This is a genomic window from Sphingobium quisquiliarum P25 (assembly GCF_000445065.1).
GTDB lineage: Bacteria > Pseudomonadota > Alphaproteobacteria > Sphingomonadales > Sphingomonadaceae > Sphingobium > Sphingobium quisquiliarum.
The window spans coordinates 1-55,805 of the sequence record NZ_ATHO01000014.1 but is presented as its reverse complement, the minus strand read 5'-3'; the positions used below and the strand labels follow the sequence as shown (position 1 = coordinate 55,805).

Below are 55,805 nucleotides of genomic sequence, written 5' to 3'. Positions count from 1 at the left end.
GTCCACACGGTCGTACGCACTCCTAATGGGAACGACTATGGCAAGGATCTGTTGCGGCAGCACCTGGAAGATGTGCACCGTCCGGCGCCCTAAGGACGCGGGCCAGTCTGCCGGTTCATGCATCAGGCGCTTCATGGAGGCGCAGGCTTTATATTAACCATATTTTATCGAGGCATATATTAGGCCGGCTCAACATTATCGAATGATGGATGGGCCCATGTCCGGCGGCTTAGAAGCGATATTCCTGAAAGCGAAGCGTGCTGAAAAGCGGGGCGACGGCGGCGAAGCGCGGCGCCTGCTGGAGGAGGTGCTGGCCAGACACCCCAACAATCGCAAGGCGCACAACGAGCTATCGCGGCTCCGCCAGCCAGAGCAAGATCCCCAAACATTCCTCCAGGCCGAACTGGCGGAGATCGGCAAGCTCCATGCCGATGCGGATTATGAGCAAATGGCGATCCGTTCGGAAAAGCTCGCCCGCACCTTCCCCCAATTGTCCGCCCTTCAGGGGGTGCTGGGGGTCGCCTATCTTGGGCTCGACAATCCGGCGCTTGCTTCAACGGCTCTGCGCAAGGCGATCGAGAGCCATCCATCAGATCCGGTCCATCACAACAATCTTGGAATCGCGCTGCGGCAGATGGGTCAGTTGCAGGAGGCCGAAGCCTGCTATCTGGAGGCGACGCGGCTGAACCCGGACTATGCGCAAGCATGGTATAATCTGGCCAATTTGTATGCGGCACAGGACCGGCCGGACTCCGCCGCAGACGCATATGGGGCGGCGCTGGCGATCCAGCCGGACTATGCGGATGTCCATTATAATCTGGGCAATCTGCATCGCGAAAACCGGCGATATGCGCAGGCCATGGATTGCTATGAGCGCCTTACCCGCCTTCGTCCCTATCATTTCGATGGCTGGACCAATCTGGCGTCGGCGCAATTAGCGGAAGGAAGGACGGAAAGCGCGATAGCTTCGTTCCGCCAGGCCGCATCCATCGATCCGGCAAATGGCCGGGCCTTCATCAATCTCGCCAATGGCTTGACGCTCGCGGGGGCTTTGAACGAAGCGCACGAGGCATTTTCGCGCGCGCACGACATCCTGCCTTCCGATCACCATGTCAGCGCCCAGCTTCTCTACCTTGAAGCGCATATATGCGACTGGACACGGCGCGACCAATTTTCCGCGCTTCCGATTCAGGCGGCAAAGGGCAATGATCCCATACCGCCCTTCATAGCGCTGCCGTTCGAAGACGATCCTGCCCGGCTTTTCGCCCGCGCGCGGATCGTTGCGCAGGCAGCCATGCCGAATCGCAGTCCAGCCTTCGCGCCGCCCGACCGCCAGCCGGGAGGCAAAATTCGGATCGGTTATTTTTCGGCGGACTTTCACGACCACGCCACGCTTCATCTGATGTCGGGGTTGCTTCGCGAACATGATCGTGAGCGGTTCGAGATACGGGCCTACAGCTTTGGCGCGGATGACGGATCAGGCCGCCGCCAGGCGCTGCTGACCTATCTAGACGCCTTTACCGACATCCGCGAAATGAGCGATGCCGAGGTGCTCGAACGCGTTCGTGCAGACGCGCTCGACATCGCCGTGGATTTGAAGGGGCATACGCGCGACGCGCGGCTGTCGCTCTTTGCCGGACGCATGGCCCCTGTGCAGATCGGTTATCTGGGCTATCCCGGCACGATCGGCGCGAACTTCCTCGACTATATCGTCGCCGACGAAGTAGTCGTCCCGGCCGGGGCGGAAGTTCATTACGCCGAACAGGTCATCCGGCTTCCCGGCAGCTATCAGACCAATGACGACCATCGCACAATCGGGTACTGCCCGGCCGACCGTACCGAACTTGGACTTCCCAGGGATGGTTTCGTCTTCTGCTGTTTCAACCAGAACTGGAAGATCGGGCCGCGCGAGTTCGACATCTGGATGCGGCTGCTAAAGCAGGTTGAAGGCAGCGTCTTGTGGCTCATCCGCTCCAACCCCTGGGCACAGGTCAATTTGCAGGAACAGGCAAGGCTGCGCGGCGTGGACCCGGCGCGGCTGGTCTTCGCTGAAAAGATGCCCCACGCAGATCATCTTGCGCGCCACATCCATGCCGATCTTTTCCTCGATACCTTTGTGGTCAATGCCCATACCACCGCAAGCGACGCGCTCTGGGGCGGATTGCCGATGCTGACGGTTGCCGGTGAACAGTTCGCATCCCGCGTCGGCGCCAGCCTCCTGTCTGCTCTCGACATGCCGGATCTTATCGCCTCATCGCCCGATCATTATGAGGCGATGGCGCTGGAACTGGCGCATTCTCCCGAAAAGCTCGCTGCGTTGAAGGCGCGCCTGGCCGTGAACAGGAAATCATCGCCCCTGTTCGACACCACGGCGCATACGCGCAGCCTGGAGGCCGCCTATGAAGCTGCGCATGAACGGCGGCTACAGGGACTCGCGCCCGCGCACATCACAATCGGCCACGACGGGATGGTGTTCGAATAACCTTTGATTAAGCATAGTGGTTTACCCCGTCTGTGTCGAAGAAATCGGCGGCCAGTTCACAGACGCAGGACCCCAAGCCCATGATCCCCAAGCTCATCCACTTCATCTGGGTTGGTGACGAAAGCAAGCGTCCAGACAATTGCATCGAAACATGGCGCACCATGAACCCGGACTGGGATTTCATCTTGTGGGGCAATGCCGAACTGGACGGGATGGAATGGATCAACCACCGGCACATGCGGGACATGGCCGGGCGCGAACTGAACGGAGTCGCGGACCTCATGCGGTGGGAGATCCTGCATGCCCATGGCGGCGTCGTTCTGGACGCCGACAGCATCGCCCTGAGTCCCCTCGACGAGAAACTGCTCGACTGCGAAGCCTTCGCCTGCTGGGAAAATGAGATTGTGCGCCCCGGCCTCATCGCCGCGGGCTATTTCGGAAGCGTGGCGGGCAATCCGTTTCTCAAGCAGATCATCGACGATATCGCCGCGGAGCCCACGGTCATCCAAGACATGGCCTGGAAAACGGTGGGGCCGCAGCGCCTTACCGACAGCTATCGCAAATATGCCTATTCACGGCTGCGCATCTACCCCAGCCATTATTTCATCCCCCGCCATTTCAGCGGCATCAGCTATGAAGGGTCCGATCCGGTCTATGCTCATCAGCTCTGGGGCTCGACCCGTCAGGCCTATGATGAGATTTACCAGCAGGACTTCACCCCCGCCAACCAGCAGCCCGCGCCCGCACCGTCATCCGGCGATGTGGCCCAGCCTGCACCGCTGGCTGAAGAAGCCGGGGCGGCAAAGGCTGGATCAGTGCTTGAAGACTTGCACGATCCCTATTTCGTCCAGCACGTGGAAGTCTCCGATGAGATTGCGAGCCTGAACCGTTTCGATGTCTTCGCGAAGATGTGCGAAGGCAAAAAAGTGCTGCATGTCGGGTGCGCCGATTGGCCGATCACCGATCCCGCCACATCCCTGCACCTCGCGCTGGAACCTTATTGCGCCCAACTGGATGGCTTCGATGTCCATGCTGAAGCCTTGGAACAGCTCAGGCCGCTGACGAAGGGGCAGCTCTACACGCGTTTTGAGGAGATCAAAGGATCCTATGATGTCGTCCTCGTGCCCGAAGTCATGGAGCATGTGGCGAATGTGGAAGAATTCCTGGCGCAACTCCAAAGCCTTGATGCGGCCTGCTACTTCATCTCCGTACCTGACGCCTTTCAGTGCCGGGCGAGACATTTCGACTATGTCCAGGGAAGCCAGACATTTGTGGAAGTCGTCCATCCAGATCATAATGTCTGGTACACGCCCTACACCTTCGCCAACACGATCCGCAAATATAGCAGCCTGACGGTGGAAAAAATGTGGTTCTTCAACCACATCTCCTTACTGGCGCTGGTATCCAAATCGGGAATGCGGCTGGCGGCGTGATCTGGGATGGGGTCTGAACTGAACTCCTTCGGAAAAAGCACAAAGGTAATGGACGGCGAAATGCCCGCCCACTATCTCCTCTCGCATTATACAATATCGCATATTGTATGTTGTCCCCCCTGGTGATCGGGCTATTCGTTCCGGCGATGAACAAAGCGTGCCCCGTCGCAATCGGGCTGGCGCGATCGTCGGCCTGCATGTCTGCTGACCTGTAAGGCCTGGCGTCGCGGACCTGCCTCATTGCCCGGCATCCGGTCGCGCGAAGCAGGGTGGAGAGATGACGAATTTGTTTGATCCGGCGCTGGAAGCCCTGATCGCGGAGCAGCAGGCATTTAACGCCAGTGTTCCTGATGACATCCCGGCGAATATTCCGCCTGCGCCTCCTGCCACCGAACTGCCTGCGGAGGCGCGCGACATCAGCGGCGTTCCGGTCAGGATCATTCGTCCCGCAGATGCGGCGGCAGGGATCTATCTCCATTTTCATGGCGGGGGCTTTGTCGAAGGCAGTGCCGCGATGGCGGATTATCCCAACCGCCACATTGCCAAAACCATCGGCGCCGTCACCGTCAGCGTCGATTATCGCCTGGCGCCAGCACATCCCTTTCCGGCGGCGCGGGACGATTGTTTCACGGTGGCGCGCTGGCTGCTCGATCATGGCGCGGCGGAGTTCGGCGCCGACCGCATCGTTATCGGCGGCGATTCTGTGGGAGCGACGCTGGCCGTCATGGTGCTGCTGCAACTGCGGGATGCGTCCGGCGCGGCGAAGCGCGTCGCCGGGGCCAGCCTCGTCGCGGGCAATTACGACCTTTCCGGCACGCCCAGTCAGCGGCGGACGACGCCGGGCAAGTTTCTCTCGCCCAAGCGCCTCGGCCAAACGCGCGAATGCGCCTTCCCCGGCCGCACTGGGGAGGCGCTGCGCGATCCGGCCATTTCCACCCTCTATGCCGACCTTGCGGACATGCCGCCCGCCTTGTTCACCGTGGGCACGCAGGACGTGGTCCTTGACGACAGCATGTTCATGGCGGCGCGGTGGCGCGCGGCAGGGAATAGCGCGGAACTCGCCATATATCCGGAAGGGCGCCATCTCCTGCTTGCCCAGCCCACCAAAATGGCGCGGGCGGCGCGAAGCCGCATTCATCATTTCATCGCCGAAAGGCTCAAGGCCTGACGGATCAGGCCGGGATGCCGCCGTCCTGAACGGCCATCCTGATCTGCTCGCGCAGCCAAAGAACGCCCGGATCGTCGCTGCGGGACCGGTGATGCTGCGCCAGTACCTTGAGCGTCGGAACTTCGAAAGGCGGATAGCTCCAGCGCAGCGGCGCGACCTCGCCAAAGAAACGGGCGAGCCGCTCGTGCATGAGGGCGAGCCGCATTGTGCCCGGCAGGAACCATGGCACCGTGGCGAACGAACTGATGCCGATCTCGATACGGCGCGTTATCCCCAGCGCCTCCAGATGCTGCTCTCCCCATCCGCCGAACCGGTCCGGCCCGAATCGTGCTGAAACGAAGTCGGCCCCTTCTATGTCCTCCAGCATCAGAGGCCGCTGGAAGACCGGATTTTCCGCCCACCCGGTGATGACATATCTTTCCTCATAGAGGAATTCGGTGGGCTGATCCCGCCGCAGATAGACTTGGGGACCGATGAATATGTCAATGGTGCCGTCCTCGAACTGGCGCGGGCTGCCATATTCGGGCGGGATGATGTCGAGCGCGATGTTGGGCGCGCGCGATGCCATATTCGCCGCCAGCCGCGTCAGTACGGCAACCGCGGAATAATCGGACGCGACGACGCGAAAGTCCCGCACGCTTGTCGAAGGATCGAATCCGCCGCTGACCGTCACGATCTGCTCGGCGTCGCTGAGGCATTGGCGCACCAGCGGGCGCAACGCCCGCGCCGCTGCCGTCAGGTGATAGCGGCGTCCCTCAGCGATCAGCAGGTCGTCGCCGAAAAATTGACGCAGGCGGGCGAGCGCCGCGCTGGTCGCTGGCTGGCTGAGGCCGACGCGCTCGGCTGTCCGCGCGACGCTGCGCGTTTCCAGAAGGGCATCGAGCGCTACCAGCAAATTGAGATCAAGGCCTTTGAAGCGCATGCTTATCATCCATCCGGTGAATGCTAATCCGTTCATACTTTGAATTATGTGGATGATCCAGCGGCTGGCATAATGCTCCTCAGCAATCATCAATCATATATTTCAGGAGAGAGTTATGGACGACGCCTCTGCCCTCAGTCCCGATCCCATCCGGCCGGGAATCGGCACCAGCGGGACTGCGCGGAACTGGCCGCTCAACAGCTGGTGGGTCGCGGCCCACGGCAGCGAAGTGAGCGAGAAGCCGATCATGCGCTGGATCATGGAGCTTCCGATCGCGCTCTATCGCACGGAGTCCCAAGAGGCGGTGGCGCTGCACAACCGTTGCCCGCATCGCTGGGCGCCGCTGCATATGGGCGAGGTCGCTGGCGACAGGCTGATATGCCCCTATCATGGCATGGAGTTCGAACCATCCGGCCAGTGCATGAAAGTGCCGACGCAGGACAATACGCCCTCCGCCATCCGCATACGCGCCTTTCCGGTGGAGGAACGATATGGCTTCATCTGGATCTGGATGGGAGAGGCCAGCCTTGCCGATCCTGACCTTATCCCCGCAGACCTCGCCTATCTGGAAGATCCGGCCTGGTATAATGTCTGGGGTTACAAGGCGGTCAATGCCAATTTCATGCAGATCAAGGAAAATGTCCTCGATCTCACCCATTTCAGCTTCCTTCACAAAAACTCGCTCGGCGTGACTGACTGGAACCGCCCGCCCAAGGTGGAAAGCGCCAATGGCCGCGTCACCTATAGCCAGTTTTTCGAAAACTCGCCGCTCGCGGCAATCTATGCCGCTGCCGCCAACAAGACGCCCGGCAAGATCGTCAACCGCGAAACCTGGGGGACGCAGTTATCGCCCGGCGCCCATCATTCCGCCGTCAACATCTATGATCCGGACCCCGAACCCAACGGGCTAAGCGAATGTTTCGCCAGGGTCGTGCATCTGACCACGCCGGTGTCCGTCGGCAAGACCCATTATTACTGGGTCATGGCACGCGATCATGGCGGCCCCTATGATGTCGAACAGACGCGCGCCTTCATCGGCAAGGTTTTTGCCGAGGATGTGACGATGCTGGAGGCGACCCAGGACATGGCTCGCCGGGCGGCCGACCAGGACGAGGCGCTGGAATTCAGCGTTTCGGCCGATCGTGCCGGAGTCACTGGCCGCCGCCTGGTCGCTGCGATGACGGATGCGGAGAAAATGCAGCAGGAATGAAGCTGGCTCTCGCATCGAGCAGAAAAGAGGCTGCGCACCGGCGATCATGCGCGGTGACTGCATGTGGCTGGAGCCGGTGAATTTCGCGGCATTCATGAATTGCTGAACGCACATATACCCTTCTGGAAGGATCAAGCCGAATGGCCCGTTATACCAAGAACGAAGCGCGCAAATGGGCGCGCGATACGCTTGTCGGAACGGTGAGCTGCACCATCCCGTCCTTTTCGGGCGATCTGACGCGCATCAACGAACCCGCCATCCGGCACGACACGCGGCTGGCGATCGAACATGGGTTCATCGGTACGCTGGGCGTATCGGAAATAACCATCACCCTCCCGGAATATCTGGATTTCCTGAGGATCATGAAGGATGAGGCAGGCGACCGGCTGATCATCGTCCATCATGCGAGCTGGAGCAATCTGGAGGAGAATATCCGCGCCGTGCAGGGCGCGGAAGCTGCCGGGGCCGAACTTGTCCTGCTGTCCTACCCGCCGAATTTCTACCCGGAAAGCGAGCAGGACATTTACGATTATACAAAGGCCTTTTGTGACGCGACCAACCTTGCCGTAATGCTTTTCCCCGTTTTCCTGTGGGGCTTTGCTAACCGGATTCATCCATCCGACCTTCCCGTCGGCCTCATTCGCCGCCTGATCGACGACTGCCCCAACATCGCGGCGATCAAGGCGGAGGGCGGTGGTCCCTCCGTCCAGTCGCTGATCGAATGCGACCGCCTGTTCGGCGAGGAAGTGGTGATTTCCATGCCGCTGGAGGCGGAGCTGCTTCCGCTCTCCCAGATCATGCCGATCCAGTTGTCCGCCACGGCCGACCATGAATTCTGGGGCCCGCTGATCCCCCAGGTCTTCAACCTGCTGCGTGAGCGCAAATTCGAAGAGGCGGCTGAAATCTACTGGCGGATGCATCCGGCACGCAAGGCGCGCCAGGCGTTGATGCCTATGCTGCATGGCGGCTTCTTCATCAATCGTCAGGCCTGGAAATTCCAGTCATGGTTGCAGGGCTATAATGGCGGGCCGCTACGCGCGCCCACAATGCGGATTCACGATGCGCAGATGAACGCCCTCCGCAAAGGCGCGATCGATGCGGGCCTCAACCCCAGCATGGACCCGCTCAAGGAATTTTTCATCGGGCGTAATCCGATCTGAGCGGTTGTTCGGGCGGCCGGGCTGTCGCGGACGGGCAAGGAATAAGCATGTGTTGCGCAAGGCAGTCTGGCCGCCGCGGGGTATTTAACGATCGGCGGAGCTGAAGGAGAGCAGCATGATTCCCCCTAACGCATGGCATAGCATCGGCTATTCGAAGGAGTTCGGTGTTGGCCAGCTGGTTTCGGTCAGGCTGTTGGGCCGGTCGATCGTTGTCTACCGGACGGGGGAGGGGGAACTGGTCGGGATCGAGGATCGATGCAGCCACCGCTTCGCGCCTTTGTCACGTGGCCGGTGCGAAGGGTCCTCGATCCGCTGCATGTATCATGGCCTGCTGTTCGACCGCGATGGCCAGTGCATTGAAATACCTGGGCAGCGGAGCATTCCGCCCCGTGCGAGGCTTCGAACCTATCCCATAGCCGAGCAGGGTGGCTGGGTGTTCGCCTGGGGCGCGGATGATGTTGCGGCCGATCACAGTTCCTTGCCGGATTTCCTTTCGCTCGATGACAAGGACTTCGTTTTCGGAACAGGCAAGATCGACTATGAGGCCGCTGCCGAGCAGGTCAACGCCAACCTTCTCGATTTCACGCACGCGGCCTATGTGCATCCCTCCAGTTTCGGATCAAGTGAAGAATCCTGGGGACAGGCCCGATGCAGCATCAAGTCCGTGGAAAACGGGCTGAGCATTCATTGGTGGGTTCCTCAATCCTTGTCCTACGACACTCCCGGCGTTCAAATGGATGCATATGTCGATAATTATCTGACATATGACTATACCGTGCCCGGCCACCTTTCGATGTGGGCGCGATCATACCCTGCCGGGACTGCGCAAAGACTGGATTTCGGCGCTCCCGATATTCAGCCCTTGGTAACGGAATATAGCGGCCAATCGGTTTGCGCGACCGGCGATCGCACGTCCCGCTACTTCTATGTCTGGGGAGTGGCGAGCAGCCTTCCCGATGCCCAGGGCGTCATAGCGGATCGCCTGGCGATGGCGTCGCGCGCTTTCGAGGAGGATCGCATCATGATCGAGGCGCAGCAGCGCGTCATCGATGAAACACCGGGCGATATCCCGATGATCCCCAATGCGGCTGACAAGGCGATCACCTTGTTCGAACGGCTGATGATGAAGACTTCACACCAGCGACAAGCCGGCCGGAAGGCCGATGTCACGAAGGCCGCCGCTATACTATGAGGCGGCTTGCTCTTTCAGGCCGCCATGCATTGCGGTCATGATCGGGGAAAAACTATAACAGAAGCAATGCGATCGACTCCTGGATAGTCTTGGGACTGGCCAGCAGCACCCCGCGCGCGCAATGGCGAAGAGTGCCTTGCTGGCCATTATCCAGATATTCGACCGGCGATTTCCCGTCGATGCGAGCCAGGACAAGCGCTGGCAGCAGCATGGCGGCCCGCGCGGATAACCGTTCGGGCGATTCCCAATTCACATGGCGAAAATAGCGCTCCACCAGCAGCCGGGCGGCCGTGGTGATTTCATGGCCGGGGCCGTCCAGAACCTTCGCCTTGATGATGAGATGAGTGAGGCAAAATGCGAGGTCGAACGCCGGGTCGCCGAACCACGCGACTTCCGCGTCGAGCAGGACAGGACCATCCGGCCCCGCCAGAATATTCTTCGGAGACACATCGCCATGAACCAGCGCGAGCTTGGTTCCAGCCGTCTGCCGCACAAGCCCGGTCAGAATGTCCGAAAGGTCGTCATGGACGCGAGCCGTTGCCAGAAAATAGGCGTCCAGCCTCAACGCATGGAAATTGGCATCGGTGGCGAAGCGATCCGGCAGGCTTGGGTCGACCGCGCTTGCGGCATGGATCGAGCCGATCAGATCGCCGACCATTTCGGCGAAACCTGGGTCGGCCACGCCTCCCAGGAGCTGAGATTTCCAGAGGGGATGCGTGCCGGGCGGAAGCCATTCCATGGCAAACAGCCCGCGCGCGGGATCATGCGCCAGCGGCAGGGGCACCGAACCCGGACGAAGGGCCGAGACCGTCTGCATATAGGCCCATTCATAGGCATTGCGGCCCACATCGGCTTCCCAGTCCGCAGCGACACGAAGTTTCGCCAGCGCGCGCTTGACGCAGAATGTCCCCCGGCTCGTCGTCACGCGCCATATATCGGAGGATACGCCCCCGGCCAACGGCGTCCAATCTCCGCTCTCGCCGGGCGCGGCCAGGCCATTCTCCTCCAGGAAGGCTGTCAAGCTGCTCTCTGTCATCTTCCGAACGGCCCAATGGCTGAAGTCCCTGCCCAAGGCAGCCCCGCTTCCTCGATACGCAGCAGTTGATTATATTTCGCCATGCGCTCGGACGTGCGGACCGACCCGACCTTGATCTGCCCGCCCGCGGTCCCCACCGCTAGATCGGCGAGATAATCATCTTCCGTCTCGCCGGATCGCGCCGAGATCACCGTCGCATAACCCGCTTCCCGCGCCGTGCGGATCGCGTCGAGAGTGCCGCTGACGGTGCCATTCTGGTTCACCTTGATCAGCGCGGCATTGGCGGCCCCGCTCTCGATTCCGCGGCGAATGCGATCGGGCCGGGTTGCGAACAGGTCATCGCCGACCAGCTGGATGCGGCCCAGTTGCCGGGTCATTTCCGGCCAATTGTCCCAATCGTCCTCACCCAACCCATCTTCGATGGATATGACAGGATAGCGGCTGATCCACTCCTTCTGAAGGCCGATCATTCCGGCGCTGCTGTAGGAGCGTCCTTCGCGTCCGAAGACATAAGCGCCATCTTCATCGACCAGGGAGGATGAGGCGACATCGATCGCGATCGCGACATCCTCGCCCGCCCGCAGCCCCGCTGCCTCGAAACTGCGCAGCATCAGATCGAGTGCTTCGAAAGAGGTTGCGAAACCGGGGGATAAGCCGCCTTCGTCCGCCAGAAGCGTGGGCAGGCCCCGTTCGGCACAGATGCGCCCTGCGGCATCCCTGACCCGGCAAACCCATTGGAGCGCTTCGCCATAACTGCCCGCTCCCACCGGCATGACGAGGAAATCCTGCACATCCATGCCCCGCCCGGCATGCAATCCGCCCGACAGGATATTCACCATGGGCAGCGGCATGGCGGGCTCGGCTCCGGCGAGTTCGGCAAAACGCCGGTACAGGGGCTGGCGTCCGACGGCCGCGCTCGCACGCACCGCTGCGAGGCTCACGGCCAGAATGGCATTGCCGCCCAGGCGGCCAAGGTTGGGGGTCCCGTCCATTTCCCGCATCATGCTGTCGAGCTTCGATTGGTCGCTGGCGTCCATGCCGATGAGCGAAGGCGCGATCAGCTTGCGCACATTGTCGACCGCCTGCGCAACGCCAAGCCCGCCCCATGCATGGCCGCCATCGCGCAGTTCGACGGCCTCCGCCTTGCCGGTGGACGCGCCGGAGGGGACCGATGCCCGGCCGCTGTCGCCCGATGCGAGCGATACTTCCGCTTCCAGGGTCGGGCGGCCCCGGCTGTCCAGCAGCTGGCGCGCGTGAATCGCGCTGATGATGGTCGATGTCATTGATATGCCTTTGGGGAATTGCATGGAAACAGGGGATCGGCACCGGCCAGCACCCGCACGACTTCTTCCGCCGAACGGCGGCGCAGTTCGGAAAGAGAGGCCTCCGACGAAAAGGCGATGTGCGGGGTCACGATGACATCCGGGCGCTCGACCAATGCAGGCGGCGGGTGCGGTTCACCCTCGACAACGTCGAGCCCGGCGCCCGAAAGCCGCCCTTCCTCCAGCGCTGCGAGAAGCGCCTGACTGTCGACCAGCCCGCCGCGGCTGACATTGATGAGAAAGGCTCCCGGCTTCATCTGCCTGAGTTGCGCCGATCCGATCAAATGATGCGTATTCTGGCCGAGCGGCACATGCAGTATGACCACGTCGCTGCTGGCGAGGAGCGATGGCAATGTGCAAGGTTCGACATCGGCATCCGCAACGGCGCTCCGGCTGTTGACAAGCATCCTGCATCCGAACGCCTTGATCCGGCGGGCGGTCGCACGCCCGATCCGGCCAAAGCCGATGATGCCCACCGTCAAATCCGACACCCGCCGCAGCCGGGCGGCGGCCGGATTCCAGTGGCCAGCCTTGACCTCACGATCGAAAGCCACCGTACCACGAGCCCAGTCGAGAAGGAGCGCGACCGCGTGATCCGCCACTTCGCCCACGCAATAGTCCGGGACGTTCGCCACCCACGCGCCACGCCGGGTCGCCGCCGCCACATCGATATTATCCAGGCCAACGCCTACCCGCTGGACGATGCGCAGCCGGGACGGCGATCCGATCGCCTGGGCGGACACGTTCGCCCAGCAGGTCATGATCGCCTCCGGGTCGTACCGGGCGACAAGCTCCGCGATCGCCTCCGCTGGTTGAGGGACGGACGGACCGCTGATCAGGCGATGACCGGCTGCTTCGATCACGCTTCGCTCGATACTGTCGTCAGGCCAGGCATAGTCTGTCTGAAAAACTGTCGCCATGATCCCCTCCCGCCATGATTCAGGCCAAAAGGCGAAGCATGTTCGCCGCGATGCTATTTTTGGTAAGTGGCCCTGAAGTGCGGCGCGAAGCTTACGGTTTATGCTGCATCGGGCAAATCGCTTTGCGCAATAGTTCCTATCGCCCAGGCAGTTGGGCATGTCGCAGCGCCATCGGGCCTGTCATCTAACGTTCATGCATGTGGAACCTTGCAATATGGCTATGGCGCTTTTGCAATTGCATTCCTGATCCGTGACATCGCAAAAGACCGGCGAATGAACGAGCAGACGCGCGCCCCTTTGGAGGAACGATTGAACGAAAAGGACGAGGCAAGAAGCGCCAAGCGCCCGCGAATGACGGTGACGGATCTGGCGGCCCATCTGGGACTCGCTCATTCCACCGTCTCTCGCGCACTTGCGGGAAATTCACGCATCAGCCCGGAAACGCGCGAGCGGGTGAAAAGGGCGGCCGCCGAACTCGGCTACGTTGCCAATGCGGGCGCCCGTACCTTGCGCAGCGGGCGCAGCGGCATCATCGGCCTTGTCCTGCCGGACATCAGGAACGAATTCTTCGCGGCCGTAGCCCAGGGGCTGGCCGATGACTGCATCCACCAGAAACGGCAGATGGTGCTGGCTCTTTCATCCGACGACCCCGGCGTCGAAGCGGAGGTGGTGCGCTCGCTCCTCGAAAGTCAGGTTGAAGGTATTGTGATCGCCCTGTCGGCCAAGCCGCATAGGGAAACCCTGTCTCTCCTCAATCAGGTCTATTGCGTCCAGTTCCTGCGCCATCATCGCGCGCTGTCCCAGCCCGTGGTGACGGTCGATGCGGCTGAGGGGTCGCGGATGGCGACGGAGCATCTCCTCTCCCTCGGCCATCGAAAGATCGGATTTGTAGGACTGCCTTCGACGACCATGGCGGGCGCGGAGCGTCTGGCCGGATTTCGCGAGGCCTTCCGGCAGGCGGGCGTGGTGCATGATGCGGACCTTGTATGCATTGAAGCGGCCGGTGCGGATGCAGGCTATAGTCAGGTCGCGGCCTTTCTTCGGCTGCCCCAGCCTCCCACTGCCATTTATTTGTCTGCTGCGTCATTCGCGCCCGGAGGCATCCTGGCGCTCAACGAAGCAGGTGTGCGTATTCCGGATGATCTGTCGCTGGTGGTAACAGGCTCCTCGCCCTGGTACGAAACCTGGCCGGGCGGCCTGACTTCCATCAGCTTGCCGCTGGAGGAGTTCGCCCATGCTGCCTCAGCGATGATCCTTAAACGGCGTCATGAGGGCCCGCGTAGCGTACAGCCCTTCGTCAAACTCAACTATCAACTTGTGGTGCGCGGCTCCACGCGAGCGGTAAACCCCTAAACAATTTTCCCACGCAATATGCTTGACACGTTGAAGTCGCAAGTGCACACGTGTGCACATGAGCAAGAGCGTGCCTGTCATAGAGAATCGCTGGGCCGGTTCAAAAAACACTGAATATCTGAGAGTCATTGCCCCTGCCACGGGGCAGCCCCTCTGGGATATCGTGTGCTCAGATGAGCATGGGGTGGATGCGGCAATCCGCGCCGCGCGCAGCGCGTTCGAAAAATGGCGCTGGGTGCCCGCATTGGAGCGCGGGCGGATCCTCCGCGAATGTGCCGAGGCCATAAAGCCCTTCGCGAACGAGATTGCGGAGATTGAAAGCCAGGAAATGGGCAAGCCGGTCATCCAGGCGCACATGGACGTGCAGGTATTGATCGCATCCTTCGAATATTTTGGCGGACTTACTGCCGTCCTGCCCAGCCGCGCCCAGGATGTGGGGCATAGCTATTCAATGACGATGCTCGAACCCTTCGGAGTTATTGGTGGGATACTACCGTTCAACTGGCCGCCGATCCATACCGGCGCGAAGTCCGCGCCTGCGCTGGCGGTGGGAAATGCCGTGGTTCTCAAGCCGCCGGAACAGGCGCCGCGCACCATCATGCGCATCGTTGAAATTCTGAACACCGTTCTGCCCCCCGATTTGCTTCAGGTCGTGCCGGGCGGCCCGGACGTCGGCAAGGCGCTCGCCGCGCACCCTATGATAGCCAAGCTTTCCTTCACTGGAGCCAGTCCGACGGGCGTGCATGTGCTGAAGACGCTGGCCGACAATCTGACGCCCGCGATGCTGGAACTTGGCGGCAAGAACGCGCTGATCGTCATGGCCGACGCCGATCTTGACCAGGCGGTTCCCTATGCGATCGAGGGCAGCTTCTACAATTGCGGCCAAGCATGCACCGCGTCCTCCCGGCTTCTGGTCCATGCCGATATTCATGATGAGTTTGTGGAGCGGCTCGTCGCAGGCGTGAGCAAACTCAGGCTGGGGCCGCTCGCCGATGCGCTGACAACGGTCGGGCCGCTCGCCAACCATGGGCAGCAACGCAAGGTGCTCGACTTCATCGACGTGGCGCAAAAGGAGGGGGCGGCGATCGCCTTTCAGGGCGAACTGCCGTCCGATCCCGCCCTTGCCGCAGGCGCATGGGTCCGGCCCACGGTCATCACCGGCGTCACCCGTGACATGCGCGTCGCGCGGGAAGAGATTTTCGGCCCCGTGGTCGCGGTGATGCGGTTAGGCAGCATGGAGGAAGCGGTCGAGATCGCCAACGACACGCCTTATGGCCTTGTCGCGGGGGTGTTCAGCGGCGACACGGCGCAAGCGCTCGCCATCGCCCGGCGTTTGTCGGTCAGTTCCGTCTTCATCAACAATTATCACCGCACCTTCTTCGGCACGCCCTTCGGCGGCACGAAGCATAGCGGCTTTGGCCGGGAACATGCGCCTGAGACGCTAAGCGAATACGGCTTCACCAAAAGCTATCGCTTCCCAAGCGGCATCGGAGAAATGCCGCATTGGGCTGGGTCCATTTCTTCTTCCAACTCATGAACATCAGGAGGTAACTGTCATGGTTAAGACTACACAACTGTCTTCAAAGGATATCAAGGGCGTAATCGCCTATATGCCGACCCCGGTGAGGACGGATATCGTCATCGATCGGCACGCCAAGGACGTTCTGAACCTGGACGAAGCGGCCCGCGCGGCGGACGTCCTCATCAAGGATGGCGCGACGGGGATCTGCCTCAACGGCACCTTCGGCGAACTGCCTTCGCTGACCTTCGAGGAGATAGTGGACCTTACCCGCGCCGTCGTCGAATCCGTGAACGACCGGGTGCCGGTCTTTGCGGGGGCGACGACGCTTAACACGCGCGACACCATCAAGCGGGTGCGGGCGTTCCGTGAGGTGGGCGCGCATGGCCTGAACATGGGGCGGCCGATGATGTCGGCCATGTCAGACATAGCGATCGTCCAATATTATAGGGATATCGCCGAGGAGTTTCCCGACATGGCGATCTTCCTTTACGATGACATGCAGGCCTTCAAGCGCCCCATCACGACTGAAGTCTATGCCGAACTCGCGAAGATCCCCCAGATTGTCGCATGCAAGTACCGCACGATGCTGGTTCTGGGGCAGCCCATCGCCAACAATTATGCGAACGACATGCGGGCAGTCGACGGACGTATCAAGCTGCTCACCCATGAATATGACTGGTGGATTTCAAACAAGCTGTTCGACATGGACGCGATCTGGTCCAGCAGCATTTCCATGGCCCCAGGCCCGATCATGGCCATGCAGGATGCGATCCTGGCCAAGGATTATGCCAAGGCAGAGGTCATTCGCGCCGACATGCAGTGGGCATCGGAAGGCTTGTTCCCCAAGACGGGCATCGACGACTGGCATGTGTCCAAGATCCCGGCGATGAAGACGCGTATTCATACCAGCGGCTACATCAAATGTGGCCCTGCGCTGCCACCCTATCATGTCGCTCCCGAAGAACGCTTCGAAGCCGGGCGGGCAGCGGGAATGCGGGATCGCGAGATGCACAAGAAATATCCTCACAAGACCATGCGGCAGGCGGAAAGCGCCGTGCGAGAGGTCTCCACGGCCGCCTGACGGCCACTGGCCATTTCCCGGGTGCGGCTTAAGCATCCGGGATTTTTTCGCTGATCGGCGCTACAGCAAGGGGAGGCACCTGTCGTCATGGCCGGAACAGTGATTTCCGACATAGAACGCGCTGATCCTGACGTGATCGACGGCCTTGCGGCGTGCGGCGTATCGACGATCTACGAGGCGCAGGGACGGACAGGCCTGCTGGCCAGCACGTTACGCCCGCTTGTCGCCGGGACGCGGATTGCCGGCAGCGCGATCACCATCTCATGCTCGCCGACGAGCAATCTGATGAACCATGTCGCCCTCGCTTATGCGCGTGCTGGCGACATAATATTGATCGTGCCCGACAGCCCCAGCGATATTGCCTATGCCGGGGACCTGTTCGCGGCGGCGGCGCTGGCTCGTGGTTGCCGCGGCCTGATCGTTGACGCCGCGGTCCGTGATGTCCGCGACCTGCGCGAACTGGGGTTGCCGGTCTGGTCGCGATGCATCTCGCCGCACGGTCCATCCACCCTCGATTTGGGCAACGTCAATGTCCCGGTGGCTTGCGGTGACGCCTATATACGGCCGGGCGACATTCTGGCCGCTGACGATGACGGCGTCTGCGTCATCCGGCGGGAAGATGCGTCCCACGTCCTCGCCCAGGCGCGGGCCCGCCAAGAGGACGAACATAAAAAACGCACCGCCTTGCTCGGCGGACAGCCGGGGCTGGACCTGCATGGATTGAGAACCTTGCTCGCGAGCAAGGGTTTGAACCTGCCCTGATCGCCGGGAGGGCATCTGCTCTGCGCCAGGAATCATGGCGGAAGCATGCTCCCAATGAACTATGCTGGCCCCGAATGGCACGGCAGCAAATCAGGGGGCCTGCCCGCATCCGTGCTTTTCATCGCCACCCGTCCCGGATCGAGCATGTTCCGATCGCCGGTCGGCTTGGCTGTATCTATCGATGACAGGGTGGACTTCCACAGCCGGAACTGCTCAAGGATCAGTCGCAGCTCAGCCGCCTGGCGCGTGAGTTTGTCCGCCACTCATCCTGTTCACCGATACGGAAAGCATCTTTGGTTCAGCGATCATATTCCCCTCTTGCAGCCTGTTTCCTTCCGCTGCGCCGCGCTGTTCTTGCCTTCTTTTCCCTTCTGCTCGCCTGTTCCGCCATGCCTGCGCTGGCGCTGCCCGCCAACCGGCCGGCGCCTGGCTATACGCGTGTGGCGATCGAGACGTCCGCCGGTACGATCGTGGTGGCAGTCGATACGGTTCGCGCGCCGCGCACTTCGGCCAACTTCCTCACCTATGTCGATGATGGCCGCTTTGACGGGGTGACCTTCTACCGCGCGGCGCGGCGTAAGAGCGATCCCAAACTGGGGCTGATCCAGGGCGGGATCGACACGGATGCCCGCCGGTCGCTGCCGCCCATCCCGCACGAGCCGACCACGAAGACGGGCATCCGCCATCTGGACGGGACGATCTCCATGGCGCGGCCGAACCGTCCCGATTCGGCGATGGGCAATTTCTTCATCACGCTGGGCGCGACGCCCAATATGGATGCGCGCGGCGACTATATCGGCTATGCCGCCTTCGGCCATGTCGTCGCTGGCATGGATGTCGCGCGCAGGATATTGTCGCAGCCGACCTGCTGCGGCTCCGGGCCGATGCGCGGGCAGATGATAGTGAAGCCGGTCACGATCATCCGCGCACGCCGGATCGACGGCACGCCGCGCCCCAGCCGGGGCGTGAAGCCGTGGCTGATCGGGGCGCGGCGCAAGCCAGCCTCCTGATTTTCCCGCGCGGCGCCGGCGATTTCCTCTGTTCCTGATGGCGGTTGCCGGTCAGGATGGGCCGCAGGAGGCGCGGAGATGGCTGGAAGGATCAGGGTCGGCATCGGCGGATGGACATATGAGCCATGGCGCGGGATCTTCTATCCCGATGGACTGCGGCAAAAGGACGAACTCGCCTATGTGGGGCAGCATCTCACCGCGACGGAGATCAACGCCACCTATTACGGTACGCAAAAGCCCGCGACATTCGCCAATTGGGCCAAGGCAGTGCCGGACGGATTCCAGTTCGCCGTCAAGGCCTCGCGCTTCTGCACCAATCGCCGCGTGCTGGGAGAGGCGGGCGAGTCGATCGCCAAGTTCGTCAACCAGGGCATTGTCGAACTGGGCGACCGGCTGGGGCCGATCCTCTGGCAATTCATGCCCACCAAGACCTTCGATGCGGAGGATTTCGGCGCTTTCCTGAAGCTGCTTCCGGCCAAGGCCGCTGGCGTTCCGCTCCGCCACGCTCTGGAAGTGCGGCATGAAAGCTTCGATGATCCCGACTTCCTGACGCTCGCCAGGGATGCGGGCGCGGCGGTCGTCTTTGCCGACCATGGCAGCTATCCCGCGCTGCACGGGCATGATGTCGGCTTTTCCTACGCGCGGTTGATGCGCACGCGGGAAGAGGAACCCACGGGCTATTCTCCCAAGGAAATCGCAGGCTGGGCGGCTATGGCGCGGGAGCAGTCGGCGCATGGAGACGTCTACGCCTTTTTCATCAGCGGCGCGAAGGTGCGCGCCCCTGCGGCAGCCCAGGCAATGATCGTGGCTTTGGGGTAACAGTAGCTGTTGCATTTGCTGCAACTGCGAAGGCGGCCTTTGCGATTGTTACGAATCGAAGACATGCGCATATGCCCCCTTGCCGAAGGGCGAAAAAACAAGATGATCTTTGCAGGATAAACAACATGCGACACACTGTTCAGGGCGTTGCGCTGATGGTTGCAGTCGGCGCTCAGATGCTGACCTTCTACTCGGTGCTCTTTGCCTAAGCGAATATTCGCTTCACCATGCTCCCTCATCATGGGGGAAATCAAAAAGGCCGCCCAGCTTCAGATCAGGGCGGCTTTTTTAATGCCTGCGATGTTTGGTTCGGCCAAGTTGGGGCCGGTCTGATGCATTACCCTTTTCTCTTCGTCTACGGCACTTTGCGCCCCGGATGTGATGGCCCGGAGGCGCAGTGGCTGATGTCGGTCGCGCATCATGCCGGTCCAGCGGCCGCGCGGGGCAGGCTCTACCGCGCCGGCGATTATCCCGGCTTCGTGCCCGGCCCGGACGGCGTCGTCGCGGGCGATCTTTTCCTGCTGCCGGACGATCCGGCCGTGCTGAACCGGATCGATGAATATGAGGAATGCGCCGCCCATTTCCCCCAGCCCTGGGAATATCGGCGCGAGCGGCTGACCGTCCATGCGGGCGACGGGCCTGTGCAGGCGTGGGCCTATGTCTATGCGCGTGACGTGAGTGCGCTCCAATGGATCGAGAGCGGCGACTTCCTGCGCTGACCCGGCTTGCGCTCCTATACTGAGCGCGTAGGGTGCGAAGCGGGGGATCTTCTGGAGAGAGCGCGATGACGATCGACACGCAGGATCAGCCCGGCCCCGAACGCTTGCCCGACGACCGCAACTGGATCGGCTCCACGGGCCTTGACCGCCGCAAGCTGCTCGCCTCGGGCGCTTTCGCCGCTGGTTTCGCCGCCGCCTGCCGCCCCGTGGCGAGCAGCGCGGTGCAGACCACGGGGGAAGGATTGAAGGAGGAGCGGGTGACCATCCCCGCGAGCGGCGGCTTTGCCATGCCTGCTTTCGTGGCGCGTCCCCAGGCGGCGAAGGATGCGCCGGTGATCTGCGTCGTGCATGAGATTTTCGGCGTCCACGAATGGATTCGCGACATATGCCGCCGCTTCGCCCGGCAGGGCTATTATGCCATCGCGCCCGACCTGTTCGCCCGCCATGGCGACGCGAGCAAGATTTCGGACTTCAAGCAACTGATGAGCGGGATCGTGTCGAAAACGCCCGACGATCAGGTGCTGTCCGACATCGACGCCACTTATGGCTGGGCCGCCGCTCATGGCGGCGACGGCAGGCGGCGGGGCATTACCGGCTTCTGCTGGGGCGGGCGGATCGTGTGGCTTTATGCCGCGCATAGCGCCGCGCTCGATGCTGGCGTCGCCTTTTACGGGCGGCTGGTCAGCGACAGGACGGCGTTGCAGCCGCATCGCGTGATCGATGAGGCGGCCGCGTTAAAGGCACCGGTGCTCGGCCAATATGGCGCACTGGACAAGGGCATTCCGCTCGCCGATGTGGAGGCCATGAAGGCTGCGCTCAAGAAGGCGGGCAAGTCGCCGCCCAGCGACATCACCGTCTATCCGCAGGCGGACCATGGCTTCATGGCCGACTATCGCCCTAGCTATGATGAAGTGGCGGCCAAGGCGGCATGGAGCGCCACGCTGGACTGGTTCGGACGATATGTGAAGGGCGGCAAGCCGGGCTGACGCCGCCCCGGCTATTTGCCCGTCATCGCCTGCACCGCGGCCAGGGTGCTTTTCACATGCCCGCTATAGTTCATCTCACTGTGAACGAAGGCGATGCGGCCGCTCGGCGCGATGACGTAGGAGGTGCGGTCCGTGACATTGGGCCGCATCTTCAGGGCGACGTCATAGCCCGACACGATGGCCGGACCGGCGGAGGCGACGGCGAACTTGCCCGCGCATTCCTTGGTGGAAAAGGCCACCAGGTCGTCGACGGTATCGGTCGACATGCCGATCACGGTCGCCCCGGCCTTTTTGAAATCGTCGATATGCTGGGCGAATTCCCGTGCTTCGGCGGAACAGCCGGGGGTGAACGCCTTGGGGAAGAAATAGAGCACGACCGGCCCGCGCTTGAGCTGGTGCGACAGCGTCAGGGTGAAGGTCTTGCCCGCCATCGCCCCGCGCGTGGTGAAGTCGGGCGCCTTGGCGCCGACGGCGAGCGCGGCCATGGCCCCATTCGATCCCAGAGCCGCCACCGCGAGGGCCAGCGGCGCCATCATCCATTTCCTCATCGGCATTCTCCAGCTAGGTAAGGGGCCGTGCAACCATCTCACGCCCTTGATGAGCCTAAGCCAAGCCGCATGCAAGTGCGCAACGGAGATGCCGCGCGCGGCCGCCGCCCATATGCCGGAACCCTCCGCCGCATCGCCGGTTCATTACGGATGCGCCTGCTTCCCGCCCTGCCCCTGCTGCTGCTGGCCGCCTGTGACCAGGGGGACAGTGGCAAGCCCGGCATGTCGACCAACATTGTGGAGGAGCAATCCTCCTATGACGTCAGCAACCTGACGCCTGCGCAGGATGAGAGCCTGAGGCCCGGCAACGCCACCGCATCCCCCGGAAACGAAACCGCGCCCGCCCGGCCGCGCGAGCAGCAGGAAGCATCCGCGCCCGGAACGATCCCGGCCGCATTGCGCGGGCACTGGACCGGGGTGAACGACGCATGCGGCGACCGCTCATCGGACCTTGAACTGACCGTCACTCCCAAGAGCCTGATCTTCCACGAAAGCGTCGGCACCGTGACCGATGTCGCGCCGGGGCCGGACGGGCGGGTTCGCGTCACCGCGTCTTTCACGGGCGAAGGCGATAGCTGGACGCGGAAGGTCGAACTGCGCCCCTCCGCGAACGGCCGGGAACTCACCATGATCAATGACGGGGCGGCGGTGACGCGCAAGCGTTGCTGAACGGCTTTCCGTTTTCCACCGCGGCGGCTAGAGCGGGCCGATGATCGGCCGCCTGACATTAAGCGATTTCCGCAACCATGCGGACGCGCTGATCGTTCCCGATCACGCCTTCATCGTCCTGACCGGCGAAAATGGCGCGGGCAAGACCAATATATTGGAAGCCGTTTCCATGCTGGCCCCCGGCCGGGGCCTTCGCGGCGCTGCCTTGCGGGACATGGCGCGGCAGGACGGCGCGGGTGGCTTCGGCATCGCCGCGGAAGTCGATGGCGTGATGCTGGGCACGGGTGTCGCGGCGGGCGCGCCGGACCGGCGGCAGGTGCGGATCGGCGGAGTGGCCTCGTCCGCCAATGCACTGGCCGATCATCTGGCGATTGCGTGGCTGACCCCCGCGATGGATCGCCTGTTCATGGACAGTCCGGGCGGGCGGCGGCGCTTCCTTGATCGTCTGACGCTGGCGCTGCATCCCGGCCACGCGGTGCACAGCGCCCGCTACGAAGCCGCCATGCGCGCGCGCAACCGGCTGCTGACCGATCCCAGGGCGGCGGACCCCGCCTGGCTGGCGGCGCTGGAAGCGCAGATGGGGGAGCATGGGGCGGTGCTTGCCAGCGCGCGGGCGGACATGGTCGCGCGGCTGAACGCGGAGCTGGCGGTTCAGCCCGGCCAGCCCTTTGCCCGCCCGCTGCTGGACATGATGCGGGAGGAGGGGGCCGATGAGCCGCTTGCGCCCCGGCTTGCCCGAGAACGGCGGCGCGATGCGGCGGCTGGCCGCACATTGTCGGGCCCGCACCGGCATGACCTGGCCGTCACCCATGCGGCAAAGGGGCAGGCGGCGGCGCTCTGTTCGACCGGGGAGCAGAAGGCGTTGCTGCTGTCCATCCTGCTCGCCCATGCCGCTTTGGTGGCGGCGCAACGCGGCCAGCCGCCCGTTCTCCTGCTGGATGAGGTGGCGGCGCATCTTGATCCCATGCGCCGCGCCGCCTTGTTCGACCGGCTGAGGGCAACGGGCGGACAGGTGTGGATGACCGGAACGGAAGCCAGCCTGTTCAGCGATCTCGCCTCCTCCACGCGCCTCACTGTTTCGGCGGGCCATGTACATGGTTCCGCAGATTAACGCGCTTCCGTAACAGTTCGTCGCCCCGGCCTTTTCCTCCCGCCGCCCATCTGCACAAGGGGGCGCACAGGGTCGATAAGATCAAGAATTCGGGGGCACTTCTTTCATGGTCAGCGGTTTTCGGGCGCTTGTTGCTGCGTGGACGCTTGTTCTTGGCGCGCTGATCGCGACCCCCGCTACCGCAGGCGTGCTGCAATGCGCGCCCTACGCCCGTCAGATTTCCGGCATCTCGCTTTACGGCAATGCGAACACCTGGTGGAGCCAGGCGGAAGGGCGCTATGAACGCGGCAGCCAGCCGCGCGCGGGCGCGGTGCTGGCCTTCGCGGCGAGCCGTTCGATGCCGGTCGGCCATGTCGCCATGGTCAGCCGCGTCGTCAGCGACCGCGAAGTGCTGCTGACCCATGCCAACTGGTCCTATCGCGGCGGCATCGAACGCGATGTCCGCGCCATTGACGTGTCGCCGAACAATGACTGGACCGATGTGCGGGTATGGTACGGTCCGACCGGCGGACTGGGCCTGCGCTCCAACCCGGCCAAGGGGTTCATCTACCCGAATGAGGCGCCCGCCCCAGCACCGGCCAAGGTGCAGATCGCGATGGCGTCCACCATCGCCGGTGCGGACGCTGGCCGGGATGCTTTCTGATCCGTTAGCCTTTTCATAAGGACCACCGCCTAGTTTCGATCGCGGTGGGGCGATTCTTCGATTTATCGGGGTCGCTAATTATGTTTCGAATGGCTCGCGCTGCGATGCTGCTGGCGGCTGCGTGGATATCCATGCCCGCTTTCGGCGCTACGGCGCTGCAATGTGTTCCCTATGCCCGCATCGTGTCCGGCGTGAATATCTGGGGGGACGCACTGACCTGGTGGGACCAGGCTGCTGATCGCTACAAGCGCGGTCACGAACCCCGGCGCGGGGCTGTGCTGGCTTTCCGCCCGGCAGGCCCGATGACGCTGGGCCATGTCGCGGTGGTCAGCAAGATATTGGGTGAGCGCCGCATGCTCATCCGGCATGCCAACTGGTCGGTGCCCGGCGCGATCGAGGAGGATGTGCTGGCGATCGACGTATCCGAAGAGGGCGACTGGAGCGAAGTGCGCGTCTGGCACAGCCCGACCCAGACCATGGGCGCGCGGACGAACCCAACCTTCGGCTTCATCTATCCCGACAAGCCCGGCCTGCGGTCCTTCGACCCGGACCCGGCACTGGGGAGCAGCATACGCCTGGCCGGGATGGACCCCGCGATTGCCGCCAGAATTTCGCATGAGGCGAGGGCGGCGGCGCCTGCCGCTGCGCCAGCAACCGCGCGGCCCCCTGCCATGCCACGGCTAAAAATGGATATGCGCGCGATCGCCTTTGCCGACGCCGCGCCATCGGGCCGGTCGCTCAAGGACATCATCGCCGATGTAAAGCGCGACGCCCGGCTGCGCTAGGTCTGTCCAGGCTGAACGGTGTTCCTGCGCATGCAGGAGCCCCGGTTCCAACGCTGAAACTGGCGCGCCCGCATTCGTCCGAGTGCAAAGGCGGGCAGGATCACTTGCCCGCCGCCTGCCTTATTCGGCGGGCTTGTCTTCGCCTTCGCCCGCAGGCTGTTCGAACCATGCTTCCACGGGGCCAGACAGCTTGATCGTCAAGGGCTGGCCATGACGGTCGCGCGTCTTTCCGGCGGCGACGCGAATCCAGCCTTCGGAAATGCAATATTCCTCGACATCCGTGCGCACCCGGTCCTTGAAGCGGATGCCGATCCCGCGCTGCAACTGCTCCATGTCGAAAAAGGGGCTGCGCGGGTTGGTGGAAAGACGGTCGGGAGGCGTGTCGCTCATGGCTATATCAAAGGTCCTGTGTTTCGCGCGGCCTAGCCGTTCGGCACGGTTGCCGTCAACCGTGGAGCCCCTTCATCCACGTCGCAGTAGATGCGGCGGATCGCTCCCTGCTCCAGCCAGGAGGCGAAGCGCGCCTCTGCATCGGCAAGGCCAGCGAAGGGATAGGCGACCGGCTGGTCATTGACCGCGCGGCTGGCTACGACCAGCCGGATCATCGCGTCGGGCGCGGTCGTCAGGATGCGGCCGCGCCGATCGGTGGCGGCGCTGTTCACGCCGACGACATGGCCGTCCTCCGCGAGGACGGGGCCGCCGCTGATGCCGGACAGCGTGTGATCGCCAGCGGGAATGCGGCCGACCTCCGCCCAGGCCAGCACCGGCTCGGTCTGGTCCGTCTGCCCGCGCCGCGCGCTCGCAGGCCCGATCAGTTCCGACACGACCAGCGTCGGCCGCCCGGCGGGAAAGCCCATGTGGAAGCCGATCGATCCCGGCGCGGGCATGCGGCCGGACAGGGGCAGCACGTCTTCGCTTGGCAGGCCGTCCCTTACCAGCGCGGCGTCCGCTTCCCGGCTCTCGATCACGCGCGACACGGCGCGGGCGATATTGCCTTGTTGCAGGCCGATGCGCGAACAGTCGCGGGTGACATGCTCGGCGGTGAGCCATGCCCCGTCCCGGTCGACGGCGAAGGCCGTGCCCATGCTGTCGCCGGGCGCGTCGCGGGGATCTTCGATGACGAAGGCCTCGTCGCTCCATTGGGGCAGGGGGCGGCGGGGCGAGCGGGGGTCGAATGTCTCCACCTGCAACGGCGGCGGACGCGTGAACTCGCCCATCCAGGCGAGCGCCAATATACCCCCCAGCATCCATGGCAGGCAGCCGATGCTCCGCCGCGCCACGTTCAGCCTGCGACGGCTGCGGCGGTCAGGCAGGCGATGGCGGCCTTCATCATCGCCAGGAAGATGGCGGCCGACCGTTCATCCGCCTCGATCCGGGTGGAAAGGGACCCCAGCAGGAAATCGACGAAGCGAAAGGCGATCAGTTGAAGGATCAGCGTCACGCTGCCCCAGATCAGGATGTCCCAGACATTGACCGATCCCGCAAGGCACAGCGCCAGCGGGATGGCAAGGCCGATCGCCGCGCCGCCCAGCGAGATCGCCGCCGCCTGGTTGCCCGCGCGGATCAGGGCGAATTCGTCATGCGGCGTGATCCACATATACAGCCCCAGCGCCGCCAGCCATGCGACCGTGGCGCAGGCCAGGTGCAGGAGGAAGATGGGGAGCCCGGACAACAGGCTTTGAACAACGGGCATGGGATCGGTCATGCACAGCCAAATGCCGGAACCTGCCAGCAGGTTCAATTACCGGCGAACCATCGTGCCATAATGAGGCGGCGGTGGAGCATGATCCGGTCGCATCATGCTCCATTTCCGATCGACCTTTCTAGCGGCAGATGCGCACGCGGACGTTGCGGTCGCGATAGGGGTTGTAGCGCCATTCGGTCCAGCAGCGCTGGCGGTGATGCCGGTAATAAGCGCGCCTGTCCTGACGCCAGTGACGCCGGTCGCCGCGCCAATATCCCCGGTCATCGCGCCAGTCGCGGCGGCCGTCCCACCGGCGGTCCCAGTCCCGGCCGCCGCGCCACTCGCGATAGCCGCGATCGTAGCGATAATCCTGCGCTTGCGCCGGGGCTGCGGCGCTTAGTCCGGCAACGGCCAGGCCCAGCGCGGCCGCGCCCTTCCAGATCAGTTTCATCTCGACTCTCCTCATGCTTCCGCCGCGCACCGGCGGGGATCATGGGGAGGGAAGATGCGCGCGCCCGGCTGAACCGTGCGGGAACGATGCTGTCAGCGGCCGTTAAGGGGCCTCATCGCGCCCGCAGCGCAGTTTCGGCTTCGTTCATATAATCGCGCGTGATAGGCAGGGTGCGGCGGTTGCGGGCATATTGGACCTGATAATTCACCATGCCGCCATGTTCGAACACGGTCGCCGCTCCGGCGAGATAGAAGGTCCACAGGCGATAGAAACGCTCATCATAGAGCGCGATGATTTCGTCCTTGTGCGCCAGCGTGCGCGCATACCATTGGCGGATGGTCAGGCCGTAATGCAGGCGCAGCACCTCCACATCGGTGACCATCAGGCGCGTGCCCTCGCTGCCCCGGATCATTTCCGACAGGGCGGGGATGTAGCCGCCGGGGAAGATATATTTCTGGGTGAAGGCGTCGGTGATGCCCGGCCCGTCGATCCGCCCGATGGTGTGGATCAGCATCACGCCCTCAGGGGTCAGCAGGTCGCGGCACTTGTTGAAGAAGGCGCGGTAATGGGCGGTGCCCACATGCTCGAACATGCCCACGGACACGATCCGGTCGAACGGCCCGCTGATGTCGCGATAGTCGATCAGCTCGAAACGCACATGATCGGCCACGCCCGTATCCTGCGCGCGCTGGCGGGCGACCTTCAACTGCTCCTCGGACAAGGTGATGCCGGTCACGTCGACGCCGCAGGTGCGGTGCAGGTACAGCGCCATGCCGCCCCATCCGCATCCGATGTCCAGCACCTTCATGCCTGGTTTCAGCAGCAGCTTGGCCGCGATATGCGCCTTCTTGTCTTCCTGCGCCTGCTCCAGGCTGATGCCCGTCTCATTATCCGCATCGGGCCAGTAGGCGCAGCTATATTGGCGGTCGCGATCCAGGAAGAGAGCGTAGAGCGCGCCCGACAGGTCGTAATGATGGGCGACGTTGGCCTTGGACCGGGAGCGGTGATTGGCGCGCCAGAGCGACTGGCGGAGCGACTTGAAACCGCGCTTCAACGGCCCCTTGTCGCTGATCGACTTGCCGCTTTCCCACGCATTGTTGGAGCGGATCAGCGAGATAAGCTCCATGATGCCGCCGCCCTCGATCGTGACGCGGCCGTCGATGAACGCCTCCGCCATGCCCAGCCGGGGATCGCGGATGATGTCGAAGGGAACCCTGGCGTCATGAAATTTCAACGCCAGCGAAGGGAAGGCCGGGTCGGGCGCCCCCGCCGTCACCCGTCTTCCCCCGTGATAGATGATGGTCAGTTGCCCACGGGTGACCAACCGTTTGATGACACGATCGAAAAGTTTCATGGCGGCTAAACTGTCAGGTCATTTCGGTCGCGTCAAATGCCTGCGTACCAATCATAGCCCGCATGGTCTTCCCAATAGCCGCCCTTGCCGCGCCCGGTGCCGGACAGGTGCTCGACCGCCTCGATCCCCATCAGATATTTGGCATGCTTGTAGCCCAGTTGCCGCTCGACCCGCAGGCGCAGCGGTGCTCCGTTCGCCACGCGCAGCGGCTGGTCATTGAGCGCGAAGGCCAAAATCGTCTGCGGGTGGAAGGCATCGATCATGTCGATGCTCTCATAATAGGCATGGCCGTCGCCCATCCTGTCGGCGCAGCGGAAGACGATGTATCGCGCCCGTTCCTTCATGCCCGCCGCGTCGAGCAGCAGGGCGAGCGGCACTCCGCGCCATCTGCCGATGGCGCTCCATCCCTCCACGCAATCGTGGCGCGTGATCTGCTCCCGCTGCGGCAATTGGTGAAGCTGCGGGAGGGAGAGGGACAAGGGCCGGTTCACAAGGCCCGAAATTTCAAGCCGCCAGTCAGCAAAGCCCGACCGCCACAGCGCCTTATATTCGGGCGTGTTCGGATTGCTCGTGCCATTGGGGCGGAAGAAGGGTGAAATCTGGTCGGGGCGGAATTCGCGCGCCAAGGCATCGCGCGCCATCAGGCGGCGTTGCGCCCATTTGTGGAAATTCTCTGCGCTGAACAGCGCCTCGCGCACCGTTTCATGGCGTGCGATGCGGTCGCAACCGGCCAGCGTTGCGCCAGCCCCCAGCATGATCGCCCGCCGGGTAAAGATCAGGCTCATGGCCGCTCCTCCGGCACGCGATAGCGGCCCGTCACGATGGATCGCAATTCGTTCAGCGGCCCCGCCAGCAGGACCATGACGATGTGGACCAGGAAGAAGGCGACCAGAAGGAAGGCGGCGATGAAGTGGATGGAGCGCGCGGACTGGCGGCCCCCGAACAGGTCGAGCAGCCAGGGCCAGGCCGCGTTCATGCCCGGCGACATGGTCAGCCCGGTCAGGATGATGAGCGGCAGGACGATGAAGATGATCCCGATATAGCTGGCCTTTTGCAGCACATTATAACGCAGCGCCGCCGCTCCGGCCGGGAAGCGGAGCCGGGCATGATCGAATATGTCCTGCCAGACATGACGTGGCGCAAGCTCGCCGCGCCGGAAGGCAAGGTCCCGGCGGATATGACCGCTGCCAAGGCTCCACAGCATATAGCCGAGCAGCGCGAAGGCGAACAGCGGCGCGGCCGCCAGATGCCAATGGCGCGACATGGCGAGATCATAATGAGCAGGCAGGGTCAGCCAGGGGCCGAAGCGGTCGAGCTCAAGCCAGGCATGATCGAAATTCGCGCCATATGGGCCCCAATAGAGCCGGGGATGCGCATTGAATATGCCCAGCCCGCTGGCAAGCAGGATGTAGAGCAGCACGGCGTTCGCCCAATGCCACAGGCGTGTGACCCGGCTGTGGCGAACCACCACGGACGGGACCGCGGGGGCTGGGGCCGGGGACGCTGCGCTCACCATGGGGCACTGTTACCTCTTTGCATCGCTATGGTCAAAAATGCCGCTCTGCTCCGTTGGTCTGGCGGAAGCCGCATTGTTCATCTGCCGTCCATCCTCCGTTGGCTAGCTGCCCTGGCCGCCTTTTGTCTGATCGGCATGTCTAGTCAAACTGTTGCAAAATCGCATCATAAGCCAATTATGTTTATGTCGATGTTGCAACGTCATCTAGGAACCATCATATGCGCCCTGTCAGCGATGATGATCGCGGCATGCAGGATGAAAAGGAGGAAGCCGTTACACACGGCATTCTTTAGGTGATCGTGAAAATACTCGAACACTGTTCCTGCAATATGACAAGACGTGCGTCTTTTTCTTGATGCTCGTTCTTTAATTCGATGAGGATAATATGAAGTCTGTGATTTTCGCAGCCGTTGTTGCTGCCGCCGCCGTCTCTGCTCCTGCCTTCGCGCAGGATGCCGCTCCCTTCACCGGCCCGCGCGCTGGCGTGACCGTCGGCTATGACAGCCTCGGCGACGAAGAAGGCGTGAGCTATGGCGTCACCGCCGGTTACGATCTGGCCGTCACCCCGAACCTGACCTTCGGCCCGGAAGTCTCCTTCGGCGACTCCAGCCTCGACAATGACTTCGGCGTCGACGCCAGCCGCGATCTCGCCGCTTCGGTTCGCCTCGGCTATGTCGTCAACCCGCAGTTCCTGGCGTTCGGCAAGGTCGGCTATGCCACCACCCGCTTTGAAGCGCCGGTGGGCGACACCAATTTCGAAGGCGTTCGTTTCGGCGGCGGCGTTGAATTCGCCCTGACCCCCAACGCCTACATTTCGGCTGAATATCAGCGCACTGAATATGAAGCCGAACTCGGCGGCCGTGACGCCGGTGTCGTCGGCATCGGTTTCCGTTTCTGATCCCTCTCGATCGGAATCAACAGGAAGGGCGGTCCCATCGGGGCCGCCCTTTTTGCATGAAGCGGACGGGCGAAAGCAATAAGCTGCCGCAGAATAGCGGCTTCATGCCCCATCAGCGAAGGCCGCGCCCTTACCCCAGCGCCGCCTGCTTCTCCGCCGCCAGCCGGTCCAGTTCCGCGCGGCTTTTCTTTTCCGACGCCGACTTGAGCTGCCCGCATGCCGCCATGATGTCGCGGCCGCGCGGCGTGCGCACCGGGGCGGATATCCCCCCTTCGAACACGATGTCGGAAAAGCGCTTGATCCGCTCCGGCGTGGAACATTCATAGTCCGTGCCGGGCCAGGGGTTAAAGGGGATCAGGTTGACCTTGGCGGGCAGCTTGAACTGGCGGATCAGGCGGACCAGTTCGCGCGCATCCTCGTCGCTGTCATTCTTGTCCCTGATCATCACATATTCGAAGGTGATCCGCCGCGCATTGTTGGCGCCCGGATAATCGGCGCAGGCCTGCAACAGCTGCTCGATCCCATATTTCCTGTTGAGCGGGACCAGTTCGTCGCGCACATCCTTGGTCACGCCATGCAGCGATACGGCCAGGTTGACGCCGATCTCCTCGCCCGCGCGCGCCATCATCGGCACCACGCCGGACGTGGAAAGGGTGATCCGCCGCTTCGACAGCGCCAGGCCGTCCCCGTCCATCACCACCTTCAACGCGTCGCGCACATGATCGAAATTATAGAGCGGCTCGCCCATGCCCATCATCACGATGTTGGTCAGCATGCGCCCGTCGGTCGTATATTGCGGCGTGTCGTCGGTCTCGTCGTCATTGGCCGACGCCATGCTGCCCTTGGGCCATTCGCCCAGCGCGTCGCGCGCCAGCATGACCTGTCCGACAATCTCGCCCGGCGTCAGGTTGCGGACCAGCCGCATCGTGCCGGTATGGCAGAAACGGCAGTTGAGCGTGCAGCCGACCTGGCTCGACACGCACAGCGTTCCCCGGTCGGCGTCGGGGATGAACACCATCTCATAATCCTGGCCGTCATCCGAACGCAGCAGCCATTTGCGGGTGCCATCGCTCGAAACCTGGGCCTCCACCACCTGCGGACGGCCGACCACGAACCGCTCCGCCATCCAGCCGCGCATCGGCTTGGCAAGGTCGGTCATCGCGTCGAAATCGGTTTCGCCACGATGATAGAGCCAGTGGAACAACTGCTTGGATCGCAGCTTGGCCTGCTTGGCGTCCAGGCCCGCTTCCTCCAGCATCGCCTTGATCTGCGGGCGCGACAGGCCCATCAGGTCGGCACGGCCATCCTCGCGCGGCGTCACCGCGCGCGGCACGGGCACAGGGTCGATAGCGCCGGGAATCGGCATCAAGGGGTTGGCGGCTGTATGCATAGCCGGCGCACATAGTCGATTCCGGCGGATTTATAAAGGGGAGCGTCCGGGACCGGAGCGCCCCGGCCATTCACCGCAACCTGGCGCATCCCAAAGCTGCCGCATCGATCGCCGTCGCCGCCCCGCGCAACCTGTAGGCGTCGGCAAAGGCCCGTCCGTTCGCGCCCTGCGTCTGCACGCTCATGCTGCTGGCCGACCGCATGGCGGCGATGATCGCGGCGTCGGCGCGCGGGCCGGGGGCCCAGGCGTCCCCCTTGCCTGCCACCAGCGGGAACCGGCGCTCTCCCACGCTCAGGATCACGGGCGCTCCCTCGGCGCGCGTGCGGCTCAGGCGGAAATGGACCTGGCCGCGTATATGCCGCCGGGGCCAGGTGCCGACAGCGGCGAAGCCGTTCCCCCGCGTGCCCACTGGCAGGGAAATGGCGTAGCAGCGCGGCGCCGCCGGATCGCGGAAAGCGCCCCAATATTCGAAGATGCCAAGCGAATCCTTGGCGAAGGCTGGCGCGGCGATGGCGAGCAGCGGCAGGAGGAAGAGGGACAAGCGCGCCATAGGACGGGCAAAGCGCATGCTGTGCCTTTTTGCAACCCTTGCCCAGGCGAAATGACCAGCGAGCGCTTGCCGCCGCCGTCATAGCGGCTATGAAGGACCATCCATCATTGTCGCCCGGATTCGACCGTCTTCGGGCTTTGCGCAGAAAAAGAAACGGACAAACAGGGACATGAAGGCCACCATCGAACGCGCAACGCTCCTCAAGAGCCTCAGCCACGTCCAGTCGGTGGTGGAGCGGCGCAATACGATACCGATCCTGTCCAACGTGCTGATCGAAGCTTCGTCGGACGGCGCGATCAAGCTGATGGCGACCGACCTCGACCTCCAGATCGTCGAAAGCGTGTCGGCCCAGGTGGAGCAGGCGGGGGCCACGACCATTTCGGCGCACACGCTGTTCGACATCGCCCGCAAGCTGCCCGAAGGATCGCAGGTGTCGCTCCACGCGGCGGAGGGCAAGATGCTGATCCAGGCGGGCCGCGCCCGGTTCAACCTCTCGACCCTGCCGCGCGACGATTTCCCGGTGATCGCGGAAGGCGACCTGCCCACCAGCTTCGAACTGCCCGCCGAAACGTTGAAGCAGATCATCGACAAGACGCGCTTCGCCATCTCGACCGAAGAGACGCGCTATTATCTGAACGGCATTTATTTCCATGTGTCGGATGATGGCCAGCCGGTGCTGAAGGCGGCGGCGACGGACGGCCATCGCCTCGCCCGCGTCACCGTGCCGCGTCCCGATGGCGCGGACGGGATGCCCGGCATCATCGTGCCCCGCAAATGCATCGGCGAACTGCGCAAGCTGCTCGACGAGGTGGAAGGCTCGGTCCAGATTTCGCTGTCCGCCAGCAAGATCCGCTTCGGCCTTGGCAGCGCGATCCTGACCAGCAAGCTGATCGACGGCACTTTCCCCGATTACAGCCGCGTCATCCCGACCGCCAACGACAAGCTGCTCAAGATCGATCCGCGCAGCTTTGAAGAAGGCGTGGACCGCGTCGCGACCATCGCCACGGAAAAGACCCGCGCCGTCAAGATGACGCTGGACCGGGACAAGATCACCCTCTCCGTCACCAGCCCGGAAAACGGCACCGCCGCCGAAGAAGTGCCCGGCGCATTCCAGGGCGAAGGCTTCGATATCGGCTTCAATGCGCGCTATCTGCTCGACATATTGGGCCAGATCGACAGCGACCTCGTCGAACTGCACCTGGCCGACGCGGCCGCGCCCACGCTGATCCGTGAAAATGACCGCAGCCCCGCGCTCTACGTACTCATGCCGATGAGGGTTTGATTTCAATCGGCAGATTGAAGACGGGAAGGTAATTCTCTTTCAACCTCTGGCTGTTACGCGATGGCTATGGTCCCATCGCGTACAAAGCTGACAGACGTTCAGTCATGGCCTGTCGATCTGGCAGCCGCGCTTGGGCTTGCGGAAGGGGGGACGGAAGTTTCCCCCTTCTGGATATCGAGCAGCCTGGGCCAGATCGCCCGGTTGTGGCCGCTGATCCTGCTCGCCAAGCTGTGCACCTTCGCCTTGCTGCACGCGTCTCTTTTTCAGGGAAGCGTGGCCTATACGCTCATCCTGACGGCGATGCTGCTGATCGATGGCGTCGTGATGATCGCGCCCAAGGGCGGACGATTCCAGCAGCAGCGGCCGCATGTGCAGAAATGGCTGATGCTGGCGCTGATGTTCCTGTCCAGCTTCACCTTCGGCCTGCTGCTGGAACCCGCCGCCAATCCCGGCGGAGTGCCCAACGGCCTCCTTGCCGAAATACTGGTCGCGATTCTCGTCGTCTGCATCTTCGGCGACCGGCGGCTGCTGGGCGCCTGCTATTTCCTTGGCACGCTATGCGCTTCCATGCTCCAGCAGGCGCCATTCGCCCAGACCGGCCTGCTGTTCATCTGCCTTGCAGGGATGATGATCGCGACGCTTCGTCAGGCGCGGGCGGACCGCGACCGCGCGATCGCCCTGCATCAGCAGGACTTGCGCGCGCAGCGATCGGACCGGCTGCTCCAGGAATATGAGCAGTCGGGGCATGGCTGGTTCTGGGAAACCGATCGCCACGGCTGCCTCACCTATATTTCCGATACGCTGGTCAGCACCCTGGACGGTATGCCCCAGGGCGGCATGATCGGGCGGCGGCTGACCGACCTTATCGGCAATGGCGATCACCAGCATGGCACTGGCGAGCGTACGGTTGGCTTCCATCTGTCGGCGCGCACCGGCTTTTCGGAGATCGCGGTGCGCGCGGCGATGACGCAGGATGAGCGCTGGTGGTCCATCTCCGGCCAGCCGGTCTTCAACGAATATGGCCAGTTCCACGGCTTTCGCGGTAGCGGCGCGGACCTTACCGCCATGCGCCGCAGCCAGGCGGAGGTGCAGCGGCTTGCGCAATTCGATTCGCTGACCGGTCTTCCCAACCGCGTGCAGGTGCTGCGTTCGCTGGAAGAGGCGGTGGCCGGGCCGCAGGGCATGGGGGCGAGCGAATGCACGCTGATGATGCTGGACCTCGACCGGTTCAAATCGGTGAATGACACGCTGGGCCATCCGGCGGGCGACGCCCTGCTGCGGCAGGTCAGCCAGAGGTTGCTGGAAGTGGCCGGCAATCGCGGTCTGGTCGGCCGGCAGGGCGGCGATGAATTCAAGATTCTGCTGCCGGGCCATCATGACCGCCGTTCGATGGAGCAGCTTGCCCGCGCCATCATCGCATCCCTGTCGCGTCCTTATTCCATCGAAGGCACGGTGGTCGTGATCGGCGCGTCCATTGGCATTTCGGTCTGTCCGCAGGATGGCGTCACTGCCGACGCGCTGATCCGCAATGCCGATCTTGCGCTCTACGCCGCAAAGGGGGATGGCCGGGGCGTCCATCGCTTCTATTCCAGCGAGATGCATGCCGACGCCGAAGATCGCAGGCAGATGGAGGAAGATCTGCGCCACGCGCTCGCGTCGGACGCCCTGCATCTCGTCTATCAGCCGGTCGTGTCCTCCCAGACGGAAAGGATCACCGGCTATGAGGCGCTGCTGCGCTGGAATCATCCGGTGCGCGGCGCGATTTCCCCGGCCGTGTTCGTGCCCATCGCGGAGGAAAGCGGCCTCATCGCGCCTCTGGGGGAATGGGTGCTGCGCACCGCTTGCCGCGACGCGACTCAGTGGGTCGATGACATCAGGGTGGCGGTGAACGTATCGCCGATCCAGTTCGCCAATCCGGGCCTGCCCGCTTTGGTGATGAGCGCCCTCGCCAATTCGCAGCTCGCGCCCGAACGGCTTGAGCTTGAAATCACCGAAAGCGTGTTCCTGAACGATGATGACGGCACGGACGCGACCTTTGCCCGGCTGAAGGCGATCGGCGTCCGTCTGGCGCTCGACGATTTCGGCACCGGCTATTCCTCGCTCGGCTATTTGAAGAAAGCGCCCTTCGACAAGATCAAGATCGACCAGAGCTTCGTGCGCGGGGCGGCGGTCAAGGGCAACCGCAACAGCGCCATCATCAAGGCGATCGTCAGCCTTGCCGAAGCGCTGGGCATGGACACGACGGCCGAAGGCGCGGAAACGCAGGACGAACTCGCCCTGATCCGCCAACTCGGGTGCAGCCATATTCAGGGATATGTCTATGGCCGCCCGCTGACGGCGGAAGACGTGCTGGAACGGCAGCGGAGCCATGGCACGCTGGCTTTGGCCGAAGGGTTCCAGTCCAGCCGCCCGGAACGCAAGACGATGCTGCGGACGGTCAATGTGCTGCATGACGGGCATAGCTATACCGCCCGCATCCGCAACATCTCCGCCACAGGCGCGATGATCGAAGGATTGTGGAACGTGCCCGAAGGCACGATCTTCGCGATCGAATTCAGCGAGAGCCTTTCCGTGAACGCGACCTCCCGCTGGTCGCTGGACGACCGGATGGGCGTGGAATTCGCCGCCCCGATCGACCTTGCCGCACTGGGCGCGCATTCGCGCTCGCTCGCCTGCTAGGAGCCGCCCGATCAGACGGGGCTGGCACGTCCCGATCCGGCATAGCGCGCCCGGTCAGCGGCCGGCGCCTGGGACCGGATTGTTCGCCATCAGCAAAGAAAAAGGGAGCGGCCGTCTCCGGCGCTCCCCATTCCCAACCGATGCTGGTGATTTCAGGCCGCGGCCGCCAGCCGCACCGCCGGAGCGGCGCTGCGCGCCACCTCCTTCACCAGGCTGATGAAGCGCGCCGCGTCGCGGGCGATCATCGCCTTGTTGAAGCAGGCAGCAGCGCCACGGTCCAGCGCATCGGCCATGATCGGCGCGCCTTCGCGCATCAGGCTGGACAGCATGATGACCGGGCATGGTTCCAGCGCCATGATCTCGTCCAGGATGGTCATGCCGTCCTTGCCGGGCATGGCCACGTCCAGCGTGACGACATCGGGCTTTGCGGAGCAGATGAGGTCAATCGCTTCTTCGCCGTTGCGGGCGATGCCGACAACCTCGAAGCGGCAATCGCGCTCCAGCAGCGTTTCGATCATCGCGCGGATAGTCAGCGAATCATCGACCACCACGATCCTGACGGGTTTCCTCATGCTTCGTCTCCCGGCCTCTTCATACGGTTCATAACGGACCGGGAGGGGAGTCATTTAGCCGCCTCTCAGAAGAAGAGTTTGCGGAATGAAATGCTGATGCGGCGGCCGAGCGGATCGAGATAGCCCGGCTGGTAGCGCAGCGGCGTGCCGCCGCTGGCGTCGGTCACGTCACGCCGCGCGTTGAAGATATTATCGATGCCGATCGACACCCGCGCGCCGCGCAGGAAGGGATGGTTGCGCACCAATGACGGCATCTGCCCCAGATTGGCGAAAAGCCGCAGGTTCGCCGTCGCCAGGCTGCCGAAGTTCAGCCGCGACGATCCGTCCAGCGCGCCATCGACATGGGTGCCGCTTTCCCAATCCACGCCCAGCCGCGCGCCCAGGCCATTGTTGACATAGCCCACCCGCGCTTCGATCTCATGCCGGGGCTGGCCGCCCGATGAGCCGGTGGCATCGCCGTTGAGCAGGTCAAGCTCAGGCACGCCCGGCGCGATCAGGATGCTCTCGGTGAAATGCCATGTATGATAAAGGCTGAAGCTGAGGCGTCCGCCACCGCCGCCGCGTCCGCCGCCGAATCCTCCGGGACCGCCGAAACCGCCGCCGGGCCTGCCGCCCGCGCCCTGCCTTGGCGGACCGTCGAAGCCGCCTTCGCCACGGGGCCGTTCGCCGCCTTCCGTGGGAGGAGGCGCGTTATCCTGCCCGCCCGCCTGCTCCCCTCTTTCCCGGCCCCGGTTGCCGAACAGCGCCCGCATGTCCTGCAATTCCTTGGGGCGGTCTTCCGGTTTGGCCCCCGCCGCGCGCCAGGCTTCCACCAGCTTCTGGATGCGCGATTTGAGCGGCAGGGACAGGTCGAAGCCCCAGCGCAACTGCTCGCTTTGCGACCGCAGGAAATTGATCGGCCGCGCGTTGATCTGCAACAATCGGCCGTCAGCGTCGCGCACGAAGCGGTCGGGAAAGGCGTCTTCGATCGCGGGCGTGGGCTCCGGGAAGGCGGCGATGGGGTTCGCCGTGCGGCTGTTGAGATAGGTCGCCGTCAGCGTGAGGTTCGGCTTTTCGAAGGGCTTGACGGTGGCGCTCAGGCGGAACTGGTCGCGCACGCTTTCCTTGAGCGCCGCGTTGCCGCCGGTGATGCGCGTCACGAACACGGTTTCGCCGGTGCGATAATCGAATACGGACACGTTGGGCGTCGATATTTCGGGATCGTTGATCTGGTTGCCGGTCGGCGCGGCGCGATCCTGATTGGCGGACACCAGCAGCTGGACCGCCGGAACGGGCCGCCACCTCAGGCCATAACCCAGGGTAGACAGCGTGCCGAAATCGGAAAGCTGCTGCATGCCCGCATTCACATTGACGCCGATATCGCCCACCGCGCCCAGTACGCCGCGCGCCTTGCTGGTCAGCGGCACATCCAGGCTGACCTGCCCGCTGCCGATCTGCCGGTCATAGCTTCTCTCGCTCTCCTTCCCGTTGCGGATGGACCAGCCGTCGAAGCCGTTGGCCGAAGCGCCGAGCCGGATCGAACTGGTCACCGTTCCGGCAGGCAGGTCGACGATCGGACCCGACAGCAGCAGGTCGCCCGTGACCGCCTGCGACTTGCTGCTCGCCCGGTCGGTGCTGGACGATCTCTCCGTGCGCGTCCGCGTGTCGGAAATGTCGCCATTGCCGGTCAGCGACCATTGCCACCCGCCGCCCAGCAGGCCGTTCAGCGTCAGGCCCAGATGCCCGGTGGTGCCGCGTATCTGCTGATCCAGCGTGCCCGCTTCGATAATGTCGCGATAGCGCCCGTCATCGGCGAACGGCCATTGCGGCAGGCCCGCCAGCTGCGCCAGCGCTGCGGAGGAAAGCCCCTGGAGCGAGTCATTGTCCGACAGTTCGACCCGTCCGTTGACCGTCATGGAAACCTTGCCCAGCGCCCGCGCCCAGGTGGCGTTCGCCGACAGATTTTCCGTCGCGGGACTGAGCGTGCGGAAGCGGGTGAGGTCGGCAAGGGCCGGACTGTTCGGACCCGGATCGATCGAGCGGCGGCTTTCCAGCAGCGACGCTGCGGCCGCATATTTCACATTGAGCGTCAGCCGGTTATCGCCCCGGATACGCAGCAGCCCGCCTTCGATCGTGCCGTTCTCGCGCCCGCCATCGGTCGTCGTTCCCGCGCGCAGGTCTGCCGTTTCCGCGCGGAAGCGCTGGCGCAGCACGATGTTCACCACCTTCTGCGTGGGCGCATAGCCGTATGACAGCGCGACTTGTTCGGGCAGGATGTCGACCCGTGCCACCGCCTCGGACGGGATGTCCTGGATTTCGGAGAAGCTGGAAATGCGTTTCCCGTTCAGCAGGATCACGGGATCGCCATTGGTCTGAGGCGACAATTCGGTGATCATCTCCGCGATCGACGTTACGCCCAGGGCGCGCACGTCTGCGGGGGACAATTGCTGTTCGGGCTTGATGTTGCCGATCACCGCGCCGCGTTCGGGCTGGCCGGTGACGACGATCTCGTCCACATCGTCCATCTGTACCGGCGGCCCCTTGGCCTCGTCCGTCTGGGCAAGCAGCGCCGTCGGCGCGCAGCTTATCATCAACGAAAACAGCAGAAGCGACGTCGGACGGCTCACACATTACCCCTTTTCACCAATCACCTGATGACCGGCTGTTAGGCGCGAGTTGTCGCAAAATTCTGGCAAGTCCAAGAAAGATTTGTCGCAAATTGTAAGGGCGGCGGCGGAAAGCCCGTCCGCGCCGCTCCTTACCGCCCGAACTTGCGCTGGGTCTTGCCGTAGCGCAGCTTGCGCGTGCCCGGCTTGCCCTCGGTCGCGCGGCCGCGCGGCGCGGCCACCTGCTCGTCGGCGGGCAGGCCAAGTTCTTCGGCTTCCAGCTTGCGGATTTCGTCGCGGATGCGCCCGGCTTCCTCGAACTCCAGGTCGGCGGCGGCGGCGCGCATCTTCTTTTCCAGATCCTCGATATAGGCGCGCAGATTGTGACCGACCAGGTGGGGGCGATCGTCGAGCCCGGTGTCGACCGTCACCTGATCCTTGGACGCCACATGGGCGATGATGTCGCCGATGTTGCGCTTGATCGTGGTCGGCGTGATGCCATGTTCCAGATTATAGGCCTGCTGTTTTTCCCGGCGGCGGCTGGTTTCGTTGAGCGCGCGCTCCATGCTGCCGGTGATCCGGTCGGCATAGAGGATCACGCGCCCTTCGACGTTGCGCGCGGCGCGGCCGATGGTCTGGATCAGCGAGGTTTCCGATCGCAGGAACCCTTCCTTGTCCGCATCCAATATCGCGACCAGACCGCATTCGGGAATGTCCAGCCCCTCGCGCAGCAGGTTGATGCCGACCAGCACGTCATAGACGCCCAGCCGCAGATCGCGGATCAGCTCGATACGCTCCAGCGTCTCGACATCGCTGTGCATGTAGCGGACCTTGATCCCCGCCTCATGCATGAACTCGGTCAAATCCTCGGCCATGCGCTTGGTGAGGGTGGTGACGAGCGTGCGATAGCCCTTCTTCGCCGTCTCCTTCGCCTCGTGGATCAGGTCGTCCACCTGATCCTCCACCGGCTTGATCTCCACGGGCGGATCGATCAGTCCGGTGGGACGGATGACCTGTTCGCTGAACACGCCGCCGGTCTGCTCCATTTCCCACGGGCCGGGCGTCGCCGACACGCTGACTGTCTGCGGGCGCATCGCGTCCCATTCGTTGAAGCGTAGCGGGCGGTTGTCGATGCAGCTCGGCAGGCGAAAGCCATATTCGGCCAGCGTGATCTTGCGCCGATGGTCCCCGCGCGCCATCGCCCCGATCTGCGGGATGGTCTGGTGGCTTTCGTCCACGAACAGCAGCGCGTTCTCAGGCAGATATTCGAACAGCGTCGGCGGCGGCTCGCCGGGCAGGCGGCCGGTCAGGAAGCGGCTGTAATTTTCGATACCCGCGCATGATCCAGTCGCGGCGATCATCTCCAGGTCGAAATTGGTCCGCTGCTCCAGCCGCTGCGCCTCCAGCAGCTTGCCTTCCGCCACCAGTTCCTTCAACCGCTCGGCCAGTTCGAAGCGGATCGCCTCCATCGCCTGCTTCAGCGTCGGGCCCGGCGTCACATGGTGGCTGTTGGGGAAGACCTTCACATATTCCAGGCTGGCGATCTTCTTGCCGGTCAACGGGTCGAATTCGACAATATCCTCAATCTCATTGCCGAAGAAGCTGACCCGCCACGCCGTATCCTCATAGTGGGACGGGAAGACCTCCAGATTATCCCCCTTCACCCGGAAATTGCCGCGCGCAAAGCCAGCGTCATTGCGCTTGTACTGGAGTGCGACCAGCTTGCGGATGATCTCGCGCTGGTCCTCGATGCCGCCCTTCTTCATCGAGAAGGTCATCGCCGAATAGGTTTCCACCGACCCGATGCCGTAAAGGCAGGACACGGACGCGACGATCAGCACATCGTCCCGCTCCAGCAGCGCGCGCGTCGCCGAATGCCGCATCCGGTCGATCGCCTCGTTAACGCTCGACTCCTTCTCGATATAGGTATCGGACCGGGGCACATAGGCTTCGGGCTGATAATAGTCATAATAGCTGACGAAATATTCGACGGCATTTTCCGGGAAGAAGCTCTTGAACTCGCCGTATAGCTGCGCCGCCAGGATCTTGTTGGGCGCGAGCACCAAAGCGGGGCGCTGCATCGCCTCGATCACCTTGGCCATGGTGAATGTCTTGCCGGAGCCGGTGACGCCCAGCAGCACCTGATCGCGCTCGCCCGCACGCGCCTGTTCCACCAGTTCCGCGATGGCGGTGGGCTGGTCGCCGGAGGGCTCATAGTCAGACACCAGCTTGAACCGCTTGCCGCCCTCGCTCTTTTCAGGGCGCGCGGGGCGGTGGGGAACGAAGCCTTCGCCGGTCTCCGGTTCGTCCAGGGTGGTGCGGATTTGAATCGTCATCGCGCCTTGATATGGTTCGCCTGCCCAAGGGGTGCAACAGGGAGGATGTGCGATGCGCAAAACGGTTTTGGCGCTGGCGGGCGCGACGGCGCTGCTGGCGGGATGCGGCGACAAGCCGTCCGGCGAACCGATGAGCAAGAGCGAGGTCGAGGCGCAGGTCGAAAGGGTGAAGCTGAAACCCGGCCAGTGGGAAAGCAGCTTCACGCTGGAAGATATCGACATGCCCAATCTGCCGGGCGGCGGCGCCCGGATGAAAGAGCAGATGAAGAAGATGATGAGCCGCACCTCCATCCGCTACTGCGTCACGCCCCAAGAGGCCGAAAATCCCAGCGGCAAGATGTTTTCCGGTCAGGAGAACAAGGACTGCACCTATAAGGGCTTCAATGTCGGCGGCGGATCGGTGAAGGGCGAGGTTTCCTGCAAGTCGGAAGGCGGCGCGATGACCGCCGTGATGTCGGGCAGCTATTCGCCCGAAAGCTATGAAATGCACATGGACATGAAAAGCAGCGCGGCCGCGCAAGGCGCTGAAATGCGCATGAAGGCGAAGACGTCCGGCAAATGGATCGCGGCCGACTGCGCCACGACATAGGCGTGAGCGGCGGCGCGCCCTGCTGCTGGCTGTGCGAACGGCCGCTGGGGCGGCGGATCGAATGGCATCATCCGCTGCCCCGCAGCAGGGGCGGGCGCGGCACGGTGCCGCTCCACCCCATTTGCCACCGCGCCATCCATGCGCAGATCAGCAATGCGGAACTTGCCCGCGCCTATCGCGACGCGGCGGCCCTGCGCGCGCATCCGGGGCTTGCCCGCTTTCTGGCCTGGATCGCTGGCAAGCCGCCTGACTTCCACGCGCCGACCCACGGCAAGCGTTGAGGCGCGGCTGGATTTTTCCTCTTGCGCTTTGGCCGGGGCCGGGCGAGCCTCTCCCCGTTCCGTCAAGAGAACAGGGGATGAGGATATGAAGATCATGCAATCGGCGGTGATGCCGCTGGCGGTCGCGCTTGCCATCGGGGGCTGCGGCGAAAAGGAAGCGCCCGCGCCCGAAGCGGTGGAAGCGCCCATCGCGATCAAGGCGGGGGAATGGGCCTTCACGCGCAAGACGACCGGCTACAACACGCCCACCGTGACGCCCGCTGAATATCAGGCGGCGCTCAAGCAGATGAGCGAAGACAAGCTGTGCCTGACGGTAGACGCCGCCGGGGTGCCGGATGCCGATGCGCTGGCAGGGGGCGAGGGTAAGGATTGCACCTATAAGGACAAGCTTATCCGCAAGGGACGGCTGATCGCCACCCTGTCCTGCAAGGCCGGTGAAGGCACGTCGGAAATCGTGCTGGAGGGGAATTTCACTGATGATACGCTGACGCTGGGCAGCACCATGACAAAGACGGTGGCGGGCAATCCCACGCTGCGCACCACCCATGACGTGACCGGCAAGCGCACGGGGGAATGCGCCAAGACCTGATCGTCAGCACAAGCCCCGGCGCAGCGGGACCGAATTCATGCTATGCTGCACTGGCGGAGTGCAGGCAGCGGAGGCGTGTCATGCTGTTTCATCTTTCGATCTCGGCCCATGACCCCAGGAACGTGGCGCAGGTCATCGCCGAATTATGGCGCGGTCACGCTCATCCCTTTCCGCCGGTGGCGCAGGGAAGCTGGATCGCGCTGGCGGGCGACGATCGCGGCACGGCGGTGGAAGTCTATCCCATCGGCACGGTGCTGCGCGAAACCGAAGGGGATGCCGATGCCTCCGGCCGGGCCTCGGATGAGAGCGGCTTCACTGCGACTCACGCCGCGCTTGCCACGCCGCTCAGTCAGGATGAGGTGATGGCGATCGCCGCGCGCGAAGGCTGGCCAGCCAAATATCGCAAGCGCGGCGGAGCCTTCGGCGTCATCGAACTCTGGATCGAGGGGCGGCAGATGATGGAACTGCTCACGCAGGAGATGCAGGCCGAATATCTGGCCGCGATGACCGGCGGCGGTCATCCGGCACAGGCAGCAGCCCCTCCCGCCTGATCCTATTCCAGCGCGGCGATGGCGCGATGGTCGCAGCGCCCCCGGCTTCGCTCGACCGCGGAATAGCGCGGCACGGCGATCGACTGCCCGGCGCGCAACGGCGCGAAGCGCGCCCGCTCTATGCCCGCGCACCGCAGATACAGTTCCAGCATGCGCGGCGGCGTGCTCCACCGTTCGAAAGACAGGCGGAACGTGCCCCAATGGATCGGGATCGCCGTGGACGCCCCCAGCTTTTCGAATACGGAGACGGCCCGCTGCGGCCCGATATGGCTGTCCGATTCCATCTGCCCCGGCCAGAAACGGAAAGCGCCGATCGGGATCATCGCCAGCCGGATCGGCCCCAGCCGCGCCGCTTCCTCCGGCCATGCCATGTCGCCCGCGCCCGTATCCCCCGCGAAGAAGATGTTGCCCGCCCGCGTGGCGATCACGAAGCTGGACCAGAGCGCGCGGTTGCGATCCGTGCCCCACCGGCTGCTCCAATGATGGTTGCGGATCACATGGACGCGATAATCGGGGCAATGTTCGTAATTTTCGCACTGGATCACCGTATCGGAGCCAAGGCCGTTCAGCGCCGCTCCGCTGATCGACTGGCCCCAATCCAGCGCGACGGCGGGAATGCCTTCGCGTTTCAGGATGGTGTCGTTGCCAAGGCTGGTGATGATCTTGGGCCGGTCGCGCTCCCAGAGCCTTTTGAGCGTCGGAATGTCCAGATGGTCGTAATGATTGTGGCTGACGACCACCAGGTCGATCTTGGGCAGGTCTTCGAACCGTATGCCCGGCTGCGCCACGCGCCTTGGCCCGAATGGCGGCAAGGGGCTGGCATAATCGGACCAGATCGGATCGGTCAGGATATTGAGGCCCGCCGCCTGCACCAGCACCGTCGCATGGCCGACCCAGGTCGCGGTCATGCCGCGCGGCGCGGCGAACCCCGCGGGACGGCTGGGCTTTACCGCCACCGCATCGGGCCAGGGCGGCCGCTCGTCCGCGCCCAGCAGCCAGCGCACGGCGAAGCTTTGCCGGTTACTGCCCGGCGGCGGGGAAAATTCGATCTCGCCATCGGGGTTGAAGAAGTGCGCGCCGTCAAAATGGCGGCTCACCGGCCCCTGATAATAGATGCGGTCCAGAAAGGGCGGGACGATGGTGATCGCGAGGCAGAGCGCAATGACCAGAAACAGCAGCGCGACGCCTGCGCCGCTGATTATTTTTCCGACGATGCGGCCCATTCCGTCTCCCGCGCTGATCCGAGGGGATGGACATAGCGTCCGTCACGCAAGGGGCAAGAGCGGGGCGCTGAACCGTGACGGCTCTCGCCCGCCGCGAACACTCAGTGCCGCATGTGCCGGAGCCAGGGGAGGAGCCGCCTTTCCAGTTGCGACCGGCCCTTCAGTGGCGCGGCTTTCCCTTGGCGGACGCTTTCCTCGCAGTCGAGGAAGGGAATGTCATACGCCTCCAGATCATCCTTTAGCAGGCTGGCGTCCTCCGCAGGCCGGTGCAGGTCGAGCACCGCTCCGTCAGGGAAATGGGCGGCCAGCGCCGCCACCCCGTCGCTGGCGTCGGCATAGGGACCGTCCACCTCATAATCCGCCGCGCGCAGCATCTCCACCATCATGCGGGCAATGGCCGGATCATCCTCGACGACAAGGATGCGGGGCTGATGTCCCGCCATGCTTAACGCTCCAGCCCCAGATGCGCGCGATAGCGGTCAAAGCACCGCTCGCCGCAGCTCAGGCGGATCAGCGCGCCTTCGGCGATGGCGGTGGCGCGGCGCGGGTCTTCGGCGACCAGCGGCTTGATCGCCAGTTCGTTCCAGTCCCGGCTGTGCTTGACGTCCAGCACCGCATGCAGATCGAAATAGCGGCGTTCCGACTGGCTGAGGCCGATCCGCTTGAGCGCAGCGGCGGTATGCGCCGAACGCCAGGGCGCGGTCAGTTCGATGACGCCGAGCGCGCCGACGCTGTGCCACGCATAGACGCGCTGGGTCGCCATGGCGGTCATCGCGTTGGCCAGCGCCAGGCTTTCCCATACCGTCGTTTCGATCGTGGGCGACAGGTCCAGGATGCTGACAAGCTGGGACAGCATCGGGCCATGCATGCCCTTTTCATTGCCGCGCCCCATTTCATCCCAATAGTTGCGCGCCAGTTCCAGCTTGGCGGATGTTGGCAGCTTCACCTGCGTTAAGGCGACGAGATCGTCGAACCCGGCTTCCCCGGCGGCTTCCTGCGTCAGGAACCATCGAACCTCGTCTCGCGACGCCTGTTCGGCGAGCCAGGGGAAAAGCGGATCATTCTGGCCCGGCCCATTTTCCTTGAGCGCTTCGAACCAGGCAATGAAGCCGTCGGGATCGGTGGGCGCGCTGGCCGCCCGCTCGCGCACCTGCGCGCGCAGTTCTTCCATGAAGGCATGTTCCAGCCGGGCCATTGCCTGACCGTCGCGGAACTGGCTTTCCCACTCGTCTGGAAAGCCGGGCGACAGCCTGTCGCGGTTCCAGTGACTGAGCCTTTCCTGAAAGTCCTGTTGTAGAAATTGTGAGTCGCTCGTTCGAGCGATGAAGCGAGTGGCCACGAAATTCGTCTCCTAAATATACTGTCGTTCAATTCAGAGCGGCCCCCAGACGTTCCCGAAAAACTTTCTAACCGCGATCAACCGGCCGCCTGTTTGCGATCGAAGTCGCGTCCCCGCGCCGTCACTTTGCCGCCGCTGGCGCGTTGATGCGGCGAAAGGAAGCACATGGCCGAAGCGGACAAGCCCCAACCACCCCAATGGCGGCCCCTGCTGCCGCATGAGGCGGTGCAGCGGATGATCCGGCGCAACGTGACGCAGATATTCGGGTCGGGCGGGGAGCGGGTCGAACTCGACAGGCCGTTGGGGGACGAAGGGCTGTTCGGCCCCCAATCCATGGCGTGGCGCGTCCATGCCGATTTCACGTCGATGATGGCGGGCGGCATCGCGGCGCTTCTGCTCCAGATGCTGCACCCGGCGGCGCTCGCGGGCATTTGGGATCACAGCAATTTTCGCGAAGACCGCAGCGGCCGCCTTCGCCGCACCGCCCAGTTCATCGCAGGCACCACCTATGGCGGCACGGCGGAGGCGGAGCGGCTGATCGAGCGGGTGCGCGCGGTCCATGACCGGGTGGAGGGCGCCCTGCCGGACGGCGGCGTCTATCGCGCCAGCGATCCTGACCTGTTGTGCTGGGTGCATGTGGCGGAGGTTTATTCCTTCCTGTCCGCCTATCGCCGCTACCGCGCGCCGCTTCTGCCCGCGCGGGACGAAGATCTCTATTATGCGGAAATGGCCGATCTGGCAGTGCGGCTGGGCGCGCGGAACGTTCCCCGCGGCGGGCGGGAGGTGGCGGACTATCTGCTTGCCGCCCGCCCCGCGCTGCGGTGCGACGATCGGACGCGGGAAGTCGCTTCGCTGCTGCTACAGCCGTCGCCCGGCATGCTGACGGCGCATTTCGGCCGGGCGGCGATCGACGCGGCGATCGATCTGCTGCCCGGCTGGGCGGCGCGGATGCATGGCTTTTCACGCGGACCGGCCCGCCATCTCGCCCGCGCCCGTCTCGCGGGCATGGGCATGGTGCTGCGCTGGGCGCTCAAGGACGGATCGGCCAGCCGCGCGCGCAGGCGTGTCGCGCCGCACTCATGATGAGGCGCGGCCGATCAGCGCCTCCAGTTCCGCAGGCCGCAGTTCCGCCTGAAGCTGCTCGCACAGGCATTGTCCGGGGGCCTTGTCTGGCCGCCAGCGCAGGAAACGGGTGCCGTGCCGGAAGCGCCCCGCCGTCACCTGATCGTAGACGACCTCTGCCACAAGCCGGGCATGCAGCGGCTCCCACGCACTTTCCTCTCCCCGGCTCCAGCGGCTGGGGCCGCCGGGCGCCTTGCCGGTGAAGCCGGGGCCGCCCGCCAGCGGCAGCAGCCTGTCGAGCAGGGCAGGGCGCTCGCCCGCCTTGAAGCTGGATGTGAAGCCGACATGGTGCAGCAGGCCGTCATCGTCATAGAGGCCCAGCAGCAGCGACGCCGCGCCCTTGCCGTCCGCCGTGCGCCGGAAGCCGCCGACCACGCAATCCGCGCTCCGGTGGTTCTTCTGTTTCAGCATCGCGCGCTCGCCGGAGCGATAGGGCGCGTCGAGCGGCTTGGCGATGATCCCGTCCAGCGCGCCGCCGCTGCGTTCCAGCCAGGCCATCGCGTCGTCCAGCCGCTCGCTCGCGGGGGACAGCAGCAGCATGTCATTCCCCTCCGCGCGGTGGAATCGCTCCAGCGCCGCCCGGCGTGCGTGCAACGGCGCGCCGCCCAGATCCTCGCCGTCCAGCGCGAGGCAGTCGAACAGCATGAGTTGCGCGGGCGTCTCGCGCGACAGACGCTCGATCCGGCTGTCGGCGGGATGCAGCCTTTGCTGAAGCGCGTCGAAGGACAGCACGCCGCCGGCCGGCAGGATCAACTCGCCATCCACGATGAAGCGCTGGCAGGATGTTGCCAGCAGCGTCGCGACGATTTCGGGAAAGAAGCGGGCGAGCGACTTGCCGGACTTGGAACGGATATCGGCGGTGCCGCCATCCCGTCCGGCGATGGCGCGGAAGCCGTCCCATTTGGGCTCATATTGCCAGCCGGGCGGCGGCGGCAATTCGGTGACGAGGCGGGCTTCCATCGGCAGCGGCAGCGTCAGTCCGGGGCTGGATGGTTCCGCCATCATTCCGCCTCGCCGCGCAGCGTGACGACGACCGGCGCATGGTCGCTCGTCCGCTCCCATCCTCTGGGCGTGGTGTCCACCTCCGCCGCTTGCAGCCACCGCGCGGCGGTCGGGTTCAGCAGGACATGGTCGATCCGCAGCCCGGCATTGCGCTCGAACGATCCCCGCCAATATTTCCAGAAGGTGTAGATGGTCTCGTCCGGGTGCAGCTGGCGGATGGCGTCGCTCCACCCCTGGTCCAGCAGGCGCTGGTAGGCGGCGCGCACTTCGGGAGCGAACAGCGCGTCGTCGCGCCAGCGTTCGGGCACATAGACGTCGCGGTCGGTGGGCATGACATTATAGTCGCCCGCCACGATTACCGGCGCGTCCAGCCGAATCAGGCTCGCCATATGGTCATGCAGCCGGTCGAACCAGCGCAGCTTGAAATCATATTTGGGGCCGGGGCGCGGATTGCCGTTGGGGAGGTAGAGCCCCGCCACCAGCACGCCGTTGATGGCGGCTTCGATATAGCGGCTCTGCACATCGTCAGGGTCGCCGGGCAGCGTCCTGCGGGTTTCGTGGATTTCGCCCACCCTGCTCAACAGGGCGACGCCGTTCCAGCGGCTCTGGCCGTGCCAGGCGGCGTCATAGCCCGCGTCGCGGATCGCCTTTTCGGGAAACTTGTCCTGCGGCGCCTTGAGTTCCTGAAGGCAGACGATGTCCGGCTCCGCGCGTTCCAGCCATCGCAGCAGAACGGGCAGCCGCCCGTTGATGCCGTTCACATTATAGGTGGCGATCCTCATCCTTCGCGCGGCTCTCGCTTCATCCAGAAGGGAGAGACGATCCAGCCGCCAATTGGTTCGATGATCCTGCAAGCATCACCGGAACGCCCCGCCTGCTCGCCCGTTCGTCAGGCTTGGCCAGCAGCGGCAGGAGTTTTCATCATGACCGGAAAGAACAGCGCACCCGACGCGCACGAGCCCAGCCTTGCGGAACAGGCCGCGCCTCGCCCCGCGCCGCCCACGCCGGAGGACCGCGACCGGATCGCGCAGGCGCAGAAGCGCGCCAGGCAGGATCAGGAGGAATTGCGCGCCGGGGGCTTTGGCGATCACAAGGGGACGGAAGGCTTCTGACGCGCCCTGACATTTGCCTCCCATGCAAAAGGCCGCCCGGCAATGCCGGACGGCCTTTCCATTGTCAGCCGATTGGACGGACTCAGACGAGCCGGACCCCCGCGGCGGAGGTCATGCTCTTTTCATCTGCCGCAACCGGCATGTGACAATGAGACATCAGACCACCTCCTTTCCGTTGTTGACGATGAAGGGGATATGGGTGGGCGGCGGCCGCGCGACAAGGGGAGGGGGGATCAGCGCTCCTGCCCGCGCCCGGACTGGCTGGCGCGCCCCTTGGCGGAAAGCGTGCGGAAGGTGACGGACCAGCGGCGCGTTTCCATCGCGGCGATGCCATGTTCCCATTCGTGACGGGCCTCTCCGCTCAGATGATAGACGGACCGGGGCGCGAGCGGGATGGCGAAGCGCTCGAAGCCCGTCTGCGTGCGCCTGCGGAACCGCAATCGCGCCTCGCTGCCCAGGGATACGCCCACCACATGGTCGAACACCGGCCGGTCGCGATGCCAGCCGATCCCCGCGCCGGGATCGTACCGGGTCAAAAGCAGCTGCACCAGATCAGCGCTATCCAGCCCCGCGAACGCCGCCACCTTCCCCCTCAACGGCGCGAGCCATTCGGGGATCGGATCGGCGGCGGCGAAGCGGCCATTGTCGAAATCATAATTCCACCCGAAGGACAGCGTCAGCCGCTTGCCGGTCCAGCCCTGAAAGCGGAACGGCGACAGCGGAAGGGCGCCGATCCGCGCGACAAGCTCCGCCTCTTCTTCGCGGCTTATGATGTCCGGCGCATAGGAAAGGCCAGGGATTAGGGACGGCGCGAACAGGTCCGACTGCATCGCGGTCAGCGGCGCGCGAGCCGCCGTCGGTTCTTGCCCACGCCCTTGCGATAATGGGCGACGGATGCGCGCATCGCCTCGCCCGGCGTGAAGCCGAGCGCGCCGGTCATCGCCATCCATTGCAGCGCCGCCGCGGCCTCGATCTTTTCCCCGACCATCAGCTGCGCTTCGGCAAAGGCGGCTGGGTTGCCCGCCAGCAGCCGGGGCATGCGCAGGCCGATCACGGTCCATGCCTCCATCCCCAGCCGCCAGCTGTCCATAGCGAGTTTGAAGGAGTCGTTTTGACGCATGGAGCCAAAAAGAGCCGGGCAGCCCCACTTGTTCCCACGCAAAAGGATCAATCGGCAAGAAAGGCGAGCAGGTCTCCGTTCAGCCGGTCCGGCGCGGTGGCGAACAGGCCGTGCGGCTCGCCATCATATTCGATCAGTCGCGCGCCGGGGATGCCTGCTGCTGCGGCGCGGCCGCTGGGGTCGATCGGCACGGTCTTGTCGCCGGTGCCGTGGATGATCAGCGTCGGGATGTCGAAGGCCGCCAGGTCGGGGCGGAAATCGGTCCGGCCGAACGCATCGACGCAATCGATCGTCGCCTTGGGGCTGGCCATGATCGCCAGCGCGAAGGTCCAGTCAAGCAGCGCGCCGCTGACCGGCTTCGACACCAGGCCGACGCCGTAAAATTGCTTCGCGAATGTCTGGAGGAAGGCGAAGCGGTCCTCGCGGATCTGCATCTTCATCTGGTCGAAGACGGACTGTTCCACGCCATCGGGATTGCTGCCGTCCTGCAACAGATAGGGCACGACCGATGAGACCAGCGCCACCCGGTCGACCTTGGCCGATCCATGGCGGCCAAGATAGCGGGCGATCTCTCCGCCGCCCATGGAAAAGCCGATCAGCGAAACCCTGGGCGCGCCTACATGGTCGATCACGGCGGCGAGGTCGTCGGCGAAGACGTTATAATCATAGCCGTCCGCCGGATGGCCCGACTGGCCGAAGCCCCGGCGGTCATAGGTGATGACGCGATAGCCCGCCTCCAGCAGTGCAAGCGTCTGATATTCCCACATATCGCCGCTCAGCGGCCAGCCGTGGATCAGGATGACGGCAGGGCCGGACCCCATGTCCTTGACATGGATGGCATGGCCGTTGGGGGTCTGGAGATGCATGGACCGGGGCTCCTTTCAGGGGAGTGACGCCAACCATCCGGTCCGCCCTTCGTTCCTTCGGCCCGGCCCCCCGCACCGCCCGGAGCAGGCGCGAATGCCCGCCGGAACAAAGACGCGCCGATCCGGTTGAACATCGCAGCAGCGGCGGGTGTCATTAGCGGCCTTCTGGCCCTTGGGAGAATGTCATCGTGACGCTGACTCCGCTTGAAATCGGCCTTGGCCTGCTCGTGCTGCTGTTGCTGGCGGGCATCGCCGTGATGGTGATGCAGAACCGCCGCCGCGCCAATCTCCGCTCCAAATTCGGCCCTGAATATTCGCGGACGGTGGAAGCCGTTGGCAGTTCGCGCAAGGCGGAGGCGGAACTACAGGAACGGGAAAAGAGGGTGGCGACCTTTTCCATCCGCCCGCTCTCGCCCCAGCAGGTGGATATGTTCACCGACCGCTGGCTGAGGGTCCAGACCCAGTTTGTCGACGATCCGCAAGGCGCTGTGTCGCGGGCCGACGTGCTGCTGACCGAGGTCATGGAGGAGCGCGGCTATCCGATCGTCGATTTCGAACGGCGCTCGGCGGACCTGTCGGTCGATCATCCCGAAGTGGTGCAGAATTACCGTTCCGCCCATGACATCGCCATCCGCCATGCGCGCGGCGAGGCGGATACCGAAGATCTCCGCCAGGCGATGATCCATTACCGCGCGCTGTTCGAGGAACTGGTGCATGAGCCCGGCGAGCCGGACGGCGCGGCGCATATGCTCCGGCCCGGTCACGCCAGCGAAGCGGAATATCGCCGCCGCGATCTGCACTGACGCGATCTGCTCCCGCGCGGGCACATGGGAAAGCCGCCGCGCTGCCGAATGGCGACGCGGCGGCTTTTCCGGTCAGGCGCTGGCGGTCAGACCCGACCGGCCGAGGTCGAACCTGTCGGCGTCCATCACCTTGACCCACGCGTGAATGAAGTCGTCCACGAACTTCCGCTCCGCGTCGGCGGCGGCATAGACTTCCGACAGGGCGCGCAATTGCGAGTTGGAGCCGAACACCAGATCGACCCGCGTCGCCGTCCACTTCCGCTCGTCCGTCTTGCGGCAGGTGCCGGTGAACAGGTCGCCCTTGTCGCTGTCCGCCTTCCAGGCCGTGCCCATGTCGAGCAGGTTGACGAAGAAGTCGTTGGTCAGCTGCCCCGGCCGGTCGGTGAAGACGCCATGGCTTGACCCGCCATGATTGGCCCCCAGAACCCGCAGGCCGCCCACCAGCACCGTCATCTGCGGCGCGCTCAGCCGCAGCAGGCTGGCCCGGTCGATCAGCAACTCCTCCACCGGCACGCGGAAGCTGACCGGCAGATAGTTGCGGAACCCGTCGACCCTGGGTTCGAGGACGGCGAAGCCCTCGACATCGGTTTGCTCCTGCGAAGCGTCCGTGCGGCCGGGCGTGAAGGGCACGGTCACGTCATGGCCCGCATCCTTCGCCGCCTTTTCGATCGCCGCCGCGCCGCCCAGCACGATGAGGTCGGCGATGCTGACCTTCTTCCCGCCCGAAGCGCTGCCGTCGAAATCGGCCTTGATGCCTTCCAGCACGTCCAGCACGCGGGCAAGTTGCTCCGGCTGGTTCACGTCCCAGTCCTTCTGCGGGGCAAGGCGGATGCGCGCGCCATTGGCGCCGCCGCGCTTGTCCGATCCCCGGAAGGTCGATGCCGAAGCCCAGGCGGTCTGCACCAGTTCAGCCACGCTGAGGCCCGAACCTAGTATCCTCTGCTTGAGCGAGCGGATGTCGGCCTCGTCCACCAGCACATGGTCAACGGGCGGGATCGGGTCCTGCCAGATCAGGTCTTCGGCCGGAACGTCCGGGCCAAGGTAGCGCGCCTTGGGCCCCATGTCGCGGTGAGTCAGCTTGAACCAGGCGCGGGCGAAGGCGTCGGCGAACGCATCGGCATCATTGCGGAAGCGCTCCGCGATCCTGCGATAGTCCGGGTCCATCTTGAACGCCAGGTCGGCGGTCGTCATCATCGTCGGCAGCCGCTTGTCCGGGCTGTGCGCGCCCGGAGCCAAATCCTCCGGCTTCTGGTTCACGGGCTGCCACTGATGCGCGCCCGCGGGACTCTTCACCAGCTCATAGTCATAGTCCAGCAGCATGTGGAAGAAGCTCATGTCCCACTGGATCGGCGTCGGCGTCCATGCGCCTTCGATCCCGCTGGTGATGGTGTGGTCGCCCACGCCCGTCTCATGGCTGCTCTGCCAGCCAAGCCCTTGCTGCGCGATGTCCGCACCCTCCGGCTCCGCGCCCACCTTGGACGCGTCGCCCGCGCCATGCGCCTTGCCGAACGTATGGCCTCCCGCCGTCAGCGCCAGCGTCTCTTCATCGTTCATGCCCATGCGCGCGAAGGTTTCGCGGATGTCGCGCGCCGACTGGAGCGGGTCGGGATTGCCGCCGGGACCTTCGGGATTGACGTAGATGAGGCCCATCTGGATCGCCGCCAGCGGATCTTCCAGCACCATCTCCTTGTCCGGCTGGATGCGGGTCTGGTTTTCGGGATGGCCGACCCACTGCTCCTCGGTGCCCCAGTAAATGTCCTTTTCCGGTTCCCACACATCCTCGCGCCCGCCGCCGAAGCCGAAGATGGGGCCGCCCATAGATTCGATGGCGACATTGCCGGTCAGGATCATCAGGTCGGCCCAGGACAGCTTGCGGCCATATTTCTGCTTGATCGGCCACAACAGCCGCCGCGCCTTGTCGAGATTGGCATTGTCCGGCCAGCTGTTGAGCGGGGCGAACCGCTGCCCGCCCGAAGAGGAGCCGCCCCGGCCGTCGCCCGTCCGGTACGTGCCCGCGCTGTGCCACGCCATGCGGATGAAGAAGGGGCCATAATGACCATAGTCGGCGGGCCACCAGGGCTGGCTGTCCGTCATCAGCGCATGCAGGTCGCGCTTCACCGCCTCAAGGTCGAGCGACTGGAATTCCCTGGCATAGTCAAACGACTCGCCCATCGGGCTGGCATGCGCGCCATTTTGATGAAGTATGTCCAGCGACAGCTGGTTGGGCCACCAGTCGCGATTGGTGCGGCCAAGCAACGACCGCAGCGCCGCTGGCTCCTTCATCGGGCAGGACAGGGGGCTGTCACCTGTTTTCGCGTCCATGGCATATGTCTCCTCTTGCACAATGCGGTCAGGCTAGAACCGGCAGGGTAACGAAGGAAGCGACAAGATTGCGTCAGATTGATCGATAAAAGCGATCAATCCTTCTGCAGCGCGAATAGGACCGGTGCAGCATGATGAGAATTAACGATAAAAATGCGGCGTCATGAATTTTGTGTAGAACTAAAGTGCGACATCTTGGTTGTCGCATTTGGATCAGCCCGATCCCGAAAAAGGCAAACCGGTGGTGACGCCGGGACGCAAAGTCTCCGGCCTTGGTTGCAAGGTAGCGGGGCTACCGAAGGAGCCGAGGTTCAGGTGCGCATCGCAGTTTCATCTTCATTCTTTTAGCCGCTGACTTCCGGCTGCTGGCGCTGTGCGTTTTCTGACTGCTCGACACTGCTCGCGTGGCCTGTGGCTGCCGTTGCTTCCCTGTGCCGGTCTGGACAGGAGAGAGCAAATGGTAGTTGGACGATCATCTGGCCGGCCGTGGCGGCGCGGCGCATTCACGACCCTGACAGCCTGTTCGGCGCTCATGCTGTGCCTGAGCGCTTGCGAAAGTACCGGAGGCACGCGCTTTGCGAGCATCGGTTCGCCCGGTGGCGGATCGGGCGGCGGCTCCGGCGGGGGAGGCAGCGATGACGGAAGCGGCTCCGGCGGTGGCGGCACGGGTGGAACAGGCGGTGGTTACGGTTCCGGTTCCGGTTCCGGCACGGGTTCGGGCGGCGGCACTGGGACA

General features: G+C 64.0%; 55 protein-coding genes, 1 pseudogene and 1 riboswitch (1 of these 57 running past the window's edge). Of the genes and pseudogenes, 29 read left to right on the top strand and 27 right to left on the bottom strand.

The window, feature by feature from the left end; all coding sequences use genetic code 11:
* From L288_RS24575 to L288_RS24560, 4 genes and pseudogenes are all read left to right on the top strand, one after another.
* Positions 1-93, top strand: a pseudogene (locus tag L288_RS24575) (DUF3500 domain-containing protein); it begins 1,160 nt to the left of the window's first position.
* 124 nt (positions 94-217) lie between these two features.
* The gene (locus tag L288_RS24570; protein ID WP_021236782.1) at positions 218-2,482 is read left to right on the top strand and encodes a tetratricopeptide repeat protein; all 2,265 of its coding nucleotides are present in this window, start codon (positions 218-220) and stop codon (positions 2,480-2,482) included.
* Positions 2,483-2,562: 80 nt separating this feature from the next.
* Entirely contained in the window at positions 2,563-3,915 is a 1,353-nt protein-coding gene (locus L288_RS24565) for a glycosyltransferase (RefSeq protein WP_021236781.1), read from the top strand.
* A 277-nt stretch (positions 3,916-4,192) separates the two neighbouring features.
* Entirely contained in the window at positions 4,193-5,083 is an 891-nt protein-coding gene (locus L288_RS24560; protein ID WP_021236780.1) for an alpha/beta hydrolase, read from the top strand.
* A gap of 4 nt (positions 5,084-5,087) precedes the next feature.
* Here the strand turns inward: L288_RS24560 and L288_RS24555 are convergent, their stop codons facing one another.
* Positions 5,088-6,005: a LysR family transcriptional regulator gene (locus L288_RS24555; RefSeq protein WP_031303815.1), complete on the bottom strand. Its 918-nt coding sequence runs from the start codon at positions 6,003-6,005 to the stop codon at positions 5,088-5,090.
* 115 nt (positions 6,006-6,120) lie between these two features.
* Between L288_RS24555 and L288_RS24550 the strand changes: the two genes are divergently transcribed.
* From L288_RS24550 to L288_RS24540, 3 genes are all read left to right on the top strand, one after another.
* On the top strand, positions 6,121-7,215 hold the full coding sequence (locus L288_RS24550; RefSeq protein ID WP_021236778.1) for an aromatic ring-hydroxylating dioxygenase subunit alpha: 1,095 nt from the start codon (positions 6,121-6,123) through the stop codon (positions 7,213-7,215).
* Between the two features lie 140 nt (positions 7,216-7,355).
* Entirely contained in the window at positions 7,356-8,375 is a 1,020-nt protein-coding gene (locus L288_RS24545; protein WP_021236777.1) for a dihydrodipicolinate synthase family protein, read from the top strand.
* 115 nt (positions 8,376-8,490) lie between these two features.
* Positions 8,491-9,567, top strand: coding sequence for an aromatic ring-hydroxylating dioxygenase subunit alpha (locus L288_RS24540; protein WP_021236776.1), 1,077 nt, complete (start codon positions 8,491-8,493; stop codon positions 9,565-9,567).
* A gap of 52 nt (positions 9,568-9,619) precedes the next feature.
* Here the strand turns inward: L288_RS24540 and L288_RS24535 are convergent, their stop codons facing one another.
* Genes L288_RS24535 through L288_RS24525 form a run of 3 tightly spaced genes read right to left on the bottom strand, consistent with a single transcriptional unit; the run spans position 9,620 to position 12,845 of the window.
* Positions 9,620-10,588 (bottom strand): phosphotransferase family protein, encoded by a 969-nt coding sequence (locus L288_RS24535; RefSeq protein ID WP_201766624.1) that lies wholly within the window; start codon positions 10,586-10,588, stop codon positions 9,620-9,622.
* Between the two features lie 11 nt (positions 10,589-10,599).
* Entirely contained in the window at positions 10,600-11,886 is a 1,287-nt protein-coding gene (eno, locus tag L288_RS24530) for a phosphopyruvate hydratase (RefSeq protein ID WP_021236774.1), read from the bottom strand.
* Positions 11,883-12,845: a C-terminal binding protein gene (locus L288_RS24525; protein WP_021236773.1), complete on the bottom strand. Its 963-nt coding sequence runs from the start codon at positions 12,843-12,845 to the stop codon at positions 11,883-11,885. The genes eno and L288_RS24525 overlap by 4 nt, the downstream gene beginning before the upstream one ends.
* Before the next feature lie 207 nt (positions 12,846-13,052).
* Here L288_RS24525 and L288_RS0121155 point away from each other — a divergent pair, with 207 nt between their 5' ends.
* The 4 genes from L288_RS0121155 to L288_RS24515 all read left to right on the top strand — a co-directional run bounded on the left by L288_RS0121155 (position 13,053) and on the right by L288_RS24515 (position 17,563).
* The gene (locus L288_RS0121155) at positions 13,053-14,198 is read left to right on the top strand and encodes a LacI family DNA-binding transcriptional regulator (protein WP_051209598.1); all 1,146 of its coding nucleotides are present in this window, start codon (positions 13,053-13,055) and stop codon (positions 14,196-14,198) included.
* Positions 14,199-14,256: 58 nt separating this feature from the next.
* Positions 14,257-15,735 (top strand): aldehyde dehydrogenase family protein, encoded by a 1,479-nt coding sequence (locus tag L288_RS24520; RefSeq protein ID WP_041207675.1) that lies wholly within the window; start codon positions 14,257-14,259, stop codon positions 15,733-15,735.
* Between the two features lie 19 nt (positions 15,736-15,754).
* Complete coding sequence (locus L288_RS0121150; RefSeq protein ID WP_084465590.1) at positions 15,755-16,801, top strand: dihydrodipicolinate synthase family protein; 1,047 nt, start codon at positions 15,755-15,757, stop codon at positions 16,799-16,801.
* An 87-nt stretch (positions 16,802-16,888) separates the two neighbouring features.
* Positions 16,889-17,563 carry a 4-carboxy-4-hydroxy-2-oxoadipate aldolase/oxaloacetate decarboxylase gene (locus tag L288_RS24515; protein ID WP_021236769.1) on the top strand — a complete coding sequence of 225 codons (675 nt, stop codon included), beginning with the start codon at positions 16,889-16,891 and terminating at the stop codon, positions 17,561-17,563.
* A 59-nt stretch (positions 17,564-17,622) separates the two neighbouring features.
* On the opposite strand, the gene L288_RS24510 is transcribed toward L288_RS24515, so the two are convergent.
* Positions 17,623-17,826, bottom strand: a complete 204-nt coding sequence (locus tag L288_RS24510) for a hypothetical protein (protein WP_021236768.1) — start codon at positions 17,824-17,826, stop codon at positions 17,623-17,625.
* 126 nt (positions 17,827-17,952) lie between these two features.
* Here L288_RS24510 and L288_RS24505 point away from each other — a divergent pair, with 126 nt between their 5' ends.
* From L288_RS24505 to L288_RS24490, 4 genes are all read left to right on the top strand, one after another.
* Positions 17,953-18,573: a peptidylprolyl isomerase gene (locus tag L288_RS24505; RefSeq protein WP_051209602.1), complete on the top strand. Its 621-nt coding sequence runs from the start codon at positions 17,953-17,955 to the stop codon at positions 18,571-18,573.
* A gap of 78 nt (positions 18,574-18,651) precedes the next feature.
* Positions 18,652-19,392, top strand: a complete 741-nt coding sequence (locus L288_RS24500) for a DUF72 domain-containing protein (protein ID WP_021236766.1) — start codon at positions 18,652-18,654, stop codon at positions 19,390-19,392.
* Between the two features lie 332 nt (positions 19,393-19,724).
* Positions 19,725-20,111 carry a gamma-glutamylcyclotransferase family protein gene (locus L288_RS24495; protein WP_030538307.1) on the top strand — a complete coding sequence of 129 codons (387 nt, stop codon included), beginning with the start codon at positions 19,725-19,727 and terminating at the stop codon, positions 20,109-20,111.
* A gap of 65 nt (positions 20,112-20,176) precedes the next feature.
* Entirely contained in the window at positions 20,177-21,097 is a 921-nt protein-coding gene (locus L288_RS24490) for a dienelactone hydrolase family protein (RefSeq protein ID WP_021236764.1), read from the top strand.
* A gap of 11 nt (positions 21,098-21,108) precedes the next feature.
* Here the strand turns inward: L288_RS24490 and L288_RS24485 are convergent, their stop codons facing one another.
* Positions 21,109-21,645, bottom strand: coding sequence for a peroxiredoxin (locus L288_RS24485; protein ID WP_031303809.1), 537 nt, complete (start codon positions 21,643-21,645; stop codon positions 21,109-21,111).
* Between the two features lie 75 nt (positions 21,646-21,720).
* Between L288_RS24485 and L288_RS24480 the strand changes: the two genes are divergently transcribed.
* The 4 genes from L288_RS24480 to L288_RS24465 all read left to right on the top strand — a co-directional run bounded on the left by L288_RS24480 (position 21,721) and on the right by L288_RS24465 (position 24,853).
* Positions 21,721-22,314 (top strand): hypothetical protein, encoded by a 594-nt coding sequence (locus L288_RS24480; protein WP_236612994.1) that lies wholly within the window; start codon positions 21,721-21,723, stop codon positions 22,312-22,314.
* A gap of 40 nt (positions 22,315-22,354) precedes the next feature.
* Positions 22,355-23,425, top strand: coding sequence for a DNA replication/repair protein RecF (gene recF, locus L288_RS24475; protein ID WP_021236761.1), 1,071 nt, complete (start codon positions 22,355-22,357; stop codon positions 23,423-23,425).
* Positions 23,426-23,531: 106 nt separating this feature from the next.
* Positions 23,532-24,068, top strand: a complete 537-nt coding sequence (locus L288_RS24470) for a CHAP domain-containing protein (RefSeq protein WP_021236760.1) — start codon at positions 23,532-23,534, stop codon at positions 24,066-24,068.
* Between the two features lie 80 nt (positions 24,069-24,148).
* Positions 24,149-24,853: a CHAP domain-containing protein gene (locus tag L288_RS24465; protein ID WP_030538303.1), complete on the top strand. Its 705-nt coding sequence runs from the start codon at positions 24,149-24,151 to the stop codon at positions 24,851-24,853.
* A 120-nt stretch (positions 24,854-24,973) separates the two neighbouring features.
* Here the strand turns inward: L288_RS24465 and L288_RS24460 are convergent, their stop codons facing one another.
* From L288_RS24460 to L288_RS24430, 7 genes are all read right to left on the bottom strand, one after another.
* Entirely contained in the window at positions 24,974-25,243 is a 270-nt protein-coding gene (locus tag L288_RS24460) for a DUF3297 family protein (RefSeq protein WP_021236758.1), read from the bottom strand.
* A gap of 32 nt (positions 25,244-25,275) precedes the next feature.
* Complete coding sequence (locus L288_RS24455) at positions 25,276-26,133, bottom strand: S1 family peptidase (protein ID WP_021236757.1); 858 nt, start codon at positions 26,131-26,133, stop codon at positions 25,276-25,278.
* Between the two features lie 2 nt (positions 26,134-26,135).
* Complete coding sequence (locus L288_RS24450; protein ID WP_030538301.1) at positions 26,136-26,558, bottom strand: DUF350 domain-containing protein; 423 nt, start codon at positions 26,556-26,558, stop codon at positions 26,136-26,138.
* Positions 26,559-26,676: 118 nt separating this feature from the next.
* Positions 26,677-26,988, bottom strand: a complete 312-nt coding sequence (locus L288_RS24445; protein WP_021236755.1) for a hypothetical protein — start codon at positions 26,986-26,988, stop codon at positions 26,677-26,679.
* Between the two features lie 112 nt (positions 26,989-27,100).
* Positions 27,101-28,342, bottom strand: coding sequence for an SAM-dependent methyltransferase (locus L288_RS24440; protein ID WP_021236754.1), 1,242 nt, complete (start codon positions 28,340-28,342; stop codon positions 27,101-27,103).
* A 32-nt stretch (positions 28,343-28,374) separates the two neighbouring features.
* Positions 28,375-29,127, bottom strand: coding sequence for a molybdopterin-binding protein (locus L288_RS24435; protein WP_021236753.1), 753 nt, complete (start codon positions 29,125-29,127; stop codon positions 28,375-28,377).
* On the bottom strand, positions 29,124-29,858 hold the full coding sequence (locus L288_RS24430; RefSeq protein ID WP_031303807.1) for a cytochrome b/b6 domain-containing protein: 735 nt from the start codon (positions 29,856-29,858) through the stop codon (positions 29,124-29,126). Before L288_RS24430 ends, L288_RS24435 begins: the two co-directional genes overlap by 4 nt.
* 385 nt (positions 29,859-30,243) lie before the next feature.
* On the opposite strand from L288_RS24430, the gene L288_RS24425 reads away from it, so the two are divergent.
* The gene (locus tag L288_RS24425) at positions 30,244-30,756 is read left to right on the top strand and encodes an outer membrane protein (protein ID WP_021236750.1); all 513 of its coding nucleotides are present in this window, start codon (positions 30,244-30,246) and stop codon (positions 30,754-30,756) included.
* Positions 30,757-30,886: 130 nt separating this feature from the next.
* Here L288_RS24425 and rlmN read toward each other — a convergent pair whose 3' ends face one another.
* Together rlmN and L288_RS24415 are read right to left on the bottom strand one after the other, a co-directional pair.
* Complete coding sequence (rlmN, locus tag L288_RS24420; protein WP_021236749.1) at positions 30,887-32,146, bottom strand: 23S rRNA (adenine(2503)-C(2))-methyltransferase RlmN; 1,260 nt, start codon at positions 32,144-32,146, stop codon at positions 30,887-30,889.
* 70 nt (positions 32,147-32,216) lie between these two features.
* The gene (locus L288_RS24415; RefSeq protein WP_408020358.1) at positions 32,217-32,714 is read right to left on the bottom strand and encodes a hypothetical protein; all 498 of its coding nucleotides are present in this window, start codon (positions 32,712-32,714) and stop codon (positions 32,217-32,219) included.
* 151 nt (positions 32,715-32,865) lie between these two features.
* On the opposite strand from L288_RS24415, the gene dnaN reads away from it, so the two are divergent.
* Positions 32,866-33,978, top strand: a complete 1,113-nt coding sequence (gene dnaN, locus L288_RS24410; RefSeq protein ID WP_021236747.1) for a DNA polymerase III subunit beta — start codon at positions 32,866-32,868, stop codon at positions 33,976-33,978.
* Between the two features lie 66 nt (positions 33,979-34,044).
* Positions 34,045-36,657, top strand: coding sequence for an EAL domain-containing protein (locus L288_RS24405; protein WP_169533905.1), 2,613 nt, complete (start codon positions 34,045-34,047; stop codon positions 36,655-36,657).
* A gap of 152 nt (positions 36,658-36,809) precedes the next feature.
* Here the strand turns inward: L288_RS24405 and L288_RS24400 are convergent, their stop codons facing one another.
* The 3 genes from L288_RS24400 to uvrB all read right to left on the bottom strand — a co-directional run bounded on the left by L288_RS24400 (position 36,810) and on the right by uvrB (position 42,150).
* Positions 36,810-37,229 carry a response regulator gene (locus L288_RS24400; protein WP_021236745.1) on the bottom strand — a complete coding sequence of 140 codons (420 nt, stop codon included), beginning with the start codon at positions 37,227-37,229 and terminating at the stop codon, positions 36,810-36,812.
* A gap of 65 nt (positions 37,230-37,294) precedes the next feature.
* On the bottom strand, positions 37,295-39,799 hold the full coding sequence (locus tag L288_RS24395) for a TonB-dependent receptor (RefSeq protein ID WP_408020364.1): 2,505 nt from the start codon (positions 39,797-39,799) through the stop codon (positions 37,295-37,297).
* 167 nt (positions 39,800-39,966) lie between these two features.
* Positions 39,967-42,150, bottom strand: coding sequence for an excinuclease ABC subunit UvrB (gene uvrB / locus L288_RS24390; RefSeq protein ID WP_021236743.1), 2,184 nt, complete (start codon positions 42,148-42,150; stop codon positions 39,967-39,969).
* A 52-nt stretch (positions 42,151-42,202) separates the two neighbouring features.
* On the opposite strand from uvrB, the gene L288_RS24385 reads away from it, so the two are divergent.
* The 4 genes from L288_RS24385 (at position 42,203) to L288_RS24370 (ending at position 44,160) form a co-directional block, all read left to right on the top strand.
* Positions 42,203-42,739 (top strand): DUF3617 domain-containing protein, encoded by a 537-nt coding sequence (locus tag L288_RS24385; RefSeq protein ID WP_021236742.1) that lies wholly within the window; start codon positions 42,203-42,205, stop codon positions 42,737-42,739.
* On the top strand, positions 42,709-43,020 hold the full coding sequence (locus tag L288_RS24380) for a hypothetical protein (RefSeq protein ID WP_021236741.1): 312 nt from the start codon (positions 42,709-42,711) through the stop codon (positions 43,018-43,020). Before L288_RS24385 ends, L288_RS24380 begins: the two co-directional genes overlap by 31 nt.
* Positions 43,021-43,105: 85 nt before the next feature.
* Entirely contained in the window at positions 43,106-43,609 is a 504-nt protein-coding gene (locus L288_RS24375; RefSeq protein WP_021236740.1) for a DUF3617 domain-containing protein, read from the top strand.
* 80 nt (positions 43,610-43,689) lie between these two features.
* On the top strand, positions 43,690-44,160 hold the full coding sequence (locus L288_RS24370; RefSeq protein WP_021236739.1) for a hypothetical protein: 471 nt from the start codon (positions 43,690-43,692) through the stop codon (positions 44,158-44,160).
* A gap of 2 nt (positions 44,161-44,162) precedes the next feature.
* Here the strand turns inward: L288_RS24370 and L288_RS24365 are convergent, their stop codons facing one another.
* The 3 genes from L288_RS24365 to L288_RS24355 form a co-directional block, all read right to left on the bottom strand.
* Positions 44,163-45,383 carry an MBL fold metallo-hydrolase gene (locus tag L288_RS24365; protein WP_021236738.1) on the bottom strand — a complete coding sequence of 407 codons (1,221 nt, stop codon included), beginning with the start codon at positions 45,381-45,383 and terminating at the stop codon, positions 44,163-44,165.
* A gap of 101 nt (positions 45,384-45,484) precedes the next feature.
* Positions 45,485-45,826 (bottom strand): response regulator transcription factor, encoded by a 342-nt coding sequence (locus tag L288_RS24360; protein WP_021236737.1) that lies wholly within the window; start codon positions 45,824-45,826, stop codon positions 45,485-45,487.
* Positions 45,827-45,828: 2 nt separating this feature from the next.
* Entirely contained in the window at positions 45,829-46,722 is an 894-nt protein-coding gene (locus tag L288_RS24355; RefSeq protein ID WP_031303805.1) for an iron-containing redox enzyme family protein, read from the bottom strand.
* Positions 46,723-46,887: 165 nt separating this feature from the next.
* Between L288_RS24355 and L288_RS24350 the strand changes: the two genes are divergently transcribed.
* Entirely contained in the window at positions 46,888-47,805 is a 918-nt protein-coding gene (locus L288_RS24350) for an oxygenase MpaB family protein (RefSeq protein WP_021236735.1), read from the top strand.
* Here L288_RS24350 and L288_RS24345 read toward each other — a convergent pair.
* A complete protein-coding gene (locus L288_RS24345) occupies positions 47,800-48,849 on the bottom strand; it encodes an ATP-dependent DNA ligase (RefSeq protein WP_236612993.1) in 1,050 nt (349 codons plus the stop codon). The genes L288_RS24350 and L288_RS24345 overlap by 6 nt on opposite strands.
* Positions 48,846-49,628, bottom strand: coding sequence for an exodeoxyribonuclease III (locus L288_RS24340; protein ID WP_021236733.1), 783 nt, complete (start codon positions 49,626-49,628; stop codon positions 48,846-48,848). The genes L288_RS24345 and L288_RS24340 overlap by 4 nt, the downstream gene beginning before the upstream one ends.
* 141 nt (positions 49,629-49,769) lie before the next feature.
* Between L288_RS24340 and L288_RS24335 the strand changes: the two genes are divergently transcribed.
* Positions 49,770-49,958: a hypothetical protein gene (locus L288_RS24335; protein WP_021236732.1), complete on the top strand. Its 189-nt coding sequence runs from the start codon at positions 49,770-49,772 to the stop codon at positions 49,956-49,958.
* 233 nt (positions 49,959-50,191) lie between these two features.
* Here the strand turns inward: L288_RS24335 and L288_RS24330 are convergent, their stop codons facing one another.
* The 3 genes from L288_RS24330 to L288_RS24320 all read right to left on the bottom strand — a co-directional run bounded on the left by L288_RS24330 (position 50,192) and on the right by L288_RS24320 (position 51,944).
* Positions 50,192-50,788, bottom strand: a complete 597-nt coding sequence (locus L288_RS24330) for an alpha-ketoglutarate-dependent dioxygenase AlkB (RefSeq protein WP_021236731.1) — start codon at positions 50,786-50,788, stop codon at positions 50,192-50,194.
* A gap of 5 nt (positions 50,789-50,793) precedes the next feature.
* Positions 50,794-51,027, bottom strand: coding sequence for a hypothetical protein (locus L288_RS24325; RefSeq protein ID WP_236612992.1), 234 nt, complete (start codon positions 51,025-51,027; stop codon positions 50,794-50,796).
* Between the two features lie 98 nt (positions 51,028-51,125).
* A complete protein-coding gene (locus L288_RS24320) occupies positions 51,126-51,944 on the bottom strand; it encodes an alpha/beta fold hydrolase (RefSeq protein WP_021236729.1) in 819 nt (272 codons plus the stop codon).
* 188 nt (positions 51,945-52,132) lie between these two features.
* On the opposite strand from L288_RS24320, the gene L288_RS24315 reads away from it, so the two are divergent.
* Positions 52,133-52,747, top strand: coding sequence for a hypothetical protein (locus L288_RS24315; protein WP_021236728.1), 615 nt, complete (start codon positions 52,133-52,135; stop codon positions 52,745-52,747).
* A gap of 72 nt (positions 52,748-52,819) precedes the next feature.
* Here the strand turns inward: L288_RS24315 and katG are convergent, their stop codons facing one another.
* Positions 52,820-55,069 (bottom strand): catalase/peroxidase HPI, encoded by a 2,250-nt coding sequence (gene katG, locus L288_RS24310; RefSeq protein ID WP_021236727.1) that lies wholly within the window; start codon positions 55,067-55,069, stop codon positions 52,820-52,822.
* Between the two features lie 222 nt (positions 55,070-55,291).
* Positions 55,292-55,369, top strand: a riboswitch (cyclic di-GMP riboswitch).
* Positions 55,370-55,805 lie beyond the last annotated feature (436 nt).

Bases quoted from the DNA above. Each gene is read 5' to 3' on its own strand.
- L288_RS24570 (WP_021236782.1), top strand. From the start codon at position 218: ATGTCCGGCGGCTTAGAAGCGATATTCCTGAAAGCGAAGCGTGCTGAA.
- L288_RS24565 (WP_021236781.1), top strand. From the start codon at position 2,563: ATGATCCCCAAGCTCATCCACTTCATCTGGGTTGGTGACGAAAGCAAG.
- L288_RS24560 (WP_021236780.1), top strand. From the start codon at position 4,193: ATGACGAATTTGTTTGATCCGGCGCTGGAAGCCCTGATCGCGGAGCAG.
- L288_RS24555 (WP_031303815.1), bottom strand. From the start codon at position 6,005: ATGCGCTTCAAAGGCCTTGATCTCAATTTGCTGGTAGCGCTCGATGCC.
- L288_RS24550 (WP_021236778.1), top strand. From the start codon at position 6,121: ATGGACGACGCCTCTGCCCTCAGTCCCGATCCCATCCGGCCGGGAATC.
- L288_RS24545 (WP_021236777.1), top strand. From the start codon at position 7,356: ATGGCCCGTTATACCAAGAACGAAGCGCGCAAATGGGCGCGCGATACG.
- L288_RS24540 (WP_021236776.1), top strand. From the start codon at position 8,491: ATGATTCCCCCTAACGCATGGCATAGCATCGGCTATTCGAAGGAGTTC.
- eno (WP_021236774.1), bottom strand. From the start codon at position 11,886: ATGACATCGACCATCATCAGCGCGATTCACGCGCGCCAGCTGCTGGAC.
- L288_RS24525 (WP_021236773.1), bottom strand. From the start codon at position 12,845: ATGGCGACAGTTTTTCAGACAGACTATGCCTGGCCTGACGACAGTATC.
- L288_RS24520 (WP_041207675.1), top strand. From the start codon at position 14,257: ATGAGCAAGAGCGTGCCTGTCATAGAGAATCGCTGGGCCGGTTCAAAA.
- L288_RS0121150 (WP_084465590.1), top strand. From the start codon at position 15,755: ATGGTTAAGACTACACAACTGTCTTCAAAGGATATCAAGGGCGTAATC.
- L288_RS24515 (WP_021236769.1), top strand. From the start codon at position 16,889: ATGGCCGGAACAGTGATTTCCGACATAGAACGCGCTGATCCTGACGTG.
- L288_RS24505 (WP_051209602.1), top strand. From the start codon at position 17,953: ATGCCTGCGCTGGCGCTGCCCGCCAACCGGCCGGCGCCTGGCTATACG.
- L288_RS24500 (WP_021236766.1), top strand. From the start codon at position 18,652: ATGGCTGGAAGGATCAGGGTCGGCATCGGCGGATGGACATATGAGCCA.
- L288_RS24495 (WP_030538307.1), top strand. From the start codon at position 19,725: ATGCATTACCCTTTTCTCTTCGTCTACGGCACTTTGCGCCCCGGATGT.
- L288_RS24490 (WP_021236764.1), top strand. From the start codon at position 20,177: ATGACGATCGACACGCAGGATCAGCCCGGCCCCGAACGCTTGCCCGAC.
- L288_RS24485 (WP_031303809.1), bottom strand. From the start codon at position 21,645: ATGAGGAAATGGATGATGGCGCCGCTGGCCCTCGCGGTGGCGGCTCTG.
- recF (WP_021236761.1), top strand. From the start codon at position 22,355: ATGATCGGCCGCCTGACATTAAGCGATTTCCGCAACCATGCGGACGCG.
- L288_RS24470 (WP_021236760.1), top strand. From the start codon at position 23,532: ATGGTCAGCGGTTTTCGGGCGCTTGTTGCTGCGTGGACGCTTGTTCTT.
- L288_RS24465 (WP_030538303.1), top strand. From the start codon at position 24,149: ATGTTTCGAATGGCTCGCGCTGCGATGCTGCTGGCGGCTGCGTGGATA.
- L288_RS24460 (WP_021236758.1), bottom strand. From the start codon at position 25,243: ATGAGCGACACGCCTCCCGACCGTCTTTCCACCAACCCGCGCAGCCCC.
- L288_RS24450 (WP_030538301.1), bottom strand. From the start codon at position 26,558: ATGACCGATCCCATGCCCGTTGTTCAAAGCCTGTTGTCCGGGCTCCCC.
- L288_RS24445 (WP_021236755.1), bottom strand. From the start codon at position 26,988: ATGAAACTGATCTGGAAGGGCGCGGCCGCGCTGGGCCTGGCCGTTGCC.
- L288_RS24440 (WP_021236754.1), bottom strand. From the start codon at position 28,342: ATGAAACTTTTCGATCGTGTCATCAAACGGTTGGTCACCCGTGGGCAA.
- L288_RS24435 (WP_021236753.1), bottom strand. From the start codon at position 29,127: ATGAGCCTGATCTTTACCCGGCGGGCGATCATGCTGGGGGCTGGCGCA.
- L288_RS24430 (WP_031303807.1), bottom strand. From the start codon at position 29,858: ATGGTGAGCGCAGCGTCCCCGGCCCCAGCCCCCGCGGTCCCGTCCGTG.
- L288_RS24425 (WP_021236750.1), top strand. From the start codon at position 30,244: ATGAAGTCTGTGATTTTCGCAGCCGTTGTTGCTGCCGCCGCCGTCTCT.
- rlmN (WP_021236749.1), bottom strand. From the start codon at position 32,146: ATGCATACAGCCGCCAACCCCTTGATGCCGATTCCCGGCGCTATCGAC.
- L288_RS24415 (WP_408020358.1), bottom strand. From the start codon at position 32,714: ATGCGCTTTGCCCGTCCTATGGCGCGCTTGTCCCTCTTCCTCCTGCCG.
- dnaN (WP_021236747.1), top strand. From the start codon at position 32,866: ATGAAGGCCACCATCGAACGCGCAACGCTCCTCAAGAGCCTCAGCCAC.
- L288_RS24405 (WP_169533905.1), top strand. From the start codon at position 34,045: ATGGTCCCATCGCGTACAAAGCTGACAGACGTTCAGTCATGGCCTGTC.
- L288_RS24400 (WP_021236745.1), bottom strand. From the start codon at position 37,229: ATGAGGAAACCCGTCAGGATCGTGGTGGTCGATGATTCGCTGACTATC.
- L288_RS24395 (WP_408020364.1), bottom strand. From the start codon at position 39,799: ATGATAAGCTGCGCGCCGACGGCGCTGCTTGCCCAGACGGACGAGGCC.
- uvrB (WP_021236743.1), bottom strand. From the start codon at position 42,150: ATGACGATTCAAATCCGCACCACCCTGGACGAACCGGAGACCGGCGAA.
- L288_RS24385 (WP_021236742.1), top strand. From the start codon at position 42,203: ATGCGCAAAACGGTTTTGGCGCTGGCGGGCGCGACGGCGCTGCTGGCG.
- L288_RS24380 (WP_021236741.1), top strand. From the start codon at position 42,709: ATGGATCGCGGCCGACTGCGCCACGACATAGGCGTGAGCGGCGGCGCG.
- L288_RS24375 (WP_021236740.1), top strand. From the start codon at position 43,106: ATGAAGATCATGCAATCGGCGGTGATGCCGCTGGCGGTCGCGCTTGCC.
- L288_RS24370 (WP_021236739.1), top strand. From the start codon at position 43,690: ATGCTGTTTCATCTTTCGATCTCGGCCCATGACCCCAGGAACGTGGCG.
- L288_RS24365 (WP_021236738.1), bottom strand. From the start codon at position 45,383: ATGGGCCGCATCGTCGGAAAAATAATCAGCGGCGCAGGCGTCGCGCTG.
- L288_RS24360 (WP_021236737.1), bottom strand. From the start codon at position 45,826: ATGGCGGGACATCAGCCCCGCATCCTTGTCGTCGAGGATGATCCGGCC.
- L288_RS24350 (WP_021236735.1), top strand. From the start codon at position 46,888: ATGGCCGAAGCGGACAAGCCCCAACCACCCCAATGGCGGCCCCTGCTG.
- L288_RS24345 (WP_236612993.1), bottom strand. From the start codon at position 48,849: ATGATGGCGGAACCATCCAGCCCCGGACTGACGCTGCCGCTGCCGATG.
- L288_RS24340 (WP_021236733.1), bottom strand. From the start codon at position 49,628: ATGAGGATCGCCACCTATAATGTGAACGGCATCAACGGGCGGCTGCCC.
- L288_RS24335 (WP_021236732.1), top strand. From the start codon at position 49,770: ATGACCGGAAAGAACAGCGCACCCGACGCGCACGAGCCCAGCCTTGCG.
- L288_RS24330 (WP_021236731.1), bottom strand. From the start codon at position 50,788: ATGCAGTCGGACCTGTTCGCGCCGTCCCTAATCCCTGGCCTTTCCTAT.
- L288_RS24325 (WP_236612992.1), bottom strand. From the start codon at position 51,027: ATGGAGGCATGGACCGTGATCGGCCTGCGCATGCCCCGGCTGCTGGCG.
- L288_RS24320 (WP_021236729.1), bottom strand. From the start codon at position 51,944: ATGCATCTCCAGACCCCCAACGGCCATGCCATCCATGTCAAGGACATG.
- katG (WP_021236727.1), bottom strand. From the start codon at position 55,069: ATGGACGCGAAAACAGGTGACAGCCCCCTGTCCTGCCCGATGAAGGAG.